Source organism: Arthrobacter sp. NPDC058288, from assembly GCF_042880995.1.
Classification (GTDB): Bacteria; Actinomycetota; Actinomycetes; order Actinomycetales; family Micrococcaceae; genus Arthrobacter.
This window is the reverse complement of the sequence record NZ_JBHVYH010000001.1, coordinates 394,184-450,196: the sequence shown is the minus strand read 5'-3', so window position 1 is coordinate 450,196 and position 56,013 is coordinate 394,184. Positions and strand designations below refer to the sequence as shown.

Sequence of the window (56,013 nt, the reverse complement as noted above, 5' to 3'; positions counted from 1 at the left end):
TCATCGAAGCCCGTCGGGGCTACCGCTATCTGATGTACCGCTTCGGTTCGCCGGCTCCGGCTGCGGGCACGGCCGCTCCGGCCGGCTTGCTGCTGCAGCCCACCCCGGAGCAGTGGCTGCGTATCCCGTCGTGGGAATGGCACAAGGCCGGGGTGGGCCCCCAGCGTTCGGCCACGGTCATGCGGGCGCTGCGTTCCGCCGTCGCCCTTGAACGCCTGGCGGCGCTGCCGGCTTCGGAGGCTGCCGCCGGAATGCAGACCATTCCCGGCATCGGTGTCTGGACCACGGCGGAAGTGGTGCAGAGGACGCACGGCTGCCCGGACTCCATCGCAGTGGGCGACTACCACCTTGCGGCGTACGTGGGGGCAGCGCTGACGGGCCGGCGGACCGACGACGCCGGGATGCTGCGGCTGCTCGCGCCATGGCAGGGTCACCGTCAGCGGGTGGTTCGGATGATCGGCCTGAGCGGTTTCCGGAAACCCACGTTCGGCCCCCGCATGACCATCCAGGACCACCGCCGGCATTAACGGGAAGCGCGAACGGACATTTGGGGCCCGCGCAGGGCCGGGCGGCCACCGCACGCCCGAAGGCTACAGCCCCAGCCGGGCCACGGCCTCCTGCCGCATCTCGACTTTCCGGATCTTCCCTGACACCGTCATCGGGAAGCTGTCCCGGACCTCCACGTAACGCGGGATCTTGTAATGCGCCAGCTTGCCGCGGCAGAACTCGGCGACACCGGCCGCGTCCAGCGGATCCGCGCCGGGTTTGACGATGATGCAGGCCATGAGCTCCTCGCCGTACTTGGCATCGGGGACGCCAATCACCTGCACATCCTGGATCGAGGGGTGGGTGTAGAGGAATTCCTCGATCTCGCGCGGGTAGATGTTTTCGCCGCCGCGGATCACCATGTCCTTGATCCTGCCCTCGATCACCACGTACCCGTCCGCGTCCATGCGGGCCAGGTCGCCGGTGTGCATCCAGCCGTCCGCGTCGATGGCCTCGGCGGTCTTGTCCGGCTGGTTCCAGTACCCCTTCATCACGGCGTAGCCGCGGGTGCACAGCTCGCCGATCTCGCCTCGCTCCAGCACGCTGCCCGTCACCGGGTCCACCACCTGGCTCTCCAGCTGCGGCATGGTGCGTCCCACTGTTTCAGTGCGCTGCTGCATGGTGTCGCCGGCGCGGGTCATGGTGGATACCGGGGAGGTTTCCGTCATGCCGTAGCAAATGGCCACTTCCTTCATGTTCATGTCGGAGATGACCCGGTTCATCACCTCGATGGGGCACAGGGAGCCGGCCATCACACCGGTGCGCAGCGTGGACAGGTCATAAGATGCGAAGTCCGGCAGCGCGAGCTCGGCAATGAACATGGTGGGCACGCCGTACAGCGATGTCCCGCCAAAGTCCTGGACCGCTTCGAGCGCCGCCGCCGGAGTGAAGGAGCGTCCCGGAATGATGGTCGCCGCGCCGTGGCTGAGGGCATTGAGGTTACCGATCACCATCCCGAAGCAGTGGTAGAACGGCACCGGAATCACCACGCGGTCATGCTCCGTGTAGCCCAGCAGCTCGCCGATGGAGTAGCCGTTGTTCAGGATGTTGCGGTGCGTCAGGGTGGCACCCTTGGGGAACCCTGTGGTGCCCGACGTGTATTGCAGGTTGATAGGGTCCTGCGGGTCCAGTCCCGCCAGGCGGGCCTTCAGGACGGAATGCCCGACGTCGTCAGCCCGCTTGAGCAGCTCGGCGTACGTCATTTCCGCAGCAGTTTCAGGATCACCGGCCTGCAGCTGCGGCTGGCCGCCATCGGGCAGGAAGACCAGCTCCTTCAGCTCCGGGCATTCGGCAAGGGCCTGCCTGGCCATCGCCGTATAGTCGCTGCTCCGGTCCGACGGCGCCGCCACCAGCATCCTCATGCCGTTTTGCCTGACCACGAACTCCAGTTCATGGCTTCGGTAGGAGGGGTTCACGTTGACCAGGATCGCCCCGATCTTGGCCGTGGCGTACTGCAGGATGGTCCACTCTGCGCAGTTGGGGCTCCAGATGCCGATTCGCTCCCCGGCGGCAACGCCACGGGCGATCAGCGCCCGGGCCAGCCTGTCGACGTCGTCGTTCAGTTTGGTGTAGCTCCAACGGCGGGCGTCCGCGCCGGGGACCGGGGCCGCCTCGATCAGGGCATCGTGGAACGGGAAGCTGGCCACCATCCGCTCGAAATTCTGGCCGATGGTCTCGTCAAGCAGCGGGACGTCAGTGTCCCCGGCTGTATAAGCGCGCATGCTGGCACGCTACCAACAGAGCCCCGGCAAGAGAAGCCTAAAACTAGGAAGTCCTACAAAATATTCGGGGAGGCAAGCGGCCGGGCCGGTATTGTAAAACGCATGAGTGCACCCATTGACCTGAAGGCAACGTTCATCCCCAACGACGGCGAATTCTTCCGCGTGAAGCTCGCCCTCGAAATCGCGATCGACGAGGTGGTCAACGAACCCGGCTGCATCCGGTACGAACTGACGGAGGCCACCGAGGAAAAGCTGGTGCTGACGGAGCAGTGGGCTTCCGAAGAGGACCTGGCCAAGCATTCCAAGGGCACCGCCGTCCAGGACCTCAATGAATCCCTGAGCGCCCTGCTGGCCGAACCTGTCCAGCTCGAACGCCTGTAACCCCTTTTCCGTCCAACAACGCGGGGCCACTCCGCCCGAACGAACCAGGGTTCGTGGGCGGAAGTGGCCCCGCGTTGGAGTTTAAGGCGATGAGCGACCGGCGGACCCTTAGGCCTCCGGGATCTGCGTGCCGTCCTGCTTGCCTGCCGCCGCGGCCGCCTCGGCCTGGGACCGGGCTACGTGCGCGTGGACTTCTTCCATGTCCAGTGCCTTGACGGCGTCAACCACCTGCTCCAGCTGCTGGGCATTGAGTGCTCCGGGCTGCGAGAACACCAGCACCTTCTCGCGGAAGGCCATCAGCGTGGGGATGGACGTAATCCCCGCTTCGGCGGCCAGCTGCTGTTCCGCTTCGGTGTCCACCTTGGAGAACACGACGTCCGGGTGCTTCTCTGAAACTGCGGAATACGTGGGTCCAAACTGCTTGCAGGGACCACACCATTCGGCCCAGAAATCAACGAGGACGATGTCGTTGTTCTCGACGGTAGATGCGAACTGTTCACCTGTAATGTCTACGGTAGCCATGGGTCAACGGTACGCGAGCGGCCCGGCGATGTCCCGCGCGTTTCGCTCTTGGCACACCTTTGCCATCCGGCGCCCGAGGCTCAATGCCAGAGGTGTGGCGCCGGCCGGCGGGCCCCGGGCAGCGCATTCGTTTCCCGCCACTCGTGGATCCACTCCGGCAGTTCGAGCCCGGCCGGAGGCTCGCCGAACTCCCGCAGGATCTCCTCCTGGCTTACCGGCCTCCCCTTGCTGACCAGCCGCGTCGCAATGTGGGCGCGGGCATAGATTTCACCGTCCACCACCATGCGCTGCTCAAAATAGATGGCTTTGCTGTCGAGCCCGATGATCCGGGATTCGATGGTGTACTGCTGCCACAGCCGCAGGGACTTCCGGAAGGCTATGGTCTCCCCGGCCGCCACGGGCGACCAGCCGCGCTGGCGCATCTTCTTCCAGGTCCCGCTCCGGGCCATGAGATCAAACCGGCCCAGGTCCATGAGCGAGAAGTACATCCCGTTGTTGACATGCATGGCGATGTCGATGTCGGTCGGCAGTACGCGCAACGGGAGGGAGGACGTGTCCCAGATACTGAGGGGCGGCCGACGCGCGGACAGGAACAGGAGCAGGAACGTTCGCAAAAGCAGGTGCATGCCATCATGTTACCCGCGGGTAACATTAGCGCCAAGAGCCGCCACCTTTAGGATTTCCCCATGACACAGCAACGCTATAGGGACATCGCCGAGTGGCCTTTGATGGGAACAGCACTGGTGTTCCTGGCGGCCTACGCCTGGCAGGTTATCGGCCACATTGAAGGGCGGCAGGCTGAGTTCCTCGAAAGCGTTATGTGGATCACCTGGGCTGTCTTCGTTGCCGACTACGCGGCAAACCTGTGGCTCGCGGACAACAGGAAGCGCTGGTTCATTCGCAACCTGCACGAACTGCTGATTGTTGCCCTGCCGTTCTTCCGGCCGCTCAGGCTGCTAAGGCTGGTCACCCTGCTGTCCGTGCTGCACCGGACGGTGGGCGAGACGCTCCGCGGCCGCGTCGTCACCTACGTGGCCGGCTCTGCGGTCCTGCTGGTCTTCGTCGGAGCCCTGGCCGTCCTGGACGTCGAACAAAATGCGCCGGACGCCAAAATCCTCAGCTTCGGTGACGCCGCATGGTGGGCCATCACCACCATCACCACTGTGGGCTACGGAGACCTTTTTCCCGTCACACCCATTGGCCGAATTGTTGCCGCGGCCCTGATGATGAGCGGCATCGCCGTCCTGGGTGTCGTCACGGCGTCCATCGCGTCCTGGCTGGTGCAAAGGGTCGAAGAGAACACGGAAGCCGCCGTGGAGTCGGCGGAAGTTCCGGTTCGGGCGGAGATCCGGGAGTTGCTGGCGGAGGTGGCTGCGCTGCGGCAGGAACTGGCGGCGCTGCGCAGCGAACGCGAGCCATAACCCTCCGCTGTGTTTCAAGAGAATGTTGAAAAGGCAGTCATCCGGCCGTTCATCCGGGTGGCTGCCTTTTTTGTGCAATTAATCCATGGAAAAGAATTATAAAGACCATCAAGATTTGATCAATATACCGAATTTCTCGCGAATTCACCTAGTTAACTAGCTGCTCCAATCTGCACGTATGAGGCGTCTCCGACATCCGGTGTTATCCGGAAAGTAGAGGGTCATACCTGCTTCCGAGCGAGTAGCACACAGCACTTTTTCGAGTGTCCCCGCCGTCCGGCAGAGAGGCCCTTACGTACACCATGCGGTGGCGCGGGTACGAGGTACGAATATTCGGGTAATTCCTACTCGTGCGGTGATTACCTCCCCATTCATAGACTCAATATTCCTAGGGCAAGCAGCATTCCGGAATTACCTGTGGCCACCAAATGGACACAGGCCTAATCATTCGGGCTTCCGAAATTACTCATCATTTCGGCAGTTCACTTCATGCGTCTCTGTGCCACGGACTGCTCCTCAATGCCGTCCGCTGCCGGCGCACCGCCGCCCTGGGGCCTGCTGTCCTGTCGACCCCAAGGCATTGACTCTCGGGGGGAACCGATGGATCAAAACGAGCTTGACCTTGGGGACAGAACACTCGTCCCGGCACCTGCACCAGCCCGCAGCGGAAGAACCAGGCTTAGGATTCTCCTGGCCGCGGGAGTGGCGGTTACGGCAGTCGCCGTGGCCGCAGTCGGATACTCCGCCTCCGCGCAGACGTCCAGCGTCACCGACACCCGGGCCGTGGCGGCACCGGCGCCTGAAACCGACAAGTCCCCAGCCACGCCAACATCCGCAACTGCCGGAGCCGGCACTCCAGAGGCGGCCGTTGCCGCCGTCCCGGAACCCGCCGCACCGGCCCCTGCGCCGGCCGCCGAACCCGCGCCTGCACCGGCCCCTGCCCCGGCGCCTGAGGCATCCAACCTGTACACGGTGGTCGCCGGGGACACTGTGGGAGCAATAGCTTCCCGCTTCGGCGTCGACATGAACGCCATGCTGGCCGCCAACGGCCTGGGCGCGTACTCCCCGATCGTGCCGGGACAGGTCCTGAAACTGACGGGACCGGCCGTCGCCGCCCCGGCAGCCGCCGCTCCGGCACCCGCCCCTGCACCAGCACCGGCCCCTGCCGTGGCTCCGGCTCCCGCTCCGGCCCCTGCTCCGGCAGTCCGCACGATCTACGTTGCGGGTGCCGGCGGACAGTCGATGGTGGACGCCTGCATCGGCCCCATCCACTTCACACCCACCGACGCCTATGCCCTCTTCATCACGGAGCATGACTTCTGCGGCGGATGGGCCCGGTTCTCGGGGATCGGCGTCGGCGAGACCGTCAGCATTCCCGGCTACGGGACCTACACAGTGGTCGGACGGGGCCAGGTGCCAAACCCCGGCACCACCAACAATGTCTCGGCAATCTTCGGCGGCTTCCCGCGGGTCATCCTGCAGACCTGCATCCCGGGGACCACCCAGATGCTGGTGATTGGCCTCAACTGACGCCCGGGCTTGTCCGCGGTTCCGCACCTTCCGGGCCAGGAGCAGCGGACAAGGCCCTGCCGGAAGGCGGCACATGCGGCCGGACAACGAAAAAGTCTCCGGAACCTGATGGTTCCGGAGACTTTTCCTTGGGTGGCAGATGAGGGATTCGAACCCCCGTAGGCGTTGCCAGCTGATTTACAGTCAGCCCCCTTTGGCCGCTCGGGTAATCTGCCGAACTTCAAAAGAAGATCACTCGCGGCTTCCTTGGTCAGAACTCCTGTTTCCAGTCCGTTCCGCTTCCAGCAACCGCGGGCAAGACAACTTTACAGAACTTCTGCCGAAGAATCGAATCGAGCCGCCAAGGCCTCCGAATACCCCGGAATTCCGCGGAAAATCAGGCTTCACCGAGAATGCGTCCGGCCAGTTTCGCTTCGAACTTCGCTGCCTGCTCCTCCGTGATCTGATTCAGCTGGACCGCCCGCATCAAATCCGAGTGCACACCGTCCATGCGGGAGGAAGCCTCCGCCACGGGGCTAAGGATGATCGAGGCAGCTACCGCGGCGGCTGCCACGGACGTGGCCGCAGCGGCGAGGGTGGTGGCCGCCGCGGCAGTGGAGCGGGTGACGTAGCGGACGGCGTTCTGGTGCATGTGCTTTCCTTCCGGGGCAACTCTTCCAACACCTCCAACTCTGGGGGCCGAGACTTCGTTCCCGCCGTGCGTCCGCTTTGAGGGAACTGTGAATCGCCGGGAATGCTTCCGGCGGCAGTTTCCGCTTCGAACGCTGCCCGGGCCGTCGAACCCGGCCCGAGCCTTCACTTCGCCGTCATCCGTACTAGGCTGGAATGCAGAAACCACTGCCCCTGAAGGGGTACCCGGGCGATCAGCAGGAGGACAGTTATGGCAGGCGAATCCACATTCGACGTCGTCAGCAAGGTAGACAAGCAGGAAGTTGCCAATGCGCTGAACCAGGCGCAGAAGGAACTGGCGCAGCGCTACGACTTCAAGGGCGTCGGCGCCGAGGTCGATTTCAGCGGCGAAAAGATCCTGATGAAGGCCAACTCGGAAGAGCGGGTGCTGGCCGTACTGGACGTACTGCAGTCCAAGCTCATCCGCCGCGGGATCTCACTAAAGTCCCTGGACACCGGCGAGCCCTACGCATCCGGCAAGGAATTCCGGCTGGAGGCATCCATCAAGGAGGGCATCGCGCAGGACCTCGCGAAGAAGATCAACAAGCTGATCCGCGACGAGGCGCCCAAATCAGTCAAGTCCCAGATCCAGGGTGACGAACTTCGTGTGACGTCCAAGTCGCGCGACGATCTGCAGGCCACTATGGCCCTCCTGAAGGATTTTGACGAAGCCGACCTGCAGTTCGTCAACTTCCGCAGCTGATTCATCCCGGCGACGCGCAAAATTCCCGGCGCCATGTGAATTCCGGCCGCGCAGGGTACTTTGCGCGTCGCTGCATCCCGAGGCGCGCGTCGCTGCAGCCCTAGGCGAACGACGGCGGCGCTCAGCCGACCGGGCCGCCGGCCATCAATTCCAGCCTGGTGATGCGGTCCTGCATCGGCGGGTGCGTTGCGAACATCCGGGTCACACCGCCGGTCCGGAACGGGTTGGCGATCATCAGGTGCGAGGTGTTCACCAGCTTCTGGTCCGGCGGGAGCGGGACCATCTGCACGCCCTGATGGATCTTTCGCAGGGCTGAGGCAAGCGCCAGCGGATCTCCGGTGAGGGCGGAACCGTCCTCGTCGGCGTCGTACTCCCGGGTCCGGGAAATGGCCGACTGGATCACCACGGCCGCGAGCGGGGCCAGGAGCGCCATCGCCATCATCGCGAGCGGGTTTGCGTTGCGGCGGTCCCCTCCGCCGAAGAACAGCAGCATCTGCCCCACCGAGGTGATCACCCCGGCGACGGCGGCGGCCACGGACGATGTCAGGATGTCCCTGTTGTAAACGTGCATGAGTTCGTGGCCCAGCACCCCGCGAAGCTCCCTGACGCTCAGGAGCCGCAGGATGCCTTCGGTGCAGCAGACGGCGGCGTTCTGCGGGTTCCTGCCGGTGGCAAAAGCATTCGGCGCCGGTGTGGGCGAGACATAGATGCGCGGCATCGGCTGGTTCGCCTTGGCGGAGAGCTCCCGGACGATCTGGTAGAGCTGGGGCGCCTGATCCTCGGTGACGAGGTACGCCTGCATGGACCGGAGCGCGAGTTTGTCGCTGTTCCAGTACCCGTAGGCCGTGGTGCCGACGCCCACCAGCGCCATGATCCAGATGGGGGTGGTGCTCCGCATGCTGGTACCGATCACGGCACCCAGCCCCAGCAGCACCGCCCAAAGCACCCCGAACAGCGCCGCGGTCTTCAGTCCGTTGTGGTGATTATGCACTGTGCCTCCTCACGACGTTATAACCCTCAAAGTGACAGCCGGGGCGGCGGCGTTACGGAACGGGATTCCGCGCGTCGTACTTCAGGAAACCCGTCTGCAAGTGCGCCACCGTCCACGCCACGGCGATGCACAACAGGCCGCCCAGCAATAACACCCAACCTTCACTCAAAAGTTTAGTGCCGCCGCCGGCCAGCATGTCCCCGATCCGCGGGCCGCCTGCAACCACCACCACAAACACTCCCTGGAGGCGCCCGCGCAGGTGGTCCGGCGTCGCCGCCTGGAGGATGGTTGTGCGGAAAACGGCGCTCACGGCGTCCGCGATGCCGGCAAGGGCACAGCATAGGGCGGCGGGCAGCAGCCACCACGTTACGCCGTCGGCGCCGGACCGCCCGGCCAGCACCACCACCAGTCCGAAGCCGGCGATGGAGGCACCCCAGCCCATGACCGACCACACCACAGCGCTCCCCTGCCGGCGGATTCCGCCCAGCGGGCCGGAGAAGAGCCCGGCCAGGAACGCGCCCACGGCTGTCGACGCCAGGAGCACACCCACGGTGGCCTCGCCGCCGCCAATCATCACTGCGCCGATCGCCGGCATCAGGGCCCGCGGTTGCGCGAAGATCCTGGCCACGAGGTCGATCACGAACGTCATGCGGAGATTCGGTCGCGTACCCAGGAAGCGGAAACCCTCCACCACGGATCGCAGTCCGGCCCGGTGCGAGGCTTTCCCCGGCGGCATCGGCGGGAGCCTCAGCAGGGCCCAGAACGCAAAGGCGAAGCTCGCGACGTCCAGCGTGTAGGTCCAGCCGAAGCCCACCCAGGCCACCAGCACGCCGCCCAGCAGTGGACCGGCTGTCATGCCCAGGCCGAACGTGATCATGCTCAGGGCGTTGGCCGCCGGCAGGAGTTCCTTGCGGACCAGTGCCGGGATGATGGCGCTGCGGGCGGGCTGGTTGATGGCCTGGGCGCCGCTCTGCACGGCCACCAGCACGTAGAGCAGCCACACATAGCCCAGCCCGAGCCAGGCCTGCGCCGCCAGTCCGGCCGTGGTAAGCCACAGTACGGTGGTCGCCAGCAGGGCGACCTTGCGGCGGTCATGGGCATCGGCGATGGAGCCACCCAGCAGGCCTCCGAGCACCAGGGGCACCAGCGCGAAAATACTCAACAGGCCCACGTAGAGGCTGTCCTGGGTCAGCCGGTATACCTCAAGACTGACGGCCACCAGGGTCAACTGGCTGCCAAGGTTGGAGACGGCGGATCCGAGCCAGAGCCGGCGGAAGTCGGGGCTCTCGCGCAACGGAGTGATGTCAGCCAGAAGTTTTGCCACTGGGCAACTCTAGCGGCGGGGGCCGAGGGACCCGGGCCATTCCGGGGCCCGCATGCTGCGGCGCCCCTCAATACCGTGCCGGGCCTTGATAGTCTCGGCGGGGAAACACTACGGGGGAAGGAACGCGCATGCAGTTGTCCAGACGGCTGCTTTTCGGCTCGGCGGTCTGGGAAGTCACCCGGCCGCGCACTCCACTGACGTCCGGCCACCTGATGATCCGGCTCAGCAACCCGGCAACGGCCCTGGACCACCGGTCGGCGGCAGACTGGCTGCGCTGCCATAACGCTGCCCGCAGGGCACTGGCCGATGTCCTTGGGGCGGACACCTGCACCCTGCTCTTTGCGCATCGCTGGCATGCGCTCGGAGCCGCTATCGGCGAACCCGCCGCGGAATCTTCCACCCCCACGTTCCACCTGTTCGGCCGCTGGGACGGCGAACCGGTCACCCCCGCCGGGCAGCTGTCCTTGCCGGCGCAGCGCCGGAAGCCGGCCCCGGACCGGGAACTGGACAAGTACGACGCCGGGCTCCGCGCCGCGTTGCTGACAGCGGCAGCTGCCGCGGTGGACGAGGCGCCGGACGCGACGGTGGACGGGACGCCGGACCGTACCGGCCCGGAAGCTGACGCGAAAACTGTCGCTGAAGGCGACCAGGAAGAAGCCGCCCGGGAACAGGACGCGCCGCTGCCTGCCATCCGCGCCTGGACCCCTCCGTTCCCTGCCGGGTCGGACCACACGGTCCTCGCGCCGGAGCGGCCCATCGGTTCCGTCGAGGAGGTGACCCCGCGTGAATTGCTTGCCCTGGCCGCGGCCTTGGAAGCCCTGTCGCTCCGGCAGGCCGTGACCGGCCTCAGCTGCCTTGTGCCGGACACGGCCGTCACCGGCGGCCGGCTCGAACTGCACGCGCTGGGCCGCTCTGCCGGTGAAGCCGTCAACCCGTTCGAAATGTTGCTGCAGTCTCCGGAGATTAGCCACGCCTTATTGTGATTTAGTCATAATAAGTGCTTGAATGGGGCTATGACAGTTCACGAGGCAGGCCAGGACGCATGGGCTGCTGCCCTGCGCGCCCACGGCCGCCGGGTGACCAAACAGCGGCTGGCCGTCCTCACCGCCGTCGAACGCCACCCGCACTCGCCGGCCGAAAGCATTCTTGCCGCCGCGCGTGAAGAACTGCCCGAAATGACGGCGCAGTCCGTGTACGTGGTCCTTGGCGACCTCACGGACCTGCACATGCTGCGCCGGTTCGAACCGCCCCACTCCCCCGCACTGTACGAGACGCGGGTGGGCGACAACCACCACCATGCCATCTGCATCAGCTGCGGGCGGGTGGAGGACGTGGACTGCGCCGTGGGCCATGCGCCCTGCCTCACGCCGCACTGGGACGAAAATTCCGAGCCGATGACCATCCAGATCGCTGACGTCATGTACCAGGGCATTTGCCAGGACTGCCAGCGCACCCAAAAGCTACCCGCCGAACGAAACTAAGCAAGAAACCCAACCAAAGGAGAAAGATGACTCTGAACATCTCTGCGCCCGCTGTGTCCACCACACAGTCCGGTGCTCCCGTCACTTCCGATGCTCACTCGAAGGCTGTCGGCGCTGACGGCGCCATCATCCTGACCGACCACTACCTGATCGAGAAGCTCGCCCAGTTCAACCGCGAGCGTGTCCCGGAGCGCGTAGTCCACGCCAAAGGCGGCGGCGCGTTCGGCAAGTTCACCACCACGGAGGACATCTCCAAGTACACCAAGGCCGCTTTCCTGCAGCCGGGCGTGGAAACCGAAATGCTGATCCGCTTCTCCTCGGTCGCCGGCGAGAACGGTTCCCCCGACACCTGGCGCGATCCCCGCGGCTTCGCCGTCAAGTTCTACACCTCCGAGGGCAACTACGACCTCGTGGGCAACAACACCCCCGTCTTCTTCATCCGCGACGGCATCAAGTTCCCGGACTTCATCCACTCCCAGAAGCGCCTGCCGGGCACGCACCTGCGCGACGCCGACATGCAGTGGGACTTCTGGACCCTGTCCCCCGAGTCCGCACACCAGGTCACCTGGCTCATGGGCGACCGCGGCCTCCCGGCTTCCTGGCGTGAAATGCAGGGCTACGGCTCGCACACCTACCAGTGGATCAACGCCGAGGGCGAGCGCTTCTGGGTCAAGTACCACTTCAAGTCCAACCAGGGCGTCAAGACCATCACGGGCGACCGCGCCGAAGAGCTGGCCGGTTCGGACGCGGACTTCTACATCCGCGACCTCCAGGAAAACATTGCCGCCGGCAACTTCCCCTCCTGGGACCTGCACGTCCAGGTCATGCCGTACGAGGACGCCAAGACCTACCGCTTCAACCCGTTCGACCTCACCAAGGTGTGGCCGCACTCGGACTACCCGCTGATCAAGGTGGGCACCATGGAGTTGAACCGGAACCCGGAGAACTACTTCGCGCAGATCGAGCAGGCCACCTTCGCGCCGTCGAACTTCGTTCCGGGCATCGCCGCTTCCCCGGACAAGATGCTGCAGGCCCGCATCTTCTCCTACGCCGATGCACACCGCTACCGCGTAGGCACCAACCACGCCCAGATCCCGGTGAACCAGCCCAAGAACCAGGTCAACAACTACAGCCAGGACGGCGCCGGGCGTTACCACTTCAACGCCCCCTCCGTTCCCGTCTACGCCCCGAACTCGGTTGGCGGCCCCGCTGCTGTTGAGCCTGCGGTTGCGGGCGGCGGCTGGGAGAACGACGGCGAGCTGACGCTCTCCGCCCACTCCCTGCACGCCGAGGACGGCGACTTCGGCCAGGCCGGCACGCTGTACCGGGAAGTGTTCGACGACGGCGCCAAGGCCCGGCTGCTGGACACCATCACGGGTGCAGTGGGCGGCGTCAAGACCCCCGAGATCAAGGAACGCGCCATCCAGTACTGGACCAACGTTGACGCCGACCTCGGCGCCAAGCTGCGCGCCAACCTGGGCGCCGGCCAGACCGAATCAGACGCCGAGGCAGCCAACAAGCTGTAGCCTCCTCCGGCGGCGCCCCGTGCGCCACCGGCTGTGATTCACAGGAGCACCCCGCCGCGGACATCCGCGGCGGGGTGTTCCGCTTTTGTATCGTCTGGGGGCCCATGGCCCGCTGTTTTCCACATAGACGTCCCGGGCCACTGGCCCGGGTGCCGGAGCCACCTTAGGCTCGCTCCATGAACACATTCGCCGGCATCCCCGCCGCAGCCTTCGGTTTTTACGCGGAACTTGAGCAAAACAACAACCGGGACTGGTGGCTCGAGCACAAATCGCGGTACGAAACGCTTATCCGGGAACCGCTGACGGCCCTGCTGGCCGAGTTGGAGCCGAGGTTCGGTCCGGCGAAAATTTTCAGGCCCAACCGGGACGTCCGTTTCTCCCCCGACAAGTCCCCGTATAAGACGGCCCAGGGCGCCTTCGCGTCGTTCCAGGAAGGCGTCGGCTACTACCTACAGATCAGCGCTGACGGCCTCCTGGTGGGTGGCGGCTGCCACTCCACTTCCCCGGCCCAGCTGGCACGCTTGCGGAACTCGGTGGACGCCACCGGGACCGGGGAGTCCCTGGAGCAGATCGTGCGCAGGGCCAGCGAGGCCGGCTTCACCGTCGACGGAGAACGGCTGAAAACGGTGCCGCGGGGCTTTCCGCGCGACCATCCCCGGGCGGAGCTCCTCAAGTACAAGTCGCTGTCCGCCGGCCGGGAACTGGGTCAACCGGAATGGCTGTCCACGCCTGCGGCCGCGGCGGAGATTGGCCGCCTCTGGGACGAGCTGCGCCCGCTCGTTGAATGGATGGGCCGCCACGCAACACCCTAGGGCTGCACCTTAGCGTCAGACGTGCTGGCCGTCGGTGGCCAGGCGGTGCTCAAGGTTGGAAAAGAACACGGCCACCATCAGCTCAAAGGCCTTCGTCGCTTCCTCGGGCTGGTTCATCACCACAAAATCGAACTGCAGGCCGTAGAAGGTGGACGTGAAAAGTCGGGCGTCGGTGTCTGCGTACTCCGGTCGGATGCCCTGCACCACCAGCCAGTCGCGTGCTTTTTCGTGGAGCATGCGGAAATGGTCCTGGGCTGTCCCGCGGGGTGAGGCCGCCACAACATCCTGCGCCGTGGCCTCGAACTCAAGCCGGGCGAGGTGGCGGTTGCGCTGGGCCATGGTCCACTGCCAGGACTCCATCAGGAAGGACCGCCAGGCCTCCCGGTCGATGTCACGCACGTCGGTGGTGCGCATGCTGTCCAGCCTGGATTCGATGGAGCGGATGATCTCGTTGACCAGTTGTTCCCGGTTGCCGAAGTGGTAGACCAGCACGTACGAGCTGATGCCCAGGCCCTCTGCGAGGCTCCGGAAGGTGAGTTCGGCCAGGGTCTTGTCCATCAGGTAGTCCTGAATGGCGGACAACAGCTCCACCTTGCGTTGCGGTTTAACAGCTCTGGCCATGACTCCATCTTATGGAGTCATGGCCAGAGCGGATTCCGGGGTCCGGAGGTCAGGAGCGGGTGAGCGCGTCCTCGTCCTTATCGTCCACTGTCTGCGGTACGCCATTGACGGCGGACCTGGCCGCAGCGAACTTCTCGTTCAGCCGGGAGTGCCGCTGGCCGTAGGAGAAGTAGATGGCCACGCCGATCACAAGCCAGATGGCGAAGAAGATCCAAGTCTCCACCGCGAGGTTCGTCATCAGGTAGAGGCACAGGAGGGCGGACACCACCGGGAGAACCTTGCCGAACGGCACCCGGAAGGCCGGCTTCAGGTCCGGGCGCTTCTTCCGCAGGACCAGGATGCCCAGGCTCACCATCACGAAGGCGGACAGCGTGCCGATGTTGATCATTTCCTCCAGCAGGTCCACATTGGTCAGGCCGGCCACGAGGGCCACGGCCGCGCCGCAGATCACCTGGAGGCGGACCGGCGTCGCCCGGATGGTGCTGGTCTTGGACAGCGAGCGCGGCAGGAGGCCGTCGCGGCTCATGGCCAGGACCACGCGGGACAGGCCCATCAGCAGCACCATGATCACCGTGGTGAGGCCCACCAGGGAGCCGAACGCGATGACCTTGGCGGCGTCGGTGTTGCCCACGGCTTCGAAGGCGGTGGTCAGTGTGGGGTTCTTGGCCTCGGCCAGCTGCGTGTAGGACACCATGCCGGTCAGGGCGAGCGACACCAGGATGTAGAGGACGGTGACGATCGCCAGGCCGCCGAAGATGCCGCGCGGCAGGGTCTTCTGCGGGTTCTTGACCTCTTCGGCCGAGGTGGCCACGACGTCGAATCCGATGAAGGCGAAGAAGACGAGCGCCGCGCCGGCGAAGATGCCCAGGGTGCCGTACTGTGCCGGAACGGCTCCGGTCAGGAACCCGAAGAAGGACTGCTTGAGCACGTCGGCGGTGCCGGAGGCGGCGGTGGGTTCGGAGGCCGGAACGAACGGCGAGTAGTTCTCGACCTTCACGTAGGTGAAGCCCACCACGATGACGAACAGCACCACGGCGATCTTGATGAGGGTGAAGATGTTGCCCACGCGGGCGGACAGCTTTGTCCCCAGCACCAGCAGGACCGTGAAGACGGCCACGATCAGGAATGCACCCCAGTAGAGGTCGATGCCGCCGAGCGAGATGGCGGGCGGAATGTCCACGCCCATGAGCGCGAAGACCTTGCTCAGGTAGATGCCCCAGTACTTGGCGATCACCGCGCCGGCGGTGAAGAGCTCCAGGATGAGGTTCCAGCCGATGATCCAGGCCAGCAGCTCGCCCATGGTGGCGTACGTGAAGACATACGCGGAACCCGCGACCGGAATGGCCGTGGCAAATTCGGCGTAGCACATGATGGCCAGGGCGCATGTGACGGCCGCAATGGCGAAGGAGATCGTCACAGCGGGGCCGGCGAAGTTCGCAGCGGCCTTGGCGCCGACGGAGAAGATCCCGGCGCCGACAGCAACGGCGACACCCATGATCATGAGGTCCCACGTGCTCAGGGAACGCTTCAGCTTGCGTCCGGGTTCATCGGCGTCGGCGATCGACTGCTCGATGGATTTCGTCCGGAAAAGGTTCATAGGAAAGTCCACAATCTCGATAGCTTGCTGGAAACAGACTTATCAAGAGTAGTGTCCATCCAGTGGACGGTCACATTTATCCCAGATAGTGAGACGCAGAAATGCGCGAACGGACAGTTGCGGCCCTCGCAGGAGGGGCCCCAACTGTCCGTTCTCGCTATCGGGAGCCGGCCCTCAGACCGGCCAGTCCATCAGCGTTGACCGGATCAGGAAGCGCTTGCCTTCCGGCGCCTCCACTGAGAAGCCGCTCCCCCGGCCTTGGACCACGTCCACGGTCAGGTGGGTGTGGCTCCAGTAGTTGAACTGCTCCCTGGACATCCAGAACTCGAGCGTCTTCGGCTCCACGCCGTCGGCGATGTCGAACAGCCCCAGGAGCACATCCGCTTCGGCGGTGATGAAGTCCCCCGCCGGATAGCACATGGGCGAGGAGCCGTCGCAGCAGCCGCCGGACTGGTGGAACATCAGCGGGCCGTGCTGGTCCCACAACTTCCGCAGCAGTTCCACGGCCGGCTCGGTGAGCGCCACCCGGGAGAAGTCCTCCCCGGGCAGCGTCACAGCGGCGTCCAGCCTGGTGCCGGGCATCAGAACCTCAGCACCACGCGGCCGTCGATCTTGGCGTGCTTCATCTCGTCAAGGACCTCGTTGACTTCCGAGAGTTCACGCGTGGACACCGTGGGGTGGATCTTGCCCTGTGCGTAGAAATCCAGGGCTTCCTCGAGGTCCTGCCGGGTGCCCACGATCGAGCCGCGGACGGTGAGGCCCTTGAGCACAATCTCGAAGATCGGTGCCGGGAAGTCACCCGGCGGCAGGCCGTTGAACACAATGGTGCCGCCGCGGCGGGCCATACCGATGGCCTGCCCGAAAGCTGACGGGTGCACCGCCGTGACCAGGACTCCATGGCAACCTCCGGTTTCCCGCTGGATGACTTCCGCCGGATCTTCGTGCAACGCGTTGACGGTGAGCTCAGCGCCGTGTTTCTTGGCCAGCGCGAGTTTGTCATCGGCGATATCCACTGCGGCCACCCGCAGGCCCATGGCCACGGCGTACTGGACGGCGATGTGGCCCAGGCCGCCGATGCCCGAAATGGTGACCCACTGGCCCGGCCTGGCCTCGGTCATCTTCAGTCCCTTGTAGACCGTGACGCCGGCACAGAGAACCGGGGCCACTTCCACGGGGTCGGAACCCGCCGGAATCCGGGCAGCGAAACGGGTGTCGACGAGCATGTACTCGCCGAACGAGCCGTCCACGCTGTAGCCGGCGTTCTTTTGCGCTTCGCAGAGGGTTTCCCAGCCCGTGCGGCAGTACTGGCAATCGCCGCAGGCTGACCAGAGCCAGGCATTGCCCACAAGATCTCCGACGGCCAGATCGGTGACACCCTCGCCGAGGGCGACCACTTCGCCCACGCCTTCATGGCCGGGGATGAAGGGCGGCGTCGGCTTGACCGGCCAGTCGCCCTCTGCGGCATGAAGGTCGGTATGGCAGACCCCGGTGGTGATGACCTTGACCAGCGCCTCGCCGCGGCCCGGAGCGGGAACGGGGAGGGTCTGGATCTGGAGGTCTTTTCCGAATTCGGTTACTACGGCTGCTTGCATTGTCGTCGTCATTGGCGAAATCCTTGCGTCGTTGAAGCATTGCGGGTGGTGCGGGCGGGGACGGATGCGTGCAATCCGTCCCCGCCCGGGTTCAGTGCGGCCTAGAAGAAGCCGAGCTTGTTTTCGTTGTAGCTGACCAGGAGGTTCTTGGTCTGCTGGTAGTGGTCCAGCATCATGGAGTGGTTCTCACGTCCAATGCCGGAGGACTTGTAGCCGCCGAACGCGGCACCGGCCGGGTAGGCATGGTAGTTGTTGACCCAGACACGGCCCGCCTGGATTTCACGCCCGGCGCGGTAGGCCACGTTGCCGTTGCGGGACCAGACGCCGGCGCCGAGGCCGTAGAGGGTGTCGTTGGCGATACCCATGGCGTCGTTGTAATCGCTGAAGCGCGTCACGGACACTACCGGACCGAAGATCTCCTCCTGGAAGATCCGCATCTTGTTGTGGCCCTCGAAGACGGTGGGCTGGACGTAGAAGCCTCCGGCCAGGTCGCCGGGGAGCTCGGCGCGGGCGCCGCCGGTGAGCACCTTGGCGCCCTCCTGCTTTCCGATGTCGATGTAGGAGAGGATCTTCTCCAGCTGGTCGTTGGACGCCTGGGCGCCCACCTGGGTCTCGGTGTCCAGCGGATTGCCCTGGATCATCTTCTCCACACGGGCCACGGCGTCCGCCATGAAGGAGTCGTAGATATCCTCCTGGACCAGGGCGCGGGACGGGCAGGTGCAGACCTCACCCTGGTTGAACGCGAACAGCGCGAAGCCCTCCTGCGCCTTGTCGTAGAACGCGTCGTCCTTTTCGGCAACGTCGTTGAAGAAGATGTTCGGGCTCTTGCCGCCCAGCTCCAGGGTGACCGGGATTAGGTTCTGGCTGGCGTACTGGCTGATCAGGCGGCCCGTGGTGGTTTCACCGGTGAAGGCGATCTTGCGGATCCGGGGGCTGGAGGCCAGCGGCTTGCCGGCTTCGACGCCGAAGCCGTTGACCACGTTGATGACGCCGGCGGGAAGGATGTCGCCGATGAGCTCCATCAGGACCAGGATGGACGACGGCGTCTGCTCCGCCGGCTTGAGGACCACTGCGTTCCCGGCGGCCAGGGCCGGGGCGAGCTTCCAGACGGCCATAAGGATGGGGAAGTTCCACGGAATGATCTGGCCGACGACGCCGAGCGGCTCGTGGTAGTGGTAGGCCGTGGTGTCGTCGTCGAGCTGTGACAGGCGGCCCTCCTGGGCGCGGACGGCGGAGGCGAAGTAGCGGAAGTGGTCGGCAGCCAGCGGAATGTCCGCGTTGAGGGTTTCGCGGATCGGCTTGCCGTTGTCCCAGGACTCGGCCACGGCGAGCATCTCGAGGTTCTCGTCGATGCGGTCGGCGATCTTGTTCAGGATGGCCGCGCGCTCGGCAACGGAAGCCTTGCCCCACGACGGTGCGATCTTGTGCGCGGCGTCCAGGGCCAGCTCAATGTCCTCGGCAGTGCCGCGGGCCACCTCGCAGAATGCCTTGCCGGTGACCGGGGTGATGTTCTCGAAGTACTGGCCCTTGACGGGAGCCACCCATTCGCCGCCGATCCAGTTCTCGTAGCGGTCCTTGAACGTAACCTTCGAACCTTCGGTACCGGGCTGTGCATAGACAGTCATTGCTAGCTCCTTTGCTGTGCAGATGATCAGCGGCCTGTGCTGGCGGCCGCCGTTGCATTCAGCGTAGGAGCAGGGAGGTTGCAGTCAGGTTGCAACCGGAGTGACCCGGGTCACTCCCGCGGAAAAGGGCAGGTCAGGCGCTGAGTTCGGTTTCCAGCCGTTCAAGATCGGCGACCACGGCGGCCCGCTTGGGTGAGCGGGCCGGCAGGAGCTTCAGTGCGGCGAGGCGGACATCGACGTCGTCCTTTGCTTCCGGCAGTTCCGCGTACTTCAGCAGCGCGTCAGCGCTGCCGTCGGTGAGCACCGCTTCGCGCAGCAGTGAGGAGACGCGGTCGCGGAGTTCCACGATGCCCGGAGCTTCGGAGCGCGGCAGCACAGCCCCGCGGTAGATCTCCAGGGCAATGCGGTGGGCGCCGCGCTGCAGGCAGTTGAGGACCTGGCTGGAATCCGGCATGAGGTCCATGGGCAGCCGGTACGGGCGCGAGCCGGGGACGGCGTCCGGGCTGAGCTGCTGCAGGACCTTGCGCAGTCGCACCATCTCCGGGCGCAGCGTCATGGAGGTGCCCTCGCCCGGGTAGAGCAGGGTGCAGAGTTCCTCCGCGCTGAGTCCGTCCGGATGGACGCTGAGCAGTGCCAGGATCTCGCTGTGCCGGGCCGAAAGTGCCACAGTGCGGCCCTCGATGCTGAGCAGAGCCTGGTCCCGGCCCAGGAGCTGGAGGCTGTTGCGGTAGAGGCTGCCTTCCGCAGCGGACGGTGTCCGGGATGCGGAAGCCTGGGGCCGCCGTCGTGCCGGCGCTGCCTGGCGCGCGGCCGCCAGCTGGAGCCGCTCCACGCGCAACTGGGCCTGGGCCGCCGCCACCGTTGCCTCCACCAGGGACAGCGTGTGCGGGGCGACGGCGGACTCCGTGCCGGTGATATCCACAACACCCAGCAGGGCACCGGAATCGGGGTCGTGGAACGGCACGGCGGTGCAGCTCCACGGGTGGACGGAACGCTTGTAGTGTTCGGCGCCGGAAATCTGGATGCTGCGGCCCACGGCCAGGGCGGTGCCCGGGGCGCTGGTACCCACGCTGGCCTCGGACCAGTCGGCGCCGGCCACGAACATCATGCCTTCGGCCCGGCGCTGCATCACGGCGTCGCCCTCGACCCACAGGAGGCGGCCCACTTCGTCGCCCACGGCAACCAGCAGGCCGCTGTCGTGGCTGGGCAGGACCAGGAGTTTATGGATGACGGGCATGATGGTGGCCAGGGGGTGCTGCCGGCGGTATTCCTCGAGCTCTTCCTGGTCCAGTGCCAGGGGCGCTTCGGGGTTGTCCGGGTTCGCCCGGAACTGGACCGACCGCTGCCAGGATTCCTCCACGAGGCTGCGCAGTCCGGGAACGTGCACGCCGGTGGGGTGGCCGGCGCGGCCTGCACCCAGCGGGCCCGGGCCGGCAAGCAGCTCGTGGCCTGCCAGCGCATTCCGCTGGAGCAACGCAGCGGCGTCGTTCCTGTCTGCGGTGCCCGCGACAGCCGGCTGGATGATCTTCCTCATTGGACTCCCTGCCGGCACAACAGTGTGCCAGGCGTGACGGCATGCCGAAGTGGCTTGGTCCGGCCAGTCTAGTTCCCGCCCGGCGTGGCCGCCAGCGGAGTTTTTGTCCACATCGCGGGGTTTGAGGGGCCCGCAACTCGCGATAAGTGGACAAAAACTCCTTTGTGGCGCGGAGCTAGTCGTCGGCGCTGCGGGAGATGCGGATCATGTCCTCACGCGGCACAACCTTGATGCGTTCACGCACGACGCCGGTGTCCGCTTCCGCTTCGGTCCACGCCTTCCCGAGGGCTGCTTCGTGCGCGTCGAGCCTGTTCCAGCCTTCCCAGGTGGTGTACTCCACGCCGCGCTCTTCGAGCAGGGCGATGATGGCGTGCGGGTCCGGGTTCTGCGCCGGCGGCAGCGTCAGCCGGTCTTCGAGCAGGCAGCCGATGGTCTCCAGGGCGTCGCCCTTCGTATGCCCGATCAGGCCCACCGGTCCGCGCTTGATCCAGCCCGTGGCGTAGATTCCCGGAACAGGGTTGCCGCCCGCATCCAGCACACGGCCGCCCTCGTTGGGAATCACGCCGGCCCCGGCATCGTATTCGAGTTCGTCCAGCGGCGAGCCGTGGTACCCGATGGCCCGGTAGACGGCCTGGACCGGGTAGTCGATGTACTCCCCGGTGCCCTTGACGTGGCCGGTGCCATCCAGCTGCATCCGCTCAAACTTGATGCCCGCGACCTTGCCGGTGCCCGCCGTGTTGCCGGCGGCGTCGTAGATCTCCACCGGGCTGTGCAGGAAGTGCAGGTGGAGCCGGCGGGAGGAAGGCACCTCGGCCTCCGTGTGCTCCTCGACAAGCCAGTTGGTCATGGTGTTCACCATGGTCTTGGTCTGGTTGTTGGTGCGGATGGCTTCCTCGGAAGCTTCATCGAACTCGAAGTCCTCCGGGTAAAGCACAATGTCAACGTCCCTGGCGTGGCTCAGCTCGCGCAGTTCCAGCGGGGTGAACTTCACCTGGGCCGGGCCGCGGCGGCCGAAGACGTGCACGTCCGTGACCGGGGACTTCTTCAGCGCCTGGTAGACGTTGTCCGGGATTTCCGTGGACAGAAGCTCGTCCGCGTGTTTCACCAGCATGCGGGCCACGTCCAGGGCCACGTTGCCGTTGCCGATCACGGCGATTTCCTTGGCCTCGAGCGGCCATTCCCGCGGCACGTCGGGGTGGCCGTCGTACCAGGAGACGAAGTCGGCACCGCCGAATGAGCCCTCAAGCTCGACTCCGGGAACGTTGAGGTCGGCGTCCTTGATGGCGCCCGTCGAGAAGATCACGGCATCATAGAAGGCGCGGAAATCGTGGAGTTTCAGGTCGCGGCCGTACGTCACGTTGCCGAGAAAGCGGATATCCCCCCGGTCCAGGACCTTGTGCAGGGCGTTCACGATGCCCTTGATGCGCGGATGATCCGGGGCCACGCCGTAACGGATCAGGCCGTACGGGGCAGGGTAGGCCTCGAAGAGGTCGATGCTGACCTCGAAGTCGCCGTCTTTGACTTCATTGGACTTGGTCAGGATGTCCGCGGCGTAGACGCCGGCCGGTCCGGCGCCGACGATCGCGACGCGGAGGGGACGTTTGGGAGTGGTTTCGGCCGAATTGGACACCGGGAGCCCTTCTGGAACTGAGAGACTGCGCCAGGTCACTTAGCGCACAATTCCCCCATTCTAATTGCTCAGCCCGCTTTCTTCGGGGAGCTGTTGATGGATACGACGTCGCCTTCGCGGTACAGCATCGCGCGCAGTTCCGCTTCCGCCGAACCCGTCCGGCGGGGGTCGATGGTCTCCCCCGCCGAAAAGTGATCCAACAGCCGCGGATCCACGTAGCTCTTCCGGGCGATCGACGGCGTGTTCCCCAGCACCGCGGCAGCGTCCTGCATCGCCACGCTGATGGCGCGTTTCCTCGCGGCCGCTGTTGGTTGCGGCCCGGTACGGGCCAGGCTGACGGCCGCCGCCACGGTACCGCGGAGGGTGCGGAAGTCCTTCGCGGTGAAGTCCGCGCCGGTGCGTTCCTTGACGTATTCGTTGATTTCCGCACTGCCCACGGGGTGCCAACTGCGCCCGTTCTTGTACGCCAGCAGCCTGGCGTTCCCGCCGCGCCGCTTGAGCGAGCGGACCAGGGCGGCGAGGTCGGCGTCGTCAATCTCCGAATCCCAGGTCTTCCCGCTCTTGGCAGGGAAGCTGAGCCGGAGGCTCTCCTGCTTGACCTTCACATGGGCACACAGCAGGGTGGCCAGTCCGTGGCTGCCGTTCTCGTTGGTGTAGCGCTCCGATCCCACCCGCAGTGAACCGCTGTCCAGCATCCTGAAGGCACCCGCCAGGACACGTTCGCGCGAGAATCCCTCGCTCCGGAGGTCCAGGGTGACCAGCCTGCGCGCAGTTGGCAGGGATTCGGCGAGCTGGAGGGCACGGTCGAACTTAAGCCGGTCCTTCTTTTCCCGCCAGGCCGGGTGGTAGATGTACTGCCGGCGGCCCACGGCGTCGAGTCCGGTCGCCTGGATGTGCCCGTTGTCGTAGGGCGCGATCCACACATCGGTCCAGGCCGGCGGGATGCCGATGCTTTCGAGCCGCTCCCGCACGGGACCCGGCGGAAGGGTGGAACCGTCAAGGTCGCGGTAGGTGAAGCCGGTTCCAGCGGCCAGGCGCCGGTAGCCCCTGCCCGAGGCGTTGCTGTGGCGGAGCCTCATCGTGCGGCCAGCTCAAGATGCGAATTCATAGTGGTAAGCGTACTGACTACCGCAAGTCCCCGGGATATCGTTCGCGGGGAATCCATACCTTGTTGGCGGAATACCGTCCACGGAGGTGGTGTTATTGATCGTGTGCCTACACCCGACGGAACCGCCTCAGCACCTGCCCTGACCACCACGGGTACGCCCGCTTCCAGCGGGCATTCCGCTGGCGCACCAGGCGGACGGCCGCCCCGCCCCGGCGTCGTTCTCAAGGCGGTGGACAAGGACACGACAGCGGGTGTCATCTTCGGGATTGGCGCCTACGGACTATGGGGGCTGCTCCCCCTGTACTTCTTCGTCCTGCAGCCCGCCGGTGCGGTGGAAATCGTGGCCAACCGGGTGGTGTGGTCGCTGGTGTTCTGCACACTGCTGATCACGGTCACCCGCTCATGGCGTGTTTTGGCGGCTGCTTTCCGCGACCGGACAGTCCTTGGCACACTGTCCATCGCCGCGGCCCTCATCGCCGTGAACTGGCTGACATACACCTACGGCGTGACCACCGGCCAGGCCGTGGAGGCTTCGCTGGGCTACTTCATCAACCCGCTCGTCTCCGTCCTGCTGGGCGTGTTCGTCCTGAAGGAAACACTGCGTCCGCTCCAGTGGGCCGCCGTCGGGATCGGTTTTGCCGCCGTGGTGGTGCTGACGATTTCCTACGGCAAGCTCCCGTGGATCGCGCTGACGCTGGCCTTTAGCTTCGGGCTTTACGGGTTCGTGAAGAAACGGATCGGGCCGAAAGCGGACGCCGTCACCAGCCTGACGATGGAAACCGTTGTACTGACCCCCCTGGCAGCCGCCACCATGATCTTCCTGGCAGTCAGCGGGACCAACACGCTCGGGACGCAGGGACCCGTCCACTTCTGGCTGCTGGTCTCTTCGGGCGTGATCACGGCCGTGCCGCTGCTGTTCTTCGGAGCCTCCGCCCGCCGCCTGCCCATGACCACCATCGGGCTGCTGCAGTACTTTGCCCCCGTGCTGCAGTTCATCGTGGCCCTGGTGGTCTTCAAGGAAACCATGACCCTGGAGCGCTGGATCGGCTTTGGCGTGGTCTGGCTGGCGCTGCTGGTCCTGACCGTGGACATGCTGGCGTTGACCCGCCGGAACTCCGTGGCGCGGAAGCGTGCCCTGGCCGGAGCGCGAACGGACACTTAAGCCTTTGCGCCCAAGCCGGGTGGTGAGCGGGGCGGGTCAGGGGGCCATCGCGGTGTCCACCCGCTCGTACTCGCGCGGGATGACCACCATGGGCACCGGAAGCGCCCGGAGCACTTTGTTGGCCGTGCTGCCGATAAACAGCTTGTTCCGTTCGGCCAGGCGCGAGGAACCCACGATCAGGATCTCCCCGTCATCCCAGTCGAGGTCGTCGATGCACTCCTCGATGGTGCGGCCGTGTGCCACTTCCACCGTGACCTTGTGTCCTTCGGGGAGCCGGCGCGAGGCTTCGGTGAGCACGGTGTTGGCATGGATGTGCGCCGCGTTGACCACTTCTCCCGGGTCCCCTTCGGCGTCCAGCTCCACCAGGGAGACCATGCGCAGCGGAACGCCACGGCGCTCTGCGGATCCGATGGCGACGTCGATCGCGGCATCGGCCCCGGCCCGCTGTCCGACGGCGAGGGTCAGCCGCGATATTGCCTCCTTGCGGCGGTAGCCGCGCGGGGCCAGCGCCACCGGCACCGGCGAGGCGTGCAGGAGGGCGTTCGCCACGCTGCCCACGGTATGGCGTTTGAACAGCCCGTTGCTTGCCGCACCCACCACGATGAGACCGGCTTCGATATCGACGGCGGCCTCGATCAGTCCCGCGGCGAACGACTCAGCATGGCGTACGTGGAACTCGACGGGAACGTCCTCCGGGACCAGGCCCAGCCCTTCGCGCCGCGCGTCCTGCACGGCCTGCTCACGGGCGAGGTCGTGGCCGCTCGCCACCTCGTGCGCAACGTGCAGGCCCTTGTCCACCACATAGACGAGGTCGAGCTGAGCGCCCTGTGCCTTGGCCAACGCGGACGCCAGGGCAACCGCATCGGCGCCGCGCTCGTTTGGTGTGTAGCCAACTACGTATCGCATGGGTGAACCCCTTTGTGGGTCTGGGGCAGAATCCAGCCTCGCTCGGGGATCCCGGGCGACGTCGGCCGGTCTGCGTTCCTGCAGTGGTACTGCTGACTCTAGCCCACACAGGCCCAAACCAGAGGTGACATTCGGCCCGAAAAGAAACCCCGGACACCCGCACCGTCGGCACAAACAGAAGAGCCGCGGACGGTCGGTCCGCGGCTCTTCGGTTCGCTCGGGTCGTGGTTAGGCGTGCGCCTTGATGGCGGCGGCCAGCACCTCGAGGCCGTCCAGCAGCAGTTCGTCGCCGATGACCAGCGGCGGCAGCAGGCGGATGACGTTGCCGTAGGTGCCGCAGGTGAGGATGATGACGCCCTCCTTGAGGCAGGCGGCGGCAACGGCCTTGGTCAGTTCCGGGTTCGGTTCCTTGGAGCCGGCCTGCACGAGCTCGATGGCCAGCATGGCGCCGCGGCCGCGGATGTCGCCGATGACCGATACCTCGGAGGCCAGTTCGCGGAGCCGGCCCGTGGCCAGTTCCTCGATGTGCTTGGCGCGGGCATTGAGGTCGTATTCCTCCATGGAGCCGATCGACGCCAGTGCCGCGGCGCAGGCCACGGGGTTGCCGCCGTAGGTGCCGCCGAGGCCGCCCGGGTGGACGGCGTCGAGCAGGTCGGCGCGGCCGGTGATCGCGGACAGCGGCATGCCGCCGGCGATGCCCTTGGCCATGGTGATGATGTCCGGAACAACACCCTCGTGGTTGACGGCGAACCATTCGCCGGTGCGGCAGAAGCCGGACTGGACCTCGTCCGCGATGAAGACGATGCCCTTCTCCTTGGCCCAGGCAGCCAGTGCCGGAAGGAAGCCGTCGGCCGGGACGATGAATCCGCCCTCGCCCTGGATCGGTTCGATGATGATCGCGGCAACCTGCTCGCCGCCGATCTGCTTCTCGATCGCGGTGATGGCGCGCTTGGCGGCCTCGGGACCGGTGATCGCCGGGTTTTCCTCGCGGAACGGGTAGCTCATGGGCATGCGGTAGACCTCGGGCGCGAACGGGCCGAAGTTGGTCTTGTACGGCATGGCCTTGGCGGTGAGTGCCATGGTCAGGTTGGTGCGGCCATGGTAGGCGTGGTCAAAGGCAACGACGGCGTCCCGGCCGGTGGCCAGGCGGGCCACCTTGACGGCGTTTTCCACGGCTTCGGCGCCGGAGTTGAACAGCACCGTGCGCTTTTCGTGGTCGCCCGGGGTGAGCCGGTTCAGCTGTTCGGCGACGGCTACATAGCCCTCATAGGGGGTGACCATGAAGCAGGTGTGGGTGAAGTGCTCCACCGCTTCTTTCACGGCGCCGACGACGGCGGGATCGGACGCACCGACGCTCGTCACGGCGATGCCGGAGCCGAGGTCGATGAAGGAGTTGCCGTCGACGTCGTGGATGATCCCGCCGTCGGCGTCGGAAACGTACACGGGAACGCTGGATGCGACGCCGGCGGCCACGACGGCCTTGCGGCGCTCGGTCAGGGCGACGGACTTGGGGCCCGGGAAGTCCGCCTGGACGCGGCGCTTCTGCTCGAGACGGTAGGTGATGTCATGGGCGGTTGCAGTCATGGGGATGCCTTTCTGGAAAATCGTGGGTAGCGTTATGCGGCTGTTCTATGCGTCGAGTGCGCTCATCACGTGCTTGATGCGCGTGTAGTCCTCGACGCCGTACATGGAGAGGTCCTTGCCGTAGCCGGACTGTTTGAAGCCGCCGTGCGGCATTTCTGCGGTCAGCAGGATGTGGGTGTTGATCCACACCGCGCCGAAGTCCAGGTCGCGGCTGACGCGCATGGCCGTGCCGTGGTCCGTGGTCCAGACGCTGGAGGCCAGGGCGTAGTCGACGTCGTTGGCCAGCTCCACGGCTTCCGCCTCGGTGCTGAACTTCTGGACCGTGATGACCGGCCCGAAGGTTTCCTTCTGGACGACGTCATCCGTCTGCCTGGCCCCGGTGATGATGGTGGGTTCGAAGAAGAAGCCCTTCTCCCCCGCGCGGTGGCCGCCGGTGACGATCTTGCAGTTCTCCGGCAGGTGCTCCACCACCGAGGTCACGGCGTTGAAGTGGTTCACGTTGTTCAGCGGGCCGAAGTAGTTGTCTTCGTCGTTCTGCGAGCCGGTGTGCAGGGTCTTGGTGTGCTCCACCATGGCCGCCACGACGTCGTCGTGGACTGAGTCCTCGACCAGCACCCGGGTGATGGCCGTGCAGTCCTGGCCGGCGTTGAAGAAGGCGAACTCGGCGATGGCCGCTGCGCTTTTCTTGATGTCGGCGTCCTTGAAGACGATGGCCGGGGCTTTGCCGCCGAGCTCCAGGTGGGCCCGCTTGAGGCCCTTGGCTGCTCCCGACGCCACTGCAATGCCGGCGCGGACGGAACCCGTGATGGAAACGAGGCCGGGGACCTTGTGCTCCACCATCATGGCGCCGGTTTCGCCGGTGCCGAGGATGACGTTCAGGACGCCTGCCGGGAAGATCCCGCCTGCCAGGCGGGCCAGCACCAGGGTGGATTCCGGCGTGGTGTCCGAGGGCTTGAGCACCACGGTGTTGCCGGCGGCGAGCGCGGGGCCGATCTTCCAGATGGCCATCAGGAACGGATAGTTCCAGGGGGCAACCTGGGCCACGACGCCGATGGGTTCGCGGCGAACGTAGGAGGTGTGGCCTTCGAAGTACTCGCCGGCTGATTTGCCTTCGAGGATGCGGGCGGCGCCGGCGAAGAAGCGGAGCTGATCGGCGCCCGCGGCCACTTCCTCGGAGGCGATGAGGCTGCGGACCTGGCCGGTGTTGCGGTGCTGGGCTTCAACGAGTTCGTCGCTGTTGGCCTCGACGGCGTCGGCAAGCTTGAGGAGCATCAGCTGGCGCTGGCCCGGGGTGACGTGCTTCCAGGACTTGAACGCCTCGCTGGCTGCCGTCATGGCGGCGTCGACGTCGGCCTGCACGGAGATGGGCGATTTCGCCACCACTTCACCGTTGGTGGGGTTAACGATGTCCAGCAGTCCGGTGCCGGCGGGCGTGACGAACTCGCCGTTGATGAAGTTCTGCAAGGTTTGGACCACGGTGTTCAACCTCTTTCATGCGGGTTTCTGGAACCGGTTCTGCAACCGGCGCAGTATTGCGACTGCTCATGAGCCTATGCCAGGGCAGGTAGGCAGGGAATAGCCACCTGCACACCATCCCCGGAATCCTTTAGTGCGGTTGCCCAGCACGCGGCTATCCTGATTCCATGGCAATTTCCCTCGCCGCCCTGCTGGGCGTCCAGTCGCTCCAGCTCGTGAAATCAGGCCTCGCCGAGACCACGTGGCACCAGGACATCCAGTGGGTTGCCGTCACGGAGCAGGAGGACCCGCAGCGCTTCCTCAACGGCGGCGAGCTGGTGCTCACCACGGGCATGCGGCTGAAGTCCGCCCCGGAGCAGCGCCGCTTCGTGCGGCAGGTGCAGCGGGCGGGCGCGGTGGGGATCGGGTTCGGGGTCGGGCTGACGCACGAGGCCGTTCCGCCGGCCCTGATCGCCGAGGCCAACCGCTGGGGCCTTCCCGTCGTGGAGGTCCCCTACGAGACGCCGTTCATTGCGATCACCAAGCTGGTGGCGGACGCCCAGTCTGCGGACCACTACGCCAAGCTGGAACGGCTCATTGCGGGCCACCAGATCCTGGCCCGCGCCCTGCTCACCGGCGGCGGCCTGGCCGAGCTCCTCAAGAACCTCGGCTCCATGCTGCGCACGGACATTGTTCTCACGCAGTTCACAGCGCAGCTCTACAACAGCGTGCCCGGCAACCCCGCGCCCACGGCGGACACCTGGGCGTCCTATCCCATCCCCACCGGCCGGCGCGACGCGTGCACCCTCTGGGTCCGGCAGCCTTTCGAGGACACCGGCATCGTGGGGTACGCGCAGAACCTGATCAGCGTGGAACTGAACAACATGGTCAAGCAACGGCAGGCCCAGCGGGCACTGTCAGGGCAGGTCCTGGAGGACGTGATCCACGGGACGTTGGAGGCCAGCGAGGCCTCCCGGCGGCTCGCCGGCATCGGCGTCAACAGCACCCGGAAGAACGTTGTGCTGCTGGCCGAGTCCGCAGCGCACCCGAAGCAGCTGGTGAGTTCCTCGATGCCCCGGCCGCTGGAGCACGGGGTGACCGCCGTCGTCGGGAAGGACCTGGTGGTTGTTGTCACGGACGACGGCAGCGGCGCCAGCGCGCTGGCCAGGAGCCTCAGCGACCATCTTGCCGAGGCGGGCATCCATGCCACGATCGGTATCGGCGGCGCCTACACCAAACCCAACGGGCTGCGCTGGAGCTACTTCGAGGCCCGCGACGCCGCGAGCCACGGCCTGCCAGTCAACGAGCCCGAACGGCTCAGCCTGACGTCGCTGCTCCTGGCCAGCGAGGATGTGCCGCTGGCGGACATGGCGAACGAGTCCCTCAACCCGCTCCGGAATTTCGACGCCCTGCACGGAGCCGAGCTGATGGCCACGCTGGAAAGCTACCTGAACAACAACGGGTCAGTGGCCGCCGTCGCAGAAGCGCTGACCCTGCACCGCAACACCGTCCGGTACCGCCTGGCCCAGATCACCGAGCTGACAGGCTACGACCCCGCCCAGACCCAGGACCGGGTGCAGCTCTGGCTTGCCCTGGCGGTCCAGCGGTTGAACCACCGCCAGGAGCGGTAGCAAGCGCCGGCCGAGCCCTCCGGAGACCTTTGCCACATCTTTACAAACATCAAACGTCTAACGTCTAATGTTTAAGCATGGCAACCACGACGACGGCACCTCCCGGAACTGACACCTCACCCGCCGCAACGGCCGGCGCAGCCCGGCCGCGCGCCGTCGTCGTCCTCGGGATCATTGCCGTGGTGCTGATCGGGCTGAACCTCCGCGCCGGCATTACCGGGGCCTCCGCCCTCCTCCACGACCTTCAGGAAGTCCTGGGCTATGGGGCGTTCATCGCCGCCGTCATCCCCTCCATTCCGACCCTCTGCTTCGCTGTAGCCGGTGCGGCCACCTCCTGGCTGACGCGCCGGATGGGCGTGGAGAAGGCGATCCTGCTGGCACTGGGCATGCTGGCAGCCGGGCTCCTGCTGCGCGGCATCCCGTCCACGGGCATGCTGCTGGCAGGGACAGTGGTGGGGATGTCCGGGCTCGCCGTCTGCAACGTGGCCATGCCGTCGTTTATCCGCGAGCACTACGCGCACCGCACGTCCCTCATGACGGCGCTTTATACGGTCACGATGACCACGGGCGCCACGGTCACCGCCGTGCTGGTGGTCCCGGTGGCGCAGCTCCTGGGCTCGGCGTCGGCTGGCCTGGGCGCCATCGGCCTGCTGTCCGTGGCCGCCTTCCTGGGCTTCCTGCCGGTGGCACTCCACGCACACCGGAATGCAACCCCGGGCCGGGGAACCAATGTATCCCCGTGGCCCCTCCTGCGGACCCGGACCGGCGCACTGCTCACCGCGATATTCACGCTCCAGGCGCTCCTCGCCTACGCCGTACTCAGCTGGTTCCCGTACATGCTCACCACCACCGGGCTGACAGCCACGGACAGCGGGCTGATGTTCGGACTGATGCAGCTGGTCTCCGTCCCGGCCGGCATGGTGCTGATCGCCATCGGCTCCCGGCCGCGGATGCTGCGCCCGGCGTTCTACCTCGCCAGCGTCACCATGCTCTCCGGCGTGGCCGCCCTCATGCTGCTGCCTGCCACGCTCGCCGCCGTCCCGGCAGTGCTGCTGGGATTCGGCCTCGGCATCTTCCCGCTGGTCATGGTGATGATCAGCCGCAGCGGGCGCACGACGGCGGAAACCACCGCCATGTCCACGCTGGCACAGTCCGTGGGCTACCTGCTCGCCACGGCCGGACCGTTCGGAATGGGCCTGCTGCACAGTGCCACCGGCGGCTGGACGGTACCCTTGGTGTTGCTGCTCGCCATCGCCCTGGCCCAGATCGTGGTGGGGCACCTACTGACGGCAAGGACCCGGTCATGACCCTCACCGCTTCGCACCGGCCCGTACTGGCCGACGAGATCACGGACAAGCTCCGCGGGATGATCCACTCCGGCGAATGGCAGCTGCAGCAGAAGATCCCCGCCGAGCCCGAGCTGATGGCCCGGCTGGGCGTCTCCCGGGGCACCCTGCGCGAGGCGATCAAGGCGCTGGCCCACAGCGGAATGCTGGAAGTCCGCCGCGGCGACGGCACCTATGTCCGGGCAACCAGCGAGATCTCCGGCGCGGCGCAACGCATGTACAAGGACCACACCCAGGAACACATCCTCGAGGTCCGCATAGGCCTGGACACCCAGGCGGCCCGGCTGGCAGCACGCAACGCCAAACCGGAACATATTGCCGCCATGAAGGCCCTGCTCACGGAGCGCCGCGACGCCTGGAACTCCGAGGATTACGCCGCCTGGGCACGCGCCGACTGGGATTTCCACGTGTTGGTGGCGCAGGCATCCGGGAATCCGCTGCTGCACGAGCTGTACGTCAGCTTTGGCGGCGTGTTCCACGCGGACCTGCTTCGGCAGCAGCGCCGCAGCGGCTTCAACGGGCTCCCTGACGAAGGGCACGGCGAGCTGGTCGAAGCCATCGAGGCGCACGATGAAGCCGCCGCCGTGGACAGCGTCAACCGGAACCTGAACTCCTGCGCGGAGTGGCTCGGCTTGTAGGGACTGCGGCCGATCAGCGGCAAGCCCGGTAAATCAGTAGGCTTAGCTGTTTGGGGAGCCCCCGTCCCGGCCTGAGCCGGCTTGGGCGTCCCGTTCTTGCACGCTGACGAATTGGAGTACCCCTTGGCCAGATCAGTCGACATCACCGTGGACGGCAAACGCCCGGACCCCTGGGCGGACGGCCTGGGCAGGGCGGGCGTTCGCTCGGCCCAGGTCCTGCTGGTCCTCACCGTGGTGGTGGTGTCCGTCTTCGCGCTGCTGCAGATCCGGCTGCTGGTCATTCCCGTGCTGATCGCCCTGATCCTGGCAGCTGCGATCGCGCCGTTCGTCAACCTCCTGAAGCGCCGGGGCCTGCCAGGCTCAGCGGCTACGGCGGTGGCTTTCGTGGCCCTGCTCGCCGTGCTGGCCGGCGTCACCACAGTCATTGTGGCCTCCATCCGCAGCCAGTGGGGCGAACTGGTAAGCCAGGCATCGTCCGGCCTGGATGAGCTGCAGTCCTTCCTGCTCAACGGCCCCGTTCCCGTGGACGGCGAGCAGATCGAACAGGCCCGCACAGCCATCGTGGACTTCGCCGCCAGCAGCCAGGTCCGTTCCGGAGCCATCACCGGACTGTCCGTCATCACCGAGTTCCTTGCCGGTGCCAGCCTGATGGTGGTCATCCTGTTCTTCTTCCTCAAGGACGGGACCGGAATCTGGAATTTCTTCCTGCGGCCCTACACCGGAGCCCGCGAGGCCAAGCTGCGCCGCTCGGGCGCACGCACCATCCAGGTCCTGGGTGATTACGTGCGCGGGACGGCCATCGTTGCTTTGGTGGACACCCTGGCAATCGGCACTGCGCTGCTGATCCTGCAGGTTCCGCTGGCCATCCCGCTGGCCATCATCGTCTTCATCGGCGCATTCGTCCCGATCGTGGGCGCCACCGTGGCGGGCATCCTCGCCGCCCTGGTGGCGCTGGTAGCCAACGGTCCCGTGGTGGCGCTGGTTGTGGTGATCGTGGTCATCGCCGTCAACCAGCTTGAGGGCAACCTGCTTCAACCCGTGGTGATGGGCAAGTCCCTGCAGCTGCATGCCCTGGTGATCCTGCTGGCCCTGACTGCCGGAACCATCCTCGCCGGCATCATCGGCGCAGTGCTCTCCGTTCCGCTGGCCGCCGTGGTCTGGGCGATCATCCAGGTCTGGACAACTGACGGCAAGGAACAAGGGCACGCGGACTCCGCGGCCACTGAAACTGGCACTGAGGAAGCGGACTCCGCGGACCGGGACCTTGCTGCCGCGGACAACGGGTGAATGATGCGTAAAATCAGCGATATGAACGGATCCGGAACGCTTTTCGGTTGGGCATTTGGGGACCTCTCCAGATCAGGAGACGAGGCGTATCTGGACGAACTGCGCCGCGACGCCCTCGCCAACGCCACCCAGGATGCCGTCTCGCGCGGCTTCGGCGTTGAAGAGGGCACCGAAACCTACACGGTCATCAACCCGGACGAAACCCTGGCGGATGTCCACACGGCGCCGGAGCAGCTCATTGTCCGCTGCACCGTGAAACTTACCGGCCCGGGCGCCGACACGGTCCATGCCGAAGGCCCCATGAACGGCTAGCGATGGCGGACGAGGACACGGCCATCGGCGAAGCCGCCGATGCGGCCGAGGCGGTGTCGAACACGAAGGCGCTGGACGTCGTCGCGCGTTCCGGTTTTGCCGTCATGGCTGTGCTCCACATCGTGATCGGGGCCATCGCCATCGCTTTGGCGCTCGGCCAGCCCGGGCAGGCCGAGCCGACCGGAGCCATCGAGCAGCTCGCCGCGAATCCGTGGGGTCCCGCTGTGATGTGGGCGGGGCTGATCGGCTGTGCGGGCCTGGCGCTGTGGCAGCTCAGCGAAGCCACCCTCAGGGCCCGTCACCTCCCGGCAGGCCAGCGGCTCGGCAAGCTGATCTCATCCGGTTTCCTGGCCGTGGCCTACGGCAGCGTGGGACTCACCTTTGCCGGGTTCGCGCTTGGAATGCCCGGCGACTCCGGCGATTCCACGAAGGACTTCAGCACGGCCGTGGTGCGCGGGCCGCTGGGGGTTCCGGCGCTCATCGCGCTGGGGCTGACCGTGATCGGCGTCGGGATCTATTTCATCGTCAAGGGCGTCCGGAAACAGTTCAAAGAGGAACTGCACCATTTCGAAGGATCCCGGCGCGGACGCGTGATCAGCGCGCTCGGCGTTGCCGGCCATGTCGCCAAAGGCGTCGCCCTGGTCCTTGCGGGACTGCTGTTCGTGGTGGCAGCCGCCACCAACCGCCCCGGCGAATCAACCGGGCTGGACGGCAGCCTCAAGGCGCTGCGGGACCACCCCGCGGGGCCGTATTTCCTGACTGCCATTGCGGCTGGCCTCATCAGCTACGGATTGTTCGCCCTGGTCCGGGCTGGATTTGGCCGCATGTAGGCTGGCACAACCGAGTACGGAGCACAGAAAGCGAGCACATGATGGCTACTGTTTCCAAGAGTTTCCTCACGCCTCCGGCCGACGCCTGGAACGTCATCGCCGACGGCTGGCTCTACTCCGGCTGGGTGGTGGGCGCCTCAAGGATCAGGGATGTGGACGCACTGTGGCCCGCTGCCGGTGCGGTGCTGCATCACTCGGTGGGAGCGTGGCCGCTGCTGATCAACGACAAAACCACAGTGACGGCGTCGGTTCCGGGCAAGTCCATCGAACTGCTGGCACGCGGCTGGCCGCTGGGCGAGGCCAAAGTGGTGATCACCTTGGAGCCTGACGCGACCGGGTGCAAGGTGACCATGGCCGAGGACGCCGTCAAAGGGCCCGGCCGGAAGATCCCGAAGTTCATCCGCGACCCGCTGATCTCGGTCCGGAACACCGAAACGCTGAACCGGCTGGAGCTCATGGCCTCGGGTGGCGCAGGCAGCTCGGGTGGCGCGGGGAGCCCGGGTGGCGCAGGGAATTAAGCCGAAGCGCAAACTGGCAGCTAACGGCCGTCAAACCCGGGGTTTGCGGTCATTAGCTGCCAGTTCGCGCTAAGAAATGATGGAGCTAGACCTGCGCGGCCACGCCGTCGCGGGAGATGGAAACCATGTCCTCGCGCGGCACAACCTTGACCCGCTCGCGGGCAACTTCCACGCCGTGCGATCCGGTCTCGGTGGCCTTCTCGCCGAGGGCGCGCTCATGCGCGTCCAGTGCCAGCCAGCCTTCCCAGCTGGTGTACTTCACACCGCGGTTTTCCAGGAGTTCGACGACGGCATCCGGCGCCGGTGACGCTGCAAGCGGCAGGTTCGCGCGGTCTTCCAGCAGGTAAGTCACAGTCTCCACGGCGTCGCCCTTGGTGTGGCCGATCAGGCCCACCGGTCCGCGCTTGATCCAGCCGGTGGCGTAGATGCCCGGCACATGGGTGCCGGAAGCGTCCAGGACGCGGCCGCCGTCGTTCGGTACAACGCCCTTCTTGTGGTCGAACTCGACCTCGGGGAGGGCGGAACCGAAGTAGCCGATCGCACGGTAGACGGCCTGGACCGGGTAGTCCACGAACTCGCCGGTGCCGCGGGCGTTGCCCGTCCCGTCCAGCTCGGTGCGCTCAAACTTGATGCCGGCGACGCGGCCGGGGGTCTCAGCGTCGTCGTACACCTCAACCGGGCTGTGCAGGAAGTGCAGGTGCAGCCGGCGGGAGGCCGTGAGCTCGGAAAGGTCTTCCGGCTGCTCGGCAATCCAGTTGGTGAGCGTGCCGACCATGGTCTTGGTCTGGTTGTTGCTCTGGACCTGGCGGTCGGATTCCTCGTCGAACTCGAAGTCCTCCGGGTACAGGATGATGTCCACGTCCTTGGAGTGGGCCAGTTCGCGCAGTTCCAGCGGGGTGAACTTCACCTGGGCCGGGCCGCGGCGGCCGAAGACGTGCACGTCCGTGACCGGGGAGGACTTCAGGCCGGCGTAGACGTTGTCCGGGATTTCGGAGACCAGCAGGTCATCGGCGTGCTTGGAGAGCATGCGGGCCACGTCCAGGGCCACGTTGCCGTTGCCGATCACGGCGATTTCCTTGGCGTCCAGCGGCCATTCGCGGGATACGTCGGGGTGGCCGTCGTACCAGGACACGAAGTCGGCGCCGCCGTAGGAGCCCTCGAGTTCGATGCCCGGGATGTTCAGGTCCGCGTCCTTGATGGCGCCGGTGGCGAAGATGACGGCGTCGTAGTGGGTGCGGAGATCCTCGATGGAGAGGTCCGTGCCGTAGTCAACGTTGCCGAAGAACCGGATGTCGCCGCGGTCCAGGACCTTGTGCAGGGCGTTGACGATGCCCTTGATGCGCGGGTGGTCCGGAGCCACGCCGTAGCGGATCAGGCCGTAGGGCGCCGGGTAGCGGTCAAAGAGGTCGATGCTCACGGTCAGCTCGCCGCTCTTGACGGCTTCGCTCTTGGTGAGGATGTCGGCGGCGTACACGCCGGCGGGGCCGGAACCCACGACGGCGACCCGGAGCGGGCGGGCGGCAGAACCTACGGTGGTGCTAGTTGACACGGCTGTGTTCCTTTTTTCTGTCACGGCCCAACTGACTCGCACTTAACGTCGTGAAAACGGCTTTTGGGAGCGTTAACTGCGAGCTAGTTGGGAAGGGGCTTCGGGCTACTTGGTCAGTACGCGGGGGCGGTTCGGGGTGGTGGTGCTGTAGTCGGCGGTCTTGAAGTGCGACGGCGCGAACGGGCTGACGCGGACAACGTCACCGATCACGATCACCGCGGGATTCGCGACGCCGGCGGCCTCGGCCTGGTCAGCGATGGAACCGACAGTGCCGATGGTCACGCGCTGATTGGGCAAATAGCCGTTCTCAACGATGCCAACTGGAGTGTCCTGAGGCAAACCGGCAGCGGCCAGGGCTGCGGTGGATTCGCGGAGCTGGCCCACTCCCATGAGCAGCACGATGGTGTGGTCGGACCGGGCCGGGACCTCGGAGAGTTCCTCGTGCCCGGTGACCACGCTGAAGCCCTTGGCCAGGCCGCGGTGCGTGACGGGAATGCCGGCTGCAGCGGGAACGGAAATCGCCGACGTCACGCCGGAGACCACTTCAACCTCGACGCCGTGCTGGCGGCAGAACTCGGCTTCTTCGCCGCCGCGTCCCAGCACGTAGGGGTCGCCGCCCTTGAGCCTGACCACCCGGTGGCCGGCGAGGGCTTCGTCGACGAGGATCCGGTTGATGTCGGCCTGGGGCACGGGATGGTGGCCGGGGGTCTTGCCCACCTCGATGACGCGGACGTCCGGGGCGAGTTCGTTCAGCAGGTCGCGGGGGCCCAGGCGGTCGGCCACTACGACGTCGGCCTGGCCGAGGAGCCTACGGCCGCGGACGGTGATGAGCCCGGTGTCGCCGGGTCCGCCGCCCACGAGGGCCACGCTTCCGCGGTGGGCCCGCTGGCGGCGCAGCGGGAGGTCGCCGGTTTCCAGCGCGGTGGCCACGGCGTCGCGGAGGGCCATGGCGCGGCGCGGGTCTCCCCCGGCGTTCACGGCGATCTGCACGTCGTCAACGACGGCGACGGCGGGGGTCCAGGCGGCGGAAGCTTCGTGGTCCGAGGCGTTGACGCACCAGATGCGCTGCGCCTCGGCGTCGGCCGAGACTTGGGCATCCACCACGGAATCGCCGGTGGCTGTCTGGACGAACCAGACGCCGTCGACGTCGGACGGACGGTAGGGGCGCTGCTCCCAGGTGAGGAGGCCGGCGTCGGCCAGTTCCTCAAGTCCCGCAGAGGCAACGGGGGCAACCACGGTTACCCGTGCACCGGCGTCGAGCAGCCCTTTGGCGCGGCGCGTGGCCACCGGCCCGCCGCCCACCACCAGTACGGGGCGGCCCAGCAGGCGCAGTGCCGTGGGGTAGATGTCCTGAATTGCCATAAATCGACGATAGGGCCGCGTCACATACCGGAACAATGGCGCGGAAACACCAGTTCACGTAAGGTAACGCTGCGTCACATTGCTTGTGGACCTGCCAGTGGTGGGCCTGCGGACCGCAGTGTGGGTGTGCGCCTTATCTGGGGCTTTCCCTCGGCCCTATTTCACGGCGATGAGGTCGATCAGCTTAATGTCGGGATCCTTGGCGAGCATGGCCGGGCCGTGTTCAGCGAGTGCAGCCGGAATGGCGCCGTTGAGGTGCGCCTGCCTGTCCTCCTCGGTATCAAAAGTGTCGAAAATGCCGAACGTGTTTTCGCTGACCCGGAAGGCATACCAGGTCCGGGTGCCCGGTTCGTTGTCCACGATCTCCCGGCCTCCGTTGAGGAAGTCCCAAACTTCCTGTTCTTTACCCGGCTTCGCCTCGACCATAGCCAGCAGTCCCAGTTTCGGTGCCATGGCTGTCTCCTCAAATCGTAGGAACCGGGCGATGCCGGCCTTTTCGCGAGTCTAGGCACTTGGTTCGGGCCGGACAAGGGTCCGCCCGTTCGGCGGCCGAGGGACGGCCCGGCGACGCGCAGGCTAGGCCTGCGGGTTGTCGGGCAGCCCGGCGAGGTACAGCCCGCGGACGGCGATGAGCCGCTCCAGGGACCGGCGCAGCACCAGCCGCTCCGCGATCCGCCCGAGCAGGCCGAACGGGGCCGTGAATTCCACCCGGTCCGTCATGATGCTGCCGCGGGCCGTCTGCTCGAACTCGTGGACATGGCGGAAGGCCTTGAACGGCCCGCGGACCTGCTCGTCCGTGAAACTCTCGGGAAAGTGCAGGGAGGTCACTCGGCTCGTCATTGTGAGCGGCACCCCGAAGTGCCGTGCCCGCCAGGTCACTTCCTGCCCCTGGCCGATCAGGCCTGAGGTTACGCCCGCCACAGCCCGCTCCCCCGCGTCAGCCTGCGTTTCAAGGTGCATGTCGATGCTCCGGGCGAGGTCGAACAGCCGTTCCCGGGGCAGGGCGGATTCGGTGCGGCACACGAAACTGACGGTCATGCCGCCCAGTCTGCCAGCCCCGTCTGAAAGCAACACGTCGCGGCGATCGCGGCCGCCGGAGCACCTCAACCAGACAGAAAAGCAGAGCACGACGGCGGGACTCGCCGTCGGGCTCTGCCCTGTTCTCTTCGGGCGGCCTGGGCTGCCCGGGCGGCCCCTCAGCGGGTGCTGCCGGCGAGGAGTCCGCGGCGCCGGAGGAGGCGCTTCTCAATCGGCGCGAAGACCAGCAGTTCGATCAGGATGCCCACGGCCAGGATCAACAGGATGGCCGACATCACGATGGTCATGTCCGCCAGGTCGCGGCCCTGGTTCAGCATGGAGCCCAGGCCGAAGCCGATGGTCCCGCCCACTGCGATGATTTCCGCGGCCATGAGGGACCGCCAGGAGAACGCCCAGCCCTGCTTCAGTCCGCTCAGGTAGCCCGGCAGGGCGGCCGGAAGGATGATCTGCAGGGCCATCTGCAGCCGGTTGGCGCCCAGGACGGTGCCGACGCTGCGGTACTGCGGCGGGATCTGGTCCACGCCGGAGATCAGCCCGTTGATGATGGACGGGATGGCGCCCATGAACACCACGAAGTACACCGTGGCATCCGTGAGGCCGAACCAGATAATGGCCGCGGGCACCCAGGCCACGGACGGCAGCACCTGCAACCCGGAGATGAGCGGGCCGAACGCCCGGCGCAGCGGGGCGACCTGTGCCAGCAGGAGCCCGATCGGCGTCGCAATCACCACACTGATCAGGAAGCCGATGATTCCGCGCTGCAACGACGTCCAGACCGCTTCCTGCAGGGAACCTTCAGCCCACAGGGTACCGAACTGGCCCAGCACATCCAGCGGGCCGGGCACCAGGTCCCGGCGCTTGAAGCCGAGCGAAACGTAGAACTGCCACGCCAGGACCAGCACCACGAGAGCGGCCACCGGGAGCAGGATGCGGCTCCAGTCGATGCGCGCCGCCCGCGCAGCGTCCGACTGCAGGGAGTCAAGGCCGGATTCGAGCTCGCGCAGGTCCTCGTTGCCCGTGGAGGACCGGGTCAGGGCCGCGTGGACCTTGCGGGTTTCGGGCTCGGCGGTGGACGCCGGGCCGTTGGCGGGGGCCTCGGCCAGTGGTGTCGGGTTACTTGGCATGGCGGCGGATCTCCTCTCGCAGCCGGGCGGTGATGACCCCGGTCAGCTGTCCGGCAAGACCGGCGTCGGTACGGTGTTCCTCGGTGACGTTCCATTCCTGGACCACCCGGCCGGGGCGTGAGGACAGCAGGAGCACCCGCTGGCCCAGCCGGACGGCTTCACGGACGTTGTGCGTCACAAAGACGATGGTGCGGCCGGTTTCCTTCCAGATCCGTTCCAGTTCGTCGTGGAGGAGGTCGCGGGTGATGGCGTCCAAGGCGGCGAACGGCTCGTCCATGAGCAGCAGCTGCCGGTCCTGGGCCAGGGAGCGGGCCAGGGAGACGCGCTGGCGCATGCCGCCGGAGAGCTCGTGCGGGCGCTTGTCCCCGGCCCCGCCCAGGTGCACCAGGTCCAGCAGTTCGTTGGCTTTGGTGCGCCGCCCGGCCTTGCCCACGCCGCGCAGCTTCAGGGCGAGTTCGATGTTTTCCCGGGCGGTCAGCCACGGGAAGAGTGCGGCGTCCTGGAACATGAAGGCTGCGCCGTCGCTGGGGACCTCCAGGGCGCCCGACGTCGGGAGTTCCAGTCCCGCCATGATGTTCAGCAGGGTTGACTTGCCGCAGCCGGAGGCGCCGAGGAGGGCGACGAACTCGCCTTGCGCGATGCTGGCGTTGACGTCGTCCAGCACCGGGGCGCCGTCGCCGAAGCGCTTGCCCAGGTTTTCCAGTACGACTGGCATGGTCCTGTCCTTACGTTGAGGGGGCTGGTGGTGGTGCTCAGGGTGGTGTTTTGGGTGGTGCGTGCCGGTCAGTCGTTGCCGAGTCCGGCTGCGGAGACCGGTTTGCCGCCGGTTTCTGCGGTGACGCTGTTCAGGGCGGTGAGGTCGAAGATGCCGTTGATGTCCGCCTGCTTGGTGGTGCCGGCCTTCACGCCGTCCTCGAGCAGTTTCTTGTAGGTTCCGGCCAGCGGATCCACGGTGAAGACGATGTTCTTGAGTGACCGGTCGATGACGTCGGCAGGGAGTTCGGCTCCGCCGGACTCCTTCAGCGCTGTGTTGAGCACGCTCGCCTTTTCCGCAGCGGGAGTGTCATTGAGCCAGGCGACGGACTCGGCGTGGCCCTTCAGCAGGGCCTTGACGGTGTCCGGGTGGTCCGCGGCGAACTTCTTGTTCACGATCAGGATGGTGGTGGGGAACTCGCCCGGCTTGCCCGTCAGCGACCCGTCCCACAAATCCTTCTCGTCCACCAGCACCTTCGCGCCGGCCTGCAGCACCAGCCGGGACGCCCACGGCTCGGGCAGCCACGCGCCGTCGAGCTTGCCGTCCTGGAACAGCTTCAGCGTCTGCGCGTTCTCGGTCGGGTTGATCGCCACATCCCCGCTGCCGTCGGTGTTCGTCTTGTACCCCTGCCCGGCGAGCCACGCGCGCAGCGCCACATCCTGGGTCCCGCCCAGCTGCGGCGTGGACAGGGTCTTGCCCCTCAAATCCGCCGCCGAGCCGATCTCCGGCTTCACCACCAGCTGCGCCCCGCCCGCCGCCGCACCGGCGATGATGCTCACGGACTCACCCTGGCTCTTCACAAACGAGTTGATCGCCGGGTTCGGACCGATATACGTGGCGTCGATCGCGCCGGCATTCAACGCCTCGATCGCGGCCGGACCGGCGTTGAACACCTGCGTACTGAGCTTCGTCCCGCCCAGGCTCCCGGCAATGAAACCTTCCTTCACGCCCACCAGCGCCGGGGCGTGCGTGACGTTGCCGAAGTAGCCCAGCTTCAACTCCGCGGCAGGCGCCGGGGCCGCCGCCTGGGCTGGGGTGTCACGGGAAAGTGTCGACGCCACCACGGCACCGGCGGCAATGAGCAGCACCAGGCCGAGGGCAACCAGAACCTCGACGGCGCGCTTGTGCTTCGGCTTGTTGCTCTCTCCTGCCACGATGCGGGTCATTCCGGGCTGGGGACTTGTCATTGTTTCACCATAGGGAGTGGCCTAAACGAGGTTCAATGACTCGGAAACCCGGGGTCACGCGCGTTCATGCAGCGTCATATTCGCGAAACACAGGGCAAGGCCATTCCGGCCAGGGCGGCGGCCTGCTCAGTCCTGCATGCGCTCCAGCCGGTAGGTCAGCTTGGCCTCCCGTTTGGGGTCGTCGCCCAGGGATTTGGTGCGGGCAATGTAGTCCACGCCCCACGTCTTCAGCAGGAAGTCGTCGGCTATCCGGACATGGCCGGCAGGGAATTTGTAGTCCATCCGTTTGGCCACGCCGGACCAGTCGGCTGCACCGAAGAGTTCCTCGGCGTCGGCCACGGTCCGCACTCCGTTGGCCGCCAGCAGGTCCCCCAGCCAGCCGTACTGCCGGGCCTGGCTCCTGGGGTGTTCGGACAGCAGCCGGGCGAGCATGTCCTGGAGGATGTCACCGGTGAGCTCGGTTGCGGCGGGGTTGGCGGCGAACTCGGCTGTGCTCTCGGCCTGGCGGCGTTTGACGATGTCGTTGATCGCAGAGAACTGGGCGTCCGCGAGTTCGATCAGGGTGGAGGCCATGGTGAAGGCGCGGTCCACTTCCGCGTTGGCCTCGGCCAGTCCCTTGTAGCGGATGTCATGTTCGAAGGCGGCCCAGGCATGCTGCAGCACGGTCCGGATCTGGACCTCGAAGCGCTCCCCGATGAATGTCTGGCAGCCCACGGGAACGTTCTCGGCAGGGACCTCGAGGATGAGGTGCCGGCCGGCATAGCCGATCTGGCCGCTTCGTCGCTGGGAGCTGGTCTTGTCGTCGTCCTCGCGGCAGCTGAATTGCCCCTTCAGTGCCGTTGCAACGTCCGCAATGTCCGGTTCCAGGAACATGATGACCCGCACGCCAATGAGGTCGTCGAGCTGTTCGAGTCCGCGCTGGTACTTGAATCTGCCGTCCGCCGTGAGCCGGTCAAGCTTTCCCTTGACCGAGCCGGGGTCCTTGACCCGGGCCTGCACGGTGTGGTGGTTGAGTCCGTCATCCCGGAGCCGGGCGCGTATTGCGTGCTCTATTGCTTCCGAGGCCGCGCTCAGCCGGGGCAGCAGCGCGCTGTACTGCTCCAGGGAGCTGGCAACAACTGACTCATGATCTTCCAACCGTTCCCCCCTCAGATCGCCCCTCACCCGGATCACCGCGCAGCGCATCTATCAAGCAGGGTATCCAAGGGAGCAGGTTTCAGCTACTGCCGCGGCCGCGTCAGCTGCAACCGGGCGGAGGAAGCCCTCGTCCCTGTGCCCGGGCCCGCCCAGCTCAATCGCCTTTGACGTTGATCAGCTGCCGAAGGGTGTGACGTATCCTCACCAGGTCCTGCGCGTCGCGCATCACGACGTCAATGGGCTTGTACGCCGCTGGAATCTCATCAATGAACGCCTCTGTGGCACGGAATTCGATCCCTTGCATGGCTTTCTTCAGTTCCGCCAGCGAAAACGCTTTGCGCGCCGCTGTCCGCGAGTACTCACGGCCCGCACCGTGGGGCGAGGAATTGAGTGCCGCCCGGTTTCCCAGCCCTTCCACCACGTAGGACGCGGTGCCCATGGAACCAGGAATCAAACCCGGATCCCCTGCCTCGGCTTTGATGGCACCTTTCCGCGAAACCCAGACGGCCTTGCCGTAATGCGTCTCCTGCCGGGTGAAGTTGTGGTGGCAGTTGATCCGTTCGCGTTCCCGCACCGGACCACCCACCCACTTGCCAAACTGGGTAATGACACGGTCCATCATTTCCTCCCGGTTGAGGAGGGCGAAGTGCTGGGCCCAGCGCAGCTCCACGATGTACCGGTCGAATTGGGGCGTGCCCTCCTCCAAGTACGCCAGGTCAGGGTCAGGCAGGCGGATCTGCTTCTTTGCCGCCATATGCCGTGCCACGCCGATGTGATGCTGCGCGATCTTGTTGCCGACTCCGCGCGAGCCGGAATGCAGGAACAGCCATACGGCGTTTGTCTCGTCCGCGCTCACTTCGATGAAGTGGTTGCCCGAGCCCAGCGAGCCCAGCTGGAGTTCCCACTTTTCCACGTACTGGGAGGGGTTGAAGCCGGCGATGGCTGCCAGCTTTCGCAACTCGGCGATCCGCGGCCCGGCTGAGGCCAGGACAGTCCTGTTATCGTGGCCCGCTGAGAGCGGGATGACCCGTTCAATGTCCTCCCGCAGCCTCTTGCGGTCCTTCGGCAGGTCCGCCAGCGAGTACTGAGTCCTCACGGCGATCATGCCGCAGCCGATGTCCACGCCCACGGCGGCCGGAATGACCGCATGCAGGGTGGGAATCACTGAGCCGACGGTGGCGCCAATGCCCAGGTGGGCATCGGGCATCAACGCCAGATGCGGATGGATGAAGGGCAGTTGTGAGGTTTTCACGGCCTGCTCGCGGGTCTTCTCGTCCAGGATCGAGGCCCAGTTGAGCAGCCTGCTGTTGATGATCTCCACAGTGCACCTCCCACCGACAAGGATACGAAACGACAAAACCGCGGCTTCTTCGCCGGACCCGGCCCTGAAGGTCCGGATCTGCGAGCAAGCCGCGGTTTCGTGCTGCAGGAATCAGATCGAGTAGCGCTCGTCCTCGTGGTCGCCCGGGTGGTCGTTGACCAGGCCGGCGGCCAGGGTGTTGCCGTCCAGCGGATCGATCACCAGGAAGGCGCCGGTGCGGCGGTGGTGGAGGTAGTTTTCCAGCGGCAGCGGGGCGGCGAGCCGAAGCTGCGCGTGGCCGATGTCGTTGAGTTCCAGGCTGGAGGCGCCTTCAAGCTTGAAGGTGGCCAGGTCCAGTTTGCCGCTGACGCTGCGGACCAGGGCCTGCACCGTACGGGTGCCGTGCTTGACCAGCACCTTGGCGCCTTCACGGAGCGGCTTCGGGGACAGCCAGCACAGCGCGGCGTAGAGGTCTGCGGAGGCTTCGCGGACGGTGCCTGCGGCAGCGATCGTGTCACCGCGGGCGACGTCGAACTCGTCGGCAAGGCGCAGCGCTACGGACTGCGGTGCCACGGCCTCGGTGAGCTCTGCGCCCGCGAAGTCGATGCCCGCCACCGTGGTGGTGCGCGGGTCCTGGCCGGGGGTCAGCACGCTGACCTTGTCCCCCACCTTGACCGATCCTTCGGTGATCTGCCCGGCATAGGCACGGTAGTCACGGTATTTTTCGACGTCGAGTCCGCCGGCAACCGCGTCGGGTGCCAGCGCGCCCTGCGGCCGGATGACCAGCTGGACCGGGAAGCGGAAGCTCTCCAGGTGGCTTTCCAGTTCGTCCGCGGCGGGCAGGGTTTCGAGTACTTCGAGCAGGGCCGGGCCGGTGTACCAGGGGGTGCGCTCCGAGCGCTCCACCACGTTGTCGCCGTCGAGCGCGGAAACCGGAACCACCAGCAGGTCGGTGATGCCATCGGCACCGAGGCCCAGTTCGCGGCCCACCTTCTGCACGTCGGCTTCGATCTCGCGGAACACGTCCTCGCTGAAGTCCACCAGGTCGATCTTGTTCACGGCCACGATCACGTGGGCCACGCGCAGCAGCTGCAGCACGGACAAGTGCCGGCGGGTCTGCTCCAGGACACCCTTGCGGGCGTCAATGAGTACGACGACGGCATCCGCGGTGGACGCGCCGGTCACCGTGTTCTTGGTGTACTGCACGTGGCCGGGGCAGTCCGCGAGGATGAAGCTGCGGCGGTCGGTTGCGAAGTAGCGGTAGGCGACGTCGATGGTGATGCCCTGCTCCCGCTCGGCGCGCAGGCCGTCGGTCAGCAGTGCCAGGTCGATGCCGCCTGCGGAGCCGCCGAAACCGCGGTCCGCGGAGGTGCGGGCAACGGCGTCGAGCTGGTCGGCGAGGATCGCCTTGGAGTCGTGCAGGAGGCGGCCCACCAGGGTGGACTTGCCGTCGTCGACCGATCCGGCGGTGGCGAAGCGGAACAGCGAGGCGTGCGCGAGGGGCGCCTCGTCAAGAAGGGCAGCCGCGCGGGCTGTATCGATTTCGGTGCTCATTAGAAATAGCCATCCTTCTTGCGGTCTTCCATGGCTGCCTCGGAGATGCGGTCATCCGCACGGGTGGCGCCACGTTCGGTGATGGTGGAGGCGGCAACTTCAATGACGACGTCGCGCACCGTGGCGGCGGCTGACTCAACAGCGCCGGTGCAGGACATGTCACCCACGGTCCGGTAACGGACGGTCTTGGTAATGACTTCCTCGTGGGGCAGCGGCTGGGACACTTCGCCCACTGCGCGCCACATGCCGTCGCGGGCAAAGACCTCACGGTCGTGGGCGTAATACAGGCCGGGCAGCTCGATGTTTTCGCGCTCGATGTAGCGCCACACATCCAGCTCGGTCCAGTTGCTGATGGGGAACGCGCGGACGTGCTGGCCCACGGTGTGCCGGCCGTTGTACAGGTTCCACAGCTCGGGGCGCTGGTTGCGCGGGTCCCACTGGCCGAATTCGTCGCGGAGGCTGAGGATGCGCTCCTTGGCGCGGGCCTTGTCCTCGTCACGGCGGCCGCCGCCGAAGACGGCGTCGAACTTGTTGCGCTGGATCGCGTCCAGCAGCGGGACGGTCTGCAGCGGGTTGCGCGTACCGTCGGCACGCTCGGCCAGTTCGCCGCTGTCGATGAACTCCTGGACCGAGCCGACAACCAGCTTCAAACCCAGGCGCTCCACCGTGCGGTCGCGGAAGTCGATGACCTCGGGGAAGTTGTGGCCGGTGTCCACGTGCAGCACGGGGAAAGGAACCTTGCCCGGCCAGAACGCCTTGGTGGCCAGGTGCAGCATCACCACGGAGTCCTTGCCGCCGGAGAACAGCAGCGCGGGCTTCTCGAACTCGGCCACCACTTCGCGGATGATGTGGATGGCCTCTGACTCGAGGGTGTCCAGGCTGGAGAGTCTTGTGGAGACGGCCGGGTCAGTCACCTGGGTGGGCTCCTCAGTTAGGAAAGTGCTCATACGTGTAGTCCGCATTCTGTCTTGTCGGTTCCTGCCCAGCGGCCGGCGCGGGGGTCATCGCCGGGCGCTACCTTGCGTGTGCAGGGCTGGCAGCCAATGGACGGGTAGCCCTGTGAAAGCAGCGGGTTGACGGGAAGGAGGTTGTCGTCGGAGTACTGCACCAGCTGGTCGAAGCTCCAGGCGGCCACCGGGTTGACCTTGACCAGGCCGTTGGCCTCGTCCCAGGTGATCAGCGGAGTGTTGGTGCGGGTGGGGGCTTCGTCGCGGCGCACGCCGGTGAACCAGAGTTCGTAGCCCGCCAGGGTGCGGCGCAGCGGGGCCACCTTGCGGAGGGCACAGCACTGGGCGGGGTCGCGGGCGAAGAGGTCCTTGCCGAGGAGGCGGTCCTGCTGCTCCACGGTGTTCTCCGGAAGCACGTCCACCACGTTGACGCGGAGGTTTGCGGCCACCTCGTCGCGCGTGGCGTAGGTTTCCGGAAAGTGGTAGCCGGTCTCGAGGAAGAGGACGTCGACGCCGGGGATCTGGTCCGCGACGAGTGCCGGCAGGACGGCGTCGGCCATGGAGCAGGCCACGGCCACTGCGGGGAGCTCGAAGTTCCGCGCCACCCAGGCGATGACGTCCCTGGCCGGGGCGTCCCAGCCGAGCTCGGCAGCGCCGGCCTCGGCGAGGGCCTTGAGCTCATCGTGGGAGCGGAGCTTCGGGGCGGCGGTTGCCACCGTGGCGTCAACCCGGGCAGAGGCCTCCGCCGGAGCTGCCACGGGGTCTACTCCATTAGAGGGGCCACGACCGCCGGGGTCCCCGGCCGAGCTTGCGAGGTTGGGGAGCGGTTGGGGATTCATTGCAGGTCCTCCTCTTCGGCTGCGTGGGCCCACTCGGCGAAGGTCTGGCCTTCGGCGTGCTCGGCCGCGAACTTCCGGACCACGCGTTCCACGTAGTCGGGCAGGTCCTCGACGTAGACCTTCAGGCCGCGGACGGTGCGTCCGAGGCCGGCTTCCTCGCGAGTGGAGGAAGCCAGCCCGCCGCCCAGGTGGACCTGGAAGCCGGGGCTGGGGTCGCCGTCGGGCGTTGGCAGCATCATGCCCTTGAGCCCGATGTCCGCGGTCTGGATGCGGGCGCAGGAGTTGGGGCAGCCGTTGATGTGCAGGGAAAGCGCGTGGGGCAGCTGGCCGCTCTCCGCCAGGTCCGCGAGGCGGCGTTCCAGCTCGGCCACGGCGGTTGCGGCGGTGACCTTCGTTTCCACGATGGCCAGCTTGCAGTATTCGATGCCGGTGCAGGCGATGGTGCCGCGGCGGAACACGGACGGCCGGGCGGAGAGGCCCAGGGCGTCGAGCTCGGCCACGAGCGGTTCAACTTCGTCCTTGGGCACGTCCAGCACCACGAGCTTCTGGTGCGGCGTGGTGCGCAGGCGGTAGGAGCCGCGGGCTTCGAGGTTGTCCGCGAGCTTCACCAACTGTGCGCCGGAGAGGCGGCCCGCAATCGGGGTGGCGCCGATGAAGAACTTGCCGTCCTTCTGCTCGTGCACGCCCACGTGGTCGCCTGGGGTGGACGGCTTGGGGGCGGCGGGACCGTCGGCCAGCTTGTAGCCGAGGTATTCGTCCTCGAGGATCTGGCGGAACTTCTCGGGTCCCCAGTCAGCCATCAGGAACTTCAGGCGCGCCTTGGTGCGCATGCGGCGGTAACCGTAGTCACGGAAGATGCTGGTGACGCCGAGCCACACGTCTGCTGCCTGCTCAGGCGTGACGAACGCGCCGAGGCGCTTGCCCAGCATGGGGTTGGTGGACAGTGCGCCGCCGGCCCAGAGGTCGTAGCCGATGCCGAGTTCGGGGTGCTTGACGCCCACCAGGGCGAAGTCGTTGATCTCGTGCACCACGTCCTGGCTGGGGTGGCCGGTGATGGCGGTCTTGTACTTGCGCGGCAGGTTGGACAGCAGCGGGTTGCCGATGAACCGCTCCCCCAGCTCTTCGATCAGGGGCGTGGGGTCGATGATTTCGTCCTTAGCGATGCCGGCCACGGGCGAGCCGAGGATGACGCGGGGGACGTCGCCGCAGGCTTCGGTGGTGGACAGGCCCACGCCTTCCAGCCGGTTCCAGATCTCGGGGATGTCCTCCACCCGGATCCAGTGCAGCTGGATGTTCTGGCGGTCGGTGAGGTCGGCTGAATCGCGGGCGAAGTCAACCGAGATGTTGCCGATCACGCGCAGCTGCTCGGTGGTGAGTGCACCGCCGTCGATCCGTACCCGGAGCATGAAGTACTTGTCCTCAAGCTCGTGCGGCTCCAGGGTTGCGGTCTTGCCGCCGTCGATCCCGGGCTTGCGCTGCGTGTAGAGGCCCCACCAGCGGAAGCGGCCGTGCAGGTCCTGGCCCGGGATGGAGTCGAACCCGTCCTTGGAGTAGATGGACTCGATACGCTCGCGGACGTTGAGGCCGTCGTCCTCCTGCTTCCAGGTCTCGTTGGCGTTGAGCGGCGTGGTGCCGTCAACCTTCCACTGGCCGTGCGGCTTCGCTGCCGGTCGGTTGGTGCGTGCGGGTCGCTTGGTGGCAGCGGAGTCCGCGGACGCTCCGGCTAGAGCTGTATCAGTCATGCATCGACTGTAGGTCCCACCGGAAAGCCGTCACAAAGGGTCGGAAACGCGAGGTCACCTAGGGAAATATTTCGTCATGAATCGCCGGAAAGCCTTGAAGAAGCCACGTGGCTGTGCATGGTTGGGCTGCTCCAAAGCGCCGGTCCCGAGGGGCTTTTGGGGCGCCGTGGAGGCGGCCGCGGCGTCGGCCTCTCCGGCGCCTTCGACAGCGGCGTCGGCGTCGCGGGGCGCGGCGCCGGCCTCTCCGGCAGCCTCTCCGCCGGGCGCGGCAGCGGCGTCGTAGCGGTCCAGCGCGATCTCGGCCATCAGCCGGGACGGCAGCAGCGGCTCCGTGACGACGTCGGCTTCGGCCTTGGCCAGCTGGTCGTGGAAAAACCCGTGGGCCAGCAGGTAGGAGGCGATGATGACCCGCCCCTGCCCCTCCCCGCCGGGGTATTCGGCACGAAGGGAGGCGACGGCGTCGGGCACCGACGGTGTGGCAGCCGCACCGTAGGCGGGAACGATCCTGTTGCCGCGCAGCGCCCTGAGGTGTTCGGCGAGTTCCTCGACGCTGACGGAGGCCTTGGGGTTGGTGGAACCCGCGGCTGCCAGCACCACGGCGTCGTGCTCGGTGGCCCCGGCTTCGCGCAGGCGCTGGTCGAGGATCTCCGCCAGCCGGGGATCCGGCCCGAGCGGTTCCGACGCGCTGCTGCCGGCCCTGCCCCGCGCCGCTTTCGCGATGTCCACCTTGGTGTGGAAGCCCACGCTGAGCAGCAGCGGGACGATGACGGCCGGTTCGCCTTCCGGCAGCCCGGCCATGACGTCCACCAGGTCGGGGTCCTGGACATCCACGTACGCTTCCCGGACATCCAGGCCGGGGCGCAGCTCAGCGATGTCGGCTCGGAGGCCGTTGACCTCGGCCGCGCCCAGCGGGCTGGACGTTCCGTGGGCACACGCGATCATGATCGGGCTATTCATAGGGGCTAGCGTAACGTTGGAGCAGCCCCATCCGCCCCTTCCACACTGACCGGGACGCCCATTGACCATCTCATTCGACGCGGTTCAGGTATGGCTGGATCTCGCCGGCATCTTCTTCTTTGCAGTCTCCGGGTCCCTGCTGGCGGCGCGGAAGCAGTTCGACATCCTCGGTTCCCTGTTGCTCGCGTCCCTGGTGTCCCTGGGCGGCGGTGTCATCCGCGACATCATCCTCAACAGCGGCCCTCCCGCGGCGTTCACCAACCCGGCCTACCTCGCTCCCCCGCTGCTGGCCACCGTCCTGGTGTACTTCCTGTTTTCCAGCGTCCAGCGCTACACGTCGCTGCTCATCCTGTTCGACGCCGGCGGGCTCGCATTGTTCTGCATCACCGGTACGCTCAAGGCGCTGACTGCCGGAATGAACCCGGTGGCGGCGGTGCTGCTGGGGGTCACGACGGCGGTGGGCGGCGGCCTCCTGCGCGATATCACGGCCAATGAGGTGCCCCAGCTCTTTGACCCGAAGGACATCTACGCCCTCCCCGCGTTTACCGGGGCGGCGCTGACCACCGTCCTGTGGGTTTCCGGTTCCTTCAACGCGATCACCGCGGGAGCTGTTGCCGCCGTCGTATTCGCCTTCCGGGTGACGGCCTGGCGCCGTTCCTGGTACGTTCCGCTGGCCGTCCGGGGGTGGCACCGGCTGGGTCTGGGGACGGCGGAAAACGTGGGCCGCGATTAGCTAGGATAAGAACCATGACTGACATGTTCCTCGAGAAGTTCCGCGCGCTTGTTCCGAAGTATCTCGAAGACGAATGGCAGGAAGAGGACGGGCTGTCCCCCGAAGAACTCGACGAGGCCCTGTCCGAGCACCAGTTCCAGATCCCGCTGGTCCTGCGCGAGTTCTACCTGGCGTTGGGTGGCTGCGAGGACCTCATGGAGGCGTACCACTACTTCTGGGACCCCGAGGAACTCGAAGTTGATGACGAAGGCTTCCTGATGTTCCTTGAGGACGAGGAAGAACAGTTCACCTGGGGTTTCCGCGTGGGCGATCTCGGCGTCCCGGACCCCATTGTGTACCGCCGCAACAACGCCCGGGGCCAGTGGAAGAGCGAAGAAGGCACGTTCTCCGAGTTCGTGTTTGACATGTTTGAGTGGGCGTTCAACGACGAAGAGGACTAGGGTCCCTGGCTCCGCCGCTTTGGTGGAGGCCACCGTCGCCGCCGTCGTGACCTTGTTTCAACCCCGGAGACCGGCGCCACGCCGGAAACCGGGCGTGTCCGGCGGCTGGCTGCCGTAAACAAGGTCACGACGGCGTAGCGGCTCACCATGGCGCGAACCCGCCATCGGCGTGAAGGCGCAGTATGGCGCGGATGTCCTCCACCATGGCTTGGGGATTGTGCACCACATCGTCGTAGTAGTAGCGGAGCGTCAGGCGGCCGCCCAGGATGCTGGACCTGCTCCGGCGATTGTCCTTCTTGATCTGTCGAGGTTCAAAATGGGACGCTCCGTCGAGTTCCACCACCAGCCAATCGTCCACGAGGCAGTCGACTTCACCCACGCCGGGCAGTTCAACATGCATGCGAATATTGAGGCCTGCACGGACAAAATGCGTGTGGGCCAATATTTCCAGCAGTGAGTCCGCCCTGGGAATCAGGAGATCCAGCACGGCGCGTGCCCTGCCGTTTCGTTTCCCCGGCAGCTTCTTCAGCAGGAACTCGCCCGTGATGTCTCCGCGCTGGGCGGCGCATTGCACCATCACCAACGCATCCAACTCGGGCAGGCACCTCAGCGCATGCAGCAGCACGTCAGCAAGTCCGGCCACCGGCAGCGACGGATGCTTGGGGTGGGTGCAGGGTGAATGATCCACCACACCCGGCTTGGGGACTCCATTCCCGCAGCTCAGGTGAAATGCCTGTGCCGGGTGCAGCGTCCAGAGGTTGTAATGGGCGGCGGCCGAGATACACGTGAGCAGTCCGTTCGACCGAAAAGCGGCCACCACGCCGTCGTCCGCGGTTGCTGTCGAGTAGACGCCTCGCAACGGACGGAACAGCAGGCCCGTTGCCACCGCGGCCTCAAGCTCAACTCTCTGGAAGCCGGAGGCCACCAGTTGGCTGCGTTTGGCCGCACCACCCCGAAGCCGCAGAAATGTGAGGAGGTCCATCAAGCCAGCGTGGGTCGGGCATTCAGGCTGCAACATCCCGCGGCGAGGCTATGTGGACAACCTACAGCCGCCGTGCCGACCCGGTTTCGACGCCAATGGCCTGCAACACGCCGTGGCGGGGGCGCTGTGGTCGAGGAAGCCAGCAATACAAGGTCACGACGGGAGCAGCCAGGCACCCAGTCACCCAGGGTTAGCCACAGAACTGTGACACGCCGATTAACACGACGACTCGCATTCGTGACAAAGCTGTCATAGACTGTTTCACGGATCCACTAAATGCCTCCGGTGGATCTGATGCGAACGGAGAAACGGCCCCGGTTCGATGCAGCGTATGACTCGTATTGCTGCAAAGAACCGGGGCCGTTCCGTTTAAGCCGGCGGCACGCGGCAGGGCAAATTAGCTCGCGCGGTCCACCACTGCCAGGGCAAAGCTGGTGAGCGAGGACTTGACCACGCCGTCGGGCAGCGGCGCCAGTGCGGCGATGGCTTCATCGGCCCAGGCACGCGCCACAACCCACGACTCCGCGGTGACCCGGTGGTCCCGCAGGCCTGCCACGGCGGCAGCGAGTGCCTCATCCGAGGAGAGGTCGCCGTCGATCAGTTTCAAAAGTTCGACGGCGGACTGGTCACCTTCGGCGGCGGCGTTGCGCAGGAGCAGGACCGGCAGCGTGGGCACGCCTTCGCGCAGGTCCGTGCCCGGGGACTTGCCGGACTTGACCTTGATTCCGGTGACATCGATGACGTCGTCGGCCAGCTGGAAGGCCACGCCGATCTTCTCGCCGTACTCCACCAGGAGCGGCTCGTAGGCTTCATCGGCGCCGGAGAAGATGGCGCCGAGCTGGCCGGAAGCGGCCACCAGGGAACCGGTCTTGTCCGCGATGACGGACAGGTAGTGCTCCACGGGGTCTTCGTCGGGGCGCGGTCCCACGGTTTCGTGCAGCTGGCCCAGGCAGAGCCGTTCGAAGGTGCGGGCCTGGATTCCCAGCGCACGGGAGCCGAGTTCGGACACGAGGATGGATGCGCGGGCAAAGATCAGGTCTCCGGTGAGCACGGCCACCGAGTTGCCCCAGACCTCGTGCGCGGTGGGGGCGCCGCGGCGGAACGGGGCCGAGTCCATGACGTCGTCGTGGTAAAGCGTGGCGAGGTGGGTGAGCTCAACCACCACGGCAGCCTGCACCACGGCCGGACGCGAGGCGTCACCGAGGTGGGCGCAGAGCAGGGCCAGCAACGGGCGGATCCGCTTCCCGCCGGCTTCCACCAGGTGGCGCGACGTCGCGTCAGCCAGCGGATCGGAGTTGGCAATGGCCTCGCGGAGCTTCTTTTCCACCCGGGCAAGGTTGGTGGTGATGGCGGGGCCCAGCTCGGGATCGTCCGCAATAGCGGCAAATCCGGCCGGCAGCTGGAGTCCCGTGGCGATGGCGGTGGTGCTGGGCTCGGGTTCCTTGGCGTCCGGCAGGCCGTGTCCGGCGTGGGTCCAGCTGTGCTTGGCAGAGTTCGTCACGGGTTAACCCTAACTTTTTGGTGCGGAAACCGCGGAGGTGTAGCTGGACGGGGACAGGGAGGTGTTGGAGGTGGCAGGCACCAGGGCCTCCAGGAGCCTGATCACCCTGTCCTCGAATCCCTTGGCTGATTCATCCGTGACGTTGGCCATCAGCCGGACTACGAACTTCATGAGCGCGGGCAACGGCATGCCGGTGCGGAGCGCGAGCTTCATCACGGACGGCTTGCCGATCACCGAGGCGAAGGCGCGGCCCAGGGTGAAATGGCTCCCCCACTGGCCGCGCACATAGTCCGCGTACCCCTTGAAGTGGAGGTCGGCGTCGTCGTGCGTCCATTTGGCGTAGCGGCTCTGCCAGGTGCTGGCGTCGATGATGTATTCGGCCGCAAAGCGGGCGGATTCCATGGCGTAGGAGATGCCCTCGCCATTGAACGGCGACACCATGCCGCCGGCATCGCCCAGGAGCAGCAGGCCAGGGTAGTAGTGCGGGGTGCGGTTGAAGCCCATGGGCAGCGCGGCGCCGCGGATCTCGCCCACCTGGTTCTCGGGTGTGAAGCCCCATTCGGCGGGCATGCCGGCGGTCCACTCGCGGAGGACCTGCTTGTAGTCGAGCTTGCCGAATTCCTTGGAGGAGTTCAGGATGCCCAGGCCCACGTTGGAGGTGCCGTCACCCACGCCGAAGACCCAGCCGTAGCCCGGGAGCAGTTCGCCGTTGCGGCCGGGGAGCTCCAGCCAGCCTTCCATCCAGTCGTCGTCGTGGCGCGGGCTGGTGAAGTAGGTGCGCACGGCGACACCGAGCGGGCGGTCGTCGCGCTTCTGGATGCCGACGGACACGGCGGTCCGGGATGAGTTTCCGTCTGCTGCCAGCACGACGTCGGCAAGGAAGTCGCGCGTCTCCCCCGTCTTGCGTCCGGACTCGTCAAGCAGTGCCGCGCGGGCACCGATCACGCGGCCGTCCGGGGCGCGCAGGGCTTCAGTGACGCTGTGCCCTTCGAGGATGGTGGCGCCGGCGGCCTCGGCGTGACGGGCCAGCTCCTCGTCGAAGCCCAGGCGGGTGCGGATCAGGCCATATGTGGGGAAGTCGGAGACTTCCGGCCAGGGCAGCTCGATGGTTCGGCCGCCGGCGATCAGGCGGAGGCCCTTGTTGCGCCGCCAGCCGGCCTCTTCGGAGTGCGGGAGGCCGAGCTTCTGGATCTCGCGGACGGCGCGCGGAGTGAGGCCGTCGCCGCAGACCTTCTCGCGCGGGAACCGGGTTTTCTCCAGCACCGTGACGGGAATGCCGGCCTTGGCGAGGTAGTAGGCGGCAGTGGACCCTGCAGGGCCGGCGCCGACGATCAGTACGTTCACGGCAGTGTCGGCTAGCTCGCCGGCCGGGTGATGTTGCGGCGGAGCTTCGCCACGGGGCCGGTGTGGTTGGCGATGGCCGCGGCGCTGCCGGACAACGGCTTGTGCGCACGGTGGACGGCCACGATGCCGCCGCTGAGGTTGCGGTAGGTGACCTTTTCCCAGCCGGATTCCTGCAGCCAGCCGGCCAGGTGGTCCTGGTCCGGCCAGGCGCGGATGGACTCGGCGAGGTAGACATATGCGTCCGGGTTGGACGAGACCTTCACGGCGATGGCCGGCAGGGCGCGCATCAGGTATTCGGTGTACATGGTGCGCCACAGCGGCACTACCGGCTGGGAGAACTCCGCGATCACCAGCTTGCCGCCGGGCTTGGTGACGCGCAGCATTTCCGCCAGGGCCTTCTTGGGCTCGTTGACGTTGCGGAGCCCGAAGGAGATGGTGGTGGCGTCGAAGCTGTTGTCCGCGAACGGCAGGCGCGTGGCGTCACCGGCGATGAAGTTGATATCCGGGCGGCGGCGCTTGC

The 56,013-nt window shown here is 66.4% G+C and carries 54 protein-coding genes and 1 tRNA gene (2 of these 55 only partly in view); 19 read left to right on the top strand and 36 right to left on the bottom strand.

The annotated features are described in order from the left end of the window. On the top strand, nt 1-527 hold the 3' portion of the coding sequence (locus ACFVWT_RS02065) for a DNA-3-methyladenine glycosylase family protein (RefSeq protein WP_390244801.1). The gene continues 454 nt to the left of window position 1, outside the view; only the last 527 of its 981 coding nucleotides appear in the window; its start codon lies beyond the left edge, outside the window; the stop codon is at nt 525-527. A 63-nt stretch (nt 528-590) separates the two neighbouring features. On the opposite strand, the gene ACFVWT_RS02060 is transcribed toward ACFVWT_RS02065, so the two are convergent. After that, a complete protein-coding gene (locus tag ACFVWT_RS02060; protein WP_390244799.1) occupies nt 591-2,267 on the bottom strand; it encodes an AMP-binding protein in 1,677 nt (558 codons plus the stop codon). Nucleotides 2,268-2,369: 102 nt separating this feature from the next. Here ACFVWT_RS02060 and ACFVWT_RS02055 point away from each other — a divergent pair, with 102 nt between their 5' ends. Further along, the gene (locus ACFVWT_RS02055; RefSeq protein WP_028269669.1) at nt 2,370-2,648 is read left to right on the top strand and encodes a putative quinol monooxygenase; all 279 of its coding nucleotides are present in this window, start codon (nt 2,370-2,372) and stop codon (nt 2,646-2,648) included. 108 nt (nt 2,649-2,756) lie between these two features. Here ACFVWT_RS02055 and trxA read toward each other — a convergent pair whose 3' ends face one another. Further along, on the bottom strand, nt 2,757-3,170 hold the full coding sequence (gene trxA, locus ACFVWT_RS02050) for a thioredoxin (protein WP_390244796.1): 414 nt from the start codon (nt 3,168-3,170) through the stop codon (nt 2,757-2,759). 80 nt (nt 3,171-3,250) lie between these two features. Beyond that, nucleotides 3,251-3,796, bottom strand: coding sequence for an acyl-CoA thioesterase (locus ACFVWT_RS02045; RefSeq protein ID WP_390244794.1), 546 nt, complete (start codon nt 3,794-3,796; stop codon nt 3,251-3,253). Between the two features lie 60 nt (nt 3,797-3,856). On the opposite strand from ACFVWT_RS02045, the gene ACFVWT_RS02040 reads away from it, so the two are divergent. Next, the gene (locus ACFVWT_RS02040) at nt 3,857-4,591 is read left to right on the top strand and encodes an ion channel (RefSeq protein WP_390244792.1); all 735 of its coding nucleotides are present in this window, start codon (nt 3,857-3,859) and stop codon (nt 4,589-4,591) included. Between the two features lie 600 nt (nt 4,592-5,191). After that, the gene (locus ACFVWT_RS02035) at nt 5,192-6,121 is read left to right on the top strand and encodes a LysM peptidoglycan-binding domain-containing protein (protein ID WP_390244790.1); all 930 of its coding nucleotides are present in this window, start codon (nt 5,192-5,194) and stop codon (nt 6,119-6,121) included. A gap of 133 nt (nt 6,122-6,254) precedes the next feature. On the opposite strand, the gene ACFVWT_RS02030 is transcribed toward ACFVWT_RS02035, so the two are convergent. Then, nucleotides 6,255-6,336: transfer RNA gene (locus ACFVWT_RS02030), tRNA-Tyr, on the bottom strand. A 161-nt stretch (nt 6,337-6,497) separates the two neighbouring features. Then, a complete protein-coding gene (locus tag ACFVWT_RS02025; RefSeq protein WP_390244788.1) occupies nt 6,498-6,752 on the bottom strand; it encodes a hypothetical protein in 255 nt (84 codons plus the stop codon). 249 nt (nt 6,753-7,001) lie between these two features. Here ACFVWT_RS02025 and ACFVWT_RS02020 point away from each other — a divergent pair, with 249 nt between their 5' ends. Further along, nucleotides 7,002-7,493, top strand: a complete 492-nt coding sequence (locus ACFVWT_RS02020) for a YajQ family cyclic di-GMP-binding protein (RefSeq protein WP_050054209.1) — start codon at nt 7,002-7,004, stop codon at nt 7,491-7,493. 121 nt (nt 7,494-7,614) lie between these two features. Here the strand turns inward: ACFVWT_RS02020 and htpX are convergent, their stop codons facing one another. Next, on the bottom strand, nt 7,615-8,484 hold the full coding sequence (gene htpX / locus ACFVWT_RS02015; protein WP_390244786.1) for a zinc metalloprotease HtpX: 870 nt from the start codon (nt 8,482-8,484) through the stop codon (nt 7,615-7,617). 52 nt (nt 8,485-8,536) lie between these two features. Continuing rightward, entirely contained in the window at nt 8,537-9,808 is a 1,272-nt protein-coding gene (locus ACFVWT_RS02010) for an MFS transporter (protein WP_390244784.1), read from the bottom strand. 128 nt (nt 9,809-9,936) lie between these two features. Here ACFVWT_RS02010 and ACFVWT_RS02005 point away from each other — a divergent pair, with 128 nt between their 5' ends. From ACFVWT_RS02005 to ACFVWT_RS01990, 4 genes are all read left to right on the top strand, one after another. Next, nucleotides 9,937-10,791: a hypothetical protein gene (locus ACFVWT_RS02005; protein WP_390244782.1), complete on the top strand. Its 855-nt coding sequence runs from the start codon at nt 9,937-9,939 to the stop codon at nt 10,789-10,791. A gap of 30 nt (nt 10,792-10,821) precedes the next feature. Continuing rightward, a complete protein-coding gene (locus ACFVWT_RS02000) occupies nt 10,822-11,289 on the top strand; it encodes a Fur family transcriptional regulator (protein ID WP_011692907.1) in 468 nt (155 codons plus the stop codon). A gap of 26 nt (nt 11,290-11,315) precedes the next feature. Then, a complete protein-coding gene (locus ACFVWT_RS01995; protein ID WP_390244780.1) occupies nt 11,316-12,815 on the top strand; it encodes a catalase in 1,500 nt (499 codons plus the stop codon). A gap of 176 nt (nt 12,816-12,991) precedes the next feature. Next, a complete protein-coding gene (locus tag ACFVWT_RS01990; RefSeq protein WP_390244778.1) occupies nt 12,992-13,627 on the top strand; it encodes a DUF2461 domain-containing protein in 636 nt (211 codons plus the stop codon). Between the two features lie 15 nt (nt 13,628-13,642). Here the strand turns inward: ACFVWT_RS01990 and ACFVWT_RS01985 are convergent, their stop codons facing one another. From ACFVWT_RS01985 to ACFVWT_RS01950, 8 genes are all read right to left on the bottom strand, one after another. Next, nucleotides 13,643-14,248, bottom strand: coding sequence for a TetR/AcrR family transcriptional regulator (locus ACFVWT_RS01985; protein WP_209751305.1), 606 nt, complete (start codon nt 14,246-14,248; stop codon nt 13,643-13,645). A 49-nt stretch (nt 14,249-14,297) separates the two neighbouring features. Then, complete coding sequence (locus ACFVWT_RS01980; protein ID WP_390244775.1) at nt 14,298-15,845, bottom strand: amino acid permease; 1,548 nt, start codon at nt 15,843-15,845, stop codon at nt 14,298-14,300. Between the two features lie 174 nt (nt 15,846-16,019). Next, nucleotides 16,020-16,427, bottom strand: a complete 408-nt coding sequence (locus ACFVWT_RS01975) for a DUF779 domain-containing protein (protein WP_390244773.1) — start codon at nt 16,425-16,427, stop codon at nt 16,020-16,022. Next, nucleotides 16,427-17,449: an alcohol dehydrogenase AdhP gene (gene adhP, locus ACFVWT_RS01970; RefSeq protein WP_390244771.1), complete on the bottom strand. Its 1,023-nt coding sequence runs from the start codon at nt 17,447-17,449 to the stop codon at nt 16,427-16,429. The genes ACFVWT_RS01975 and adhP overlap by 1 nt, the downstream gene beginning before the upstream one ends. 89 nt (nt 17,450-17,538) lie before the next feature. Beyond that, nucleotides 17,539-19,062: an aldehyde dehydrogenase family protein gene (locus ACFVWT_RS01965; protein ID WP_390244769.1), complete on the bottom strand. Its 1,524-nt coding sequence runs from the start codon at nt 19,060-19,062 to the stop codon at nt 17,539-17,541. 133 nt (nt 19,063-19,195) lie between these two features. Next, nucleotides 19,196-20,596, bottom strand: coding sequence for a GAF domain-containing protein (locus ACFVWT_RS01960; RefSeq protein ID WP_390244767.1), 1,401 nt, complete (start codon nt 20,594-20,596; stop codon nt 19,196-19,198). 175 nt (nt 20,597-20,771) lie between these two features. Then, nucleotides 20,772-22,226 (bottom strand): FAD-dependent oxidoreductase, encoded by a 1,455-nt coding sequence (locus tag ACFVWT_RS01955; RefSeq protein ID WP_390244765.1) that lies wholly within the window; start codon nt 22,224-22,226, stop codon nt 20,772-20,774. Between the two features lie 68 nt (nt 22,227-22,294). Then, the gene (locus ACFVWT_RS01950) at nt 22,295-23,305 is read right to left on the bottom strand and encodes a DNA topoisomerase IB (protein WP_390244763.1); all 1,011 of its coding nucleotides are present in this window, start codon (nt 23,303-23,305) and stop codon (nt 22,295-22,297) included. A 123-nt stretch (nt 23,306-23,428) separates the two neighbouring features. Here ACFVWT_RS01950 and rarD point away from each other — a divergent pair, with 123 nt between their 5' ends. Next, nucleotides 23,429-24,496, top strand: a complete 1,068-nt coding sequence (rarD, locus tag ACFVWT_RS01945) for an EamA family transporter RarD (protein WP_390247035.1) — start codon at nt 23,429-23,431, stop codon at nt 24,494-24,496. A 36-nt stretch (nt 24,497-24,532) separates the two neighbouring features. Here rarD and ACFVWT_RS01940 read toward each other — a convergent pair whose 3' ends face one another. The 3 genes from ACFVWT_RS01940 to ACFVWT_RS01930 all read right to left on the bottom strand — a co-directional run bounded on the left by ACFVWT_RS01940 (nt 24,533) and on the right by ACFVWT_RS01930 (nt 28,462). Further along, nucleotides 24,533-25,402 carry a universal stress protein gene (locus ACFVWT_RS01940; protein WP_390244761.1) on the bottom strand — a complete coding sequence of 290 codons (870 nt, stop codon included), beginning with the start codon at nt 25,400-25,402 and terminating at the stop codon, nt 24,533-24,535. 228 nt (nt 25,403-25,630) lie between these two features. Continuing rightward, nucleotides 25,631-26,986 (bottom strand): 4-aminobutyrate--2-oxoglutarate transaminase, encoded by a 1,356-nt coding sequence (gene gabT / locus ACFVWT_RS01935; protein ID WP_390244759.1) that lies wholly within the window; start codon nt 26,984-26,986, stop codon nt 25,631-25,633. A gap of 45 nt (nt 26,987-27,031) precedes the next feature. After that, entirely contained in the window at nt 27,032-28,462 is a 1,431-nt protein-coding gene (locus ACFVWT_RS01930) for a gamma-aminobutyraldehyde dehydrogenase (RefSeq protein ID WP_390244757.1), read from the bottom strand. A 167-nt stretch (nt 28,463-28,629) separates the two neighbouring features. On the opposite strand from ACFVWT_RS01930, the gene ACFVWT_RS01925 reads away from it, so the two are divergent. From ACFVWT_RS01925 to ACFVWT_RS01895, 7 genes are all read left to right on the top strand, one after another. Next, nucleotides 28,630-30,072 (top strand): PucR family transcriptional regulator, encoded by a 1,443-nt coding sequence (locus ACFVWT_RS01925; protein WP_390244755.1) that lies wholly within the window; start codon nt 28,630-28,632, stop codon nt 30,070-30,072. Nucleotides 30,073-30,149: 77 nt separating this feature from the next. Continuing rightward, the gene (locus ACFVWT_RS01920) at nt 30,150-31,379 is read left to right on the top strand and encodes an MFS transporter (RefSeq protein ID WP_390244753.1); all 1,230 of its coding nucleotides are present in this window, start codon (nt 30,150-30,152) and stop codon (nt 31,377-31,379) included. Further along, nucleotides 31,376-32,056, top strand: coding sequence for a FadR/GntR family transcriptional regulator (locus tag ACFVWT_RS01915; protein ID WP_390244752.1), 681 nt, complete (start codon nt 31,376-31,378; stop codon nt 32,054-32,056). Before ACFVWT_RS01920 ends, ACFVWT_RS01915 begins: the two co-directional genes overlap by 4 nt. A 123-nt stretch (nt 32,057-32,179) precedes the next feature. Continuing rightward, nucleotides 32,180-33,343 (top strand): AI-2E family transporter, encoded by a 1,164-nt coding sequence (locus tag ACFVWT_RS01910; RefSeq protein WP_390244750.1) that lies wholly within the window; start codon nt 32,180-32,182, stop codon nt 33,341-33,343. 21 nt (nt 33,344-33,364) lie between these two features. Continuing rightward, nucleotides 33,365-33,655 (top strand): hypothetical protein, encoded by a 291-nt coding sequence (locus tag ACFVWT_RS01905; protein WP_390244748.1) that lies wholly within the window; start codon nt 33,365-33,367, stop codon nt 33,653-33,655. Nucleotides 33,656-33,657: 2 nt separating this feature from the next. Continuing rightward, on the top strand, nt 33,658-34,485 hold the full coding sequence (locus tag ACFVWT_RS01900; protein ID WP_390244746.1) for a DUF1206 domain-containing protein: 828 nt from the start codon (nt 33,658-33,660) through the stop codon (nt 34,483-34,485). Between the two features lie 41 nt (nt 34,486-34,526). After that, entirely contained in the window at nt 34,527-35,003 is a 477-nt protein-coding gene (locus tag ACFVWT_RS01895; RefSeq protein WP_390244744.1) for an SRPBCC family protein, read from the top strand. An 85-nt stretch (nt 35,004-35,088) separates the two neighbouring features. On the opposite strand, the gene ACFVWT_RS01890 is transcribed toward ACFVWT_RS01895, so the two are convergent. From ACFVWT_RS01890 to ACFVWT_RS01825, 14 genes are all read right to left on the bottom strand, one after another. Continuing rightward, a complete protein-coding gene (locus ACFVWT_RS01890; protein ID WP_390244742.1) occupies nt 35,089-36,552 on the bottom strand; it encodes an FAD-dependent oxidoreductase in 1,464 nt (487 codons plus the stop codon). A gap of 105 nt (nt 36,553-36,657) precedes the next feature. After that, on the bottom strand, nt 36,658-37,914 hold the full coding sequence (gene cobA / locus ACFVWT_RS01885) for a uroporphyrinogen-III C-methyltransferase (protein WP_390244740.1): 1,257 nt from the start codon (nt 37,912-37,914) through the stop codon (nt 36,658-36,660). A 156-nt stretch (nt 37,915-38,070) separates the two neighbouring features. Continuing rightward, the gene (locus tag ACFVWT_RS01880) at nt 38,071-38,367 is read right to left on the bottom strand and encodes a putative quinol monooxygenase (protein ID WP_390244738.1); all 297 of its coding nucleotides are present in this window, start codon (nt 38,365-38,367) and stop codon (nt 38,071-38,073) included. A gap of 123 nt (nt 38,368-38,490) precedes the next feature. Next, nucleotides 38,491-38,952 carry an SRPBCC family protein gene (locus ACFVWT_RS01875; RefSeq protein WP_390244736.1) on the bottom strand — a complete coding sequence of 154 codons (462 nt, stop codon included), beginning with the start codon at nt 38,950-38,952 and terminating at the stop codon, nt 38,491-38,493. A gap of 158 nt (nt 38,953-39,110) precedes the next feature. Continuing rightward, nucleotides 39,111-40,076, bottom strand: a complete 966-nt coding sequence (locus ACFVWT_RS01870) for an ABC transporter permease (RefSeq protein WP_390244734.1) — start codon at nt 40,074-40,076, stop codon at nt 39,111-39,113. Then, the gene (locus ACFVWT_RS01865; RefSeq protein WP_011692946.1) at nt 40,066-40,791 is read right to left on the bottom strand and encodes an ABC transporter ATP-binding protein; all 726 of its coding nucleotides are present in this window, start codon (nt 40,789-40,791) and stop codon (nt 40,066-40,068) included. Before ACFVWT_RS01865 ends, ACFVWT_RS01870 begins: the two co-directional genes overlap by 11 nt. A gap of 68 nt (nt 40,792-40,859) precedes the next feature. Further along, the gene (locus tag ACFVWT_RS01860; RefSeq protein ID WP_390244732.1) at nt 40,860-42,017 is read right to left on the bottom strand and encodes an ABC transporter substrate-binding protein; all 1,158 of its coding nucleotides are present in this window, start codon (nt 42,015-42,017) and stop codon (nt 40,860-40,862) included. 126 nt (nt 42,018-42,143) lie between these two features. Continuing rightward, entirely contained in the window at nt 42,144-43,154 is a 1,011-nt protein-coding gene (locus ACFVWT_RS01855; protein ID WP_390244730.1) for a GTP pyrophosphokinase family protein, read from the bottom strand. 154 nt (nt 43,155-43,308) lie between these two features. Beyond that, nucleotides 43,309-44,475, bottom strand: coding sequence for an RtcB family protein (locus tag ACFVWT_RS01850; RefSeq protein ID WP_390244728.1), 1,167 nt, complete (start codon nt 44,473-44,475; stop codon nt 43,309-43,311). A gap of 111 nt (nt 44,476-44,586) precedes the next feature. Further along, on the bottom strand, nt 44,587-46,008 hold the full coding sequence (locus tag ACFVWT_RS01845) for a sulfate adenylyltransferase subunit 1 (RefSeq protein ID WP_390244726.1): 1,422 nt from the start codon (nt 46,006-46,008) through the stop codon (nt 44,587-44,589). After that, complete coding sequence (gene cysD / locus ACFVWT_RS01840) at nt 46,008-46,955, bottom strand: sulfate adenylyltransferase subunit CysD (protein WP_390244724.1); 948 nt, start codon at nt 46,953-46,955, stop codon at nt 46,008-46,010. The genes ACFVWT_RS01845 and cysD overlap by 1 nt, the downstream gene beginning before the upstream one ends. Further along, entirely contained in the window at nt 46,952-47,794 is an 843-nt protein-coding gene (locus tag ACFVWT_RS01835; protein ID WP_390244722.1) for a phosphoadenylyl-sulfate reductase, read from the bottom strand. The genes cysD and ACFVWT_RS01835 overlap by 4 nt, the downstream gene beginning before the upstream one ends. Then, nucleotides 47,791-49,536, bottom strand: coding sequence for a nitrite/sulfite reductase (locus tag ACFVWT_RS01830; protein ID WP_390244720.1), 1,746 nt, complete (start codon nt 49,534-49,536; stop codon nt 47,791-47,793). The genes ACFVWT_RS01835 and ACFVWT_RS01830 overlap by 4 nt, the downstream gene beginning before the upstream one ends. Nucleotides 49,537-49,590: 54 nt before the next feature. After that, entirely contained in the window at nt 49,591-50,493 is a 903-nt protein-coding gene (locus tag ACFVWT_RS01825; protein ID WP_390244718.1) for a sirohydrochlorin chelatase, read from the bottom strand. Nucleotides 50,494-50,554: 61 nt separating this feature from the next. On the opposite strand from ACFVWT_RS01825, the gene ACFVWT_RS01820 reads away from it, so the two are divergent. Together ACFVWT_RS01820 and ACFVWT_RS01815 are read left to right on the top strand one after the other, a co-directional pair. Beyond that, nucleotides 50,555-51,226: a trimeric intracellular cation channel family protein gene (locus tag ACFVWT_RS01820; protein ID WP_390244716.1), complete on the top strand. Its 672-nt coding sequence runs from the start codon at nt 50,555-50,557 to the stop codon at nt 51,224-51,226. 14 nt (nt 51,227-51,240) lie between these two features. Then, nucleotides 51,241-51,666, top strand: a complete 426-nt coding sequence (locus tag ACFVWT_RS01815) for a hypothetical protein (protein WP_043484916.1) — start codon at nt 51,241-51,243, stop codon at nt 51,664-51,666. Between the two features lie 142 nt (nt 51,667-51,808). Here the strand turns inward: ACFVWT_RS01815 and ACFVWT_RS01810 are convergent, their stop codons facing one another. The 4 genes from ACFVWT_RS01810 to ACFVWT_RS01795 form a co-directional block, all read right to left on the bottom strand. Continuing rightward, nucleotides 51,809-52,648, bottom strand: coding sequence for an endonuclease domain-containing protein (locus ACFVWT_RS01810; protein WP_390244714.1), 840 nt, complete (start codon nt 52,646-52,648; stop codon nt 51,809-51,811). A 397-nt stretch (nt 52,649-53,045) separates the two neighbouring features. After that, entirely contained in the window at nt 53,046-54,149 is a 1,104-nt protein-coding gene (locus ACFVWT_RS01805) for a polyprenyl synthetase family protein (protein ID WP_390244712.1), read from the bottom strand. Between the two features lie 9 nt (nt 54,150-54,158). After that, nucleotides 54,159-55,493 carry a geranylgeranyl reductase family protein gene (locus tag ACFVWT_RS01800; RefSeq protein WP_390244710.1) on the bottom strand — a complete coding sequence of 445 codons (1,335 nt, stop codon included), beginning with the start codon at nt 55,491-55,493 and terminating at the stop codon, nt 54,159-54,161. An 11-nt stretch (nt 55,494-55,504) separates the two neighbouring features. After that, on the bottom strand, nt 55,505-56,013 hold the 3' portion of the coding sequence (locus tag ACFVWT_RS01795; RefSeq protein ID WP_390244708.1) for a demethylmenaquinone methyltransferase. It continues 265 nt past the right edge of the window; the window shows 509 of its 774 coding nt (coding positions 266-774); its start codon lies off the right edge, out of view; its stop codon occupies nt 55,505-55,507.

Bases quoted from the DNA above. Each gene is read 5' to 3' on its own strand.
- ACFVWT_RS02060 (WP_390244799.1), bottom strand. From the start codon at position 2,267: ATGCGCGCTTATACAGCCGGGGACACTGACGTCCCGCTGCTTGACGAG.
- ACFVWT_RS02055 (WP_028269669.1), top strand. From the start codon at position 2,370: ATGAGTGCACCCATTGACCTGAAGGCAACGTTCATCCCCAACGACGGC.
- trxA (WP_390244796.1), bottom strand. From the start codon at position 3,170: ATGGCTACCGTAGACATTACAGGTGAACAGTTCGCATCTACCGTCGAG.
- ACFVWT_RS02045 (WP_390244794.1), bottom strand. From the start codon at position 3,796: ATGCACCTGCTTTTGCGAACGTTCCTGCTCCTGTTCCTGTCCGCGCGT.
- ACFVWT_RS02040 (WP_390244792.1), top strand. From the start codon at position 3,857: ATGACACAGCAACGCTATAGGGACATCGCCGAGTGGCCTTTGATGGGA.
- ACFVWT_RS02035 (WP_390244790.1), top strand. From the start codon at position 5,192: ATGGATCAAAACGAGCTTGACCTTGGGGACAGAACACTCGTCCCGGCA.
- ACFVWT_RS02025 (WP_390244788.1), bottom strand. From the start codon at position 6,752: ATGCACCAGAACGCCGTCCGCTACGTCACCCGCTCCACTGCCGCGGCG.
- ACFVWT_RS02020 (WP_050054209.1), top strand. From the start codon at position 7,002: ATGGCAGGCGAATCCACATTCGACGTCGTCAGCAAGGTAGACAAGCAG.
- ACFVWT_RS02005 (WP_390244782.1), top strand. From the start codon at position 9,937: ATGCAGTTGTCCAGACGGCTGCTTTTCGGCTCGGCGGTCTGGGAAGTC.
- ACFVWT_RS02000 (WP_011692907.1), top strand. From the start codon at position 10,822: ATGACAGTTCACGAGGCAGGCCAGGACGCATGGGCTGCTGCCCTGCGC.
- ACFVWT_RS01995 (WP_390244780.1), top strand. From the start codon at position 11,316: ATGACTCTGAACATCTCTGCGCCCGCTGTGTCCACCACACAGTCCGGT.
- ACFVWT_RS01990 (WP_390244778.1), top strand. From the start codon at position 12,992: ATGAACACATTCGCCGGCATCCCCGCCGCAGCCTTCGGTTTTTACGCG.
- ACFVWT_RS01985 (WP_209751305.1), bottom strand. From the start codon at position 14,248: ATGGCCAGAGCTGTTAAACCGCAACGCAAGGTGGAGCTGTTGTCCGCC.
- ACFVWT_RS01980 (WP_390244775.1), bottom strand. From the start codon at position 15,845: ATGAACCTTTTCCGGACGAAATCCATCGAGCAGTCGATCGCCGACGCC.
- ACFVWT_RS01975 (WP_390244773.1), bottom strand. From the start codon at position 16,427: ATGCCCGGCACCAGGCTGGACGCCGCTGTGACGCTGCCCGGGGAGGAC.
- adhP (WP_390244771.1), bottom strand. From the start codon at position 17,449: ATGACGACGACAATGCAAGCAGCCGTAGTAACCGAATTCGGAAAAGAC.
- ACFVWT_RS01965 (WP_390244769.1), bottom strand. From the start codon at position 19,062: ATGACTGTCTATGCACAGCCCGGTACCGAAGGTTCGAAGGTTACGTTC.
- ACFVWT_RS01960 (WP_390244767.1), bottom strand. From the start codon at position 20,596: ATGAGGAAGATCATCCAGCCGGCTGTCGCGGGCACCGCAGACAGGAAC.
- ACFVWT_RS01950 (WP_390244763.1), bottom strand. From the start codon at position 23,305: ATGAGGCTCCGCCACAGCAACGCCTCGGGCAGGGGCTACCGGCGCCTG.
- ACFVWT_RS01940 (WP_390244761.1), bottom strand. From the start codon at position 25,402: ATGCGATACGTAGTTGGCTACACACCAAACGAGCGCGGCGCCGATGCG.
- gabT (WP_390244759.1), bottom strand. From the start codon at position 26,986: ATGACTGCAACCGCCCATGACATCACCTACCGTCTCGAGCAGAAGCGC.
- ACFVWT_RS01925 (WP_390244755.1), top strand. From the start codon at position 28,630: ATGGCAATTTCCCTCGCCGCCCTGCTGGGCGTCCAGTCGCTCCAGCTC.
- ACFVWT_RS01920 (WP_390244753.1), top strand. From the start codon at position 30,150: ATGGCAACCACGACGACGGCACCTCCCGGAACTGACACCTCACCCGCC.
- ACFVWT_RS01915 (WP_390244752.1), top strand. From the start codon at position 31,376: ATGACCCTCACCGCTTCGCACCGGCCCGTACTGGCCGACGAGATCACG.
- ACFVWT_RS01905 (WP_390244748.1), top strand. From the start codon at position 33,365: ATGAACGGATCCGGAACGCTTTTCGGTTGGGCATTTGGGGACCTCTCC.
- ACFVWT_RS01900 (WP_390244746.1), top strand. From the start codon at position 33,658: ATGGCGGACGAGGACACGGCCATCGGCGAAGCCGCCGATGCGGCCGAG.
- ACFVWT_RS01895 (WP_390244744.1), top strand. From the start codon at position 34,527: ATGGCTACTGTTTCCAAGAGTTTCCTCACGCCTCCGGCCGACGCCTGG.
- cobA (WP_390244740.1), bottom strand. From the start codon at position 37,914: ATGGCAATTCAGGACATCTACCCCACGGCACTGCGCCTGCTGGGCCGC.
- ACFVWT_RS01880 (WP_390244738.1), bottom strand. From the start codon at position 38,367: ATGGCACCGAAACTGGGACTGCTGGCTATGGTCGAGGCGAAGCCGGGT.
- ACFVWT_RS01875 (WP_390244736.1), bottom strand. From the start codon at position 38,952: ATGACCGTCAGTTTCGTGTGCCGCACCGAATCCGCCCTGCCCCGGGAA.
- ACFVWT_RS01870 (WP_390244734.1), bottom strand. From the start codon at position 40,076: ATGCCAAGTAACCCGACACCACTGGCCGAGGCCCCCGCCAACGGCCCG.
- ACFVWT_RS01865 (WP_011692946.1), bottom strand. From the start codon at position 40,791: ATGCCAGTCGTACTGGAAAACCTGGGCAAGCGCTTCGGCGACGGCGCC.
- ACFVWT_RS01860 (WP_390244732.1), bottom strand. From the start codon at position 42,017: ATGACAAGTCCCCAGCCCGGAATGACCCGCATCGTGGCAGGAGAGAGC.
- ACFVWT_RS01845 (WP_390244726.1), bottom strand. From the start codon at position 46,008: ATGAGCACCGAAATCGATACAGCCCGCGCGGCTGCCCTTCTTGACGAG.
- cysD (WP_390244724.1), bottom strand. From the start codon at position 46,955: ATGAGCACTTTCCTAACTGAGGAGCCCACCCAGGTGACTGACCCGGCC.
- ACFVWT_RS01835 (WP_390244722.1), bottom strand. From the start codon at position 47,794: ATGAATCCCCAACCGCTCCCCAACCTCGCAAGCTCGGCCGGGGACCCC.
- ACFVWT_RS01830 (WP_390244720.1), bottom strand. From the start codon at position 49,536: ATGACTGATACAGCTCTAGCCGGAGCGTCCGCGGACTCCGCTGCCACC.
- ACFVWT_RS01825 (WP_390244718.1), bottom strand. From the start codon at position 50,493: ATGAATAGCCCGATCATGATCGCGTGTGCCCACGGAACGTCCAGCCCG.
- ACFVWT_RS01815 (WP_043484916.1), top strand. From the start codon at position 51,241: ATGACTGACATGTTCCTCGAGAAGTTCCGCGCGCTTGTTCCGAAGTAT.
- ACFVWT_RS01810 (WP_390244714.1), bottom strand. From the start codon at position 52,648: ATGGACCTCCTCACATTTCTGCGGCTTCGGGGTGGTGCGGCCAAACGC.